Here is a 57,671-nt window from a genome sequence, read left to right as displayed (position 1 = left end):
ATAATGCAAGCTGGGGCCTAGCCGTGGTGACCGGGCAGTGCACCCGCCTGCTGCTCCGCAACTCCCGCGGGAAATGTCTTGAGTAGCGCGCCTATTAGATAGCTGAGCTGCAGCAGGACGATGAATATCAATACAGACGACAGGAACTGCGATGTCGTCGCCCCGATGACGATTCCGCCCAGGGGGATGACAGGGATGAGAATAAACACCCGGTACCTGAACCCCAAGGCGAGGCCTACCAGCACGGTAACGGCGATGAGTATCGTCACGGGAGCACTCCAACGGGTTCCGTGACGGTAGGTGAGGCGGGCTAACGTTACCTTAAGTCATATGGCAAAATCTTCCTTGAAATTGGGCCCTGGCAGCACCGTTTCTTTTTTCAGACGGGTCGCCGCGGTAGCCCCAACCCCTGATGAGAGATGAATTCAATCCGCCGGTCGCAGCCTGGTGTTCTGCAGAAGGGGGCCTGCGGTACCTTTCACTACGGTACGTGCCGACTAAAGCGATCAGTTCGAGTTCACGATGGCGTTGATGTTTGCCGCATTGGTCGTGGCGGCATCCAGCGGCGCCATGATCTTGATGAACTCGGTCGAAGGCGACTCGGCGACCGAAATCACATCGTGGTCGCGCATTCTGAACGAATCCGCCTGGAACCAGCCATCCGGCTTGCTCATGTCGAACTTGTAAACGGCTGGCACCCGCAAGGTAGGAAAGCCCTTTACCTCGAGGCCAACGTTTTCCAGCAAGTGCTTCGGCTCGAACCGGTAGACGAACACGGACTTCGAGTTGGCGCGGCTTCCGTCGAGACCGCCCGCTTTCGCCAGCGCTTCGGCGAGTGACATATCATAGTTCTCAAAAGTGAAGCGACGGTTGTTCGTTCCGCCGATGGAGCCGGGGCTGGGTGTCGATCCGAACGCCATGAACACGCGCGGAATTCGCGTCAGGAAGATCACATCGCCGGGGGCCAGCAAGATGTCCTCGGCAGGTCGTCGAACGATGGCGGCGAGGTATTGGCTGTACGTTCTCCCCGCACGCTTCAGGGTGACGGTGACTTCGTAATCGGGATATTTCGGCCCTCCCGCTCTGGCAATTGCCGCCAGCAGTCGAAGCCCGCCCGGGTCGATCGGGAAGCGCGACGGTGAATTGGCTTCACCAAGCACACTGACCTGGTTTCCGCGCTGCTCCGCGACCGCCACAACGACCTGCGGCTCGATTGCGCGCTCCTTGAGTCGATCGCGGATGATCGCGGAAACCGCACGCGGCGTCAGTCCGGCGACCTTAACCGTGTCCGCGAAGGGAATATTGATGCTACCGGTCTGATCGACCTGCTGTCGCGGGATGTCGACGAAATTGCCCGACCTGACGCCTGCTTCACCCGGAATGAACAATCCACCTGCTTGCGCCTCGAAGACCGTGACCGACAGAATATCACCGATACTGATCGGCGCGTCGCGATGGCCTCCGGGCACGGATGCGAACGACGTGCCGGTCGTATTGGTGATCGTGTTGGTGGCCTGCAAGACGGTGGCGTTGATGGGCATCAGCACATAGGGAAGCGGCGCTGATGGCTCCGTGACGATCGCGGCGTTCTCGTGGACCGCAGCGGAGTCGGGCGCGTCCATCGGGATGAAGCCGGCGCATCCGGTCATCGTCACCGAAACGAAGATCAGTACTGCATGATGACGAACGACAGCCGCAATCGATCTTCCTGACTCGGTAACCACAATGACCTCACGCTGCTTACTAGGACTGCGACAAGCGTAGCAATCATCCCGTTGTCGAGTCACTCTCGCCCCGGTTTTGCCCGTGCGAAACTGCAGCGCTTGTGGCCTCCATGCAACGTGATGACAAAAGCATTTGTCTTAGCAGTGGCGAGCGATCGCGCAATGTGGCTTCTTCTTGGCTGCAACGAGCAACAGCATCACGATTAGACACACAATCGACTTGCTTGGACGCGCTGTCGTCGGACGCGAAGCTCTTGCCGGGTGATGCGGTTCAAACTGCGAGCATGCTCGTGCCTTGGATGCTCATGAGTGTGAGATTACCCGTTGCGTAAGCTCCCGTGTCGATATTCGCTCGGTTCGGCAGCAACTGCGCGTTCCGCACCGGAGTATGACCGTGCACGATGTATTTACTGAAGCGTTCGTCACTTTTTAGGAATTCTTCGCGAATCCACAACAGGTCGGTCTCTCGCTGCTCGGATAAAGGGACACCTGGTCGTATGCCGGCGTGGACGAAGAAGAAATCCCCGCAGGTGAAAGATGGGCGTAGGTTGCGCAGGAACTCGACATGTTCCTGCGGCAAGGCCCGGGCGAATTGGCGCAGCAAAGCGACCCGCTCCTCCTGCTCCGGCGTCGGCTGAGGCAGCGAAACGCCATAGGACCTCAATGTCTGAGCTCCGCCGACCCGGAGCCAATCGTCCAGCAAGTCGGGGTTGCGCACGGCCGTGGTCAGGAGAGCCTCGTGATTTCCCTTTAGAAATACGGTATTGGCCCGCCGGCTGCGCTTCACCAGAACGTCGAGGGTCGATCGTGCATCGGGCCCACGGTCGATGTAGTCGCCCAAGAACACCTCGATCGCATGACGGGGCTTGCTCCGGGCGAGATCGGCATCGATCACCCGCAGCATGGGCTCGAGCAAATGGGTGCACCCATGTATGTCGGAGATGGCGTAGATGCGCACCCCGTCCGGCAGCTTGGGCTTCCGCCTCGGCGCGCGCGATCGAAAAAGCGGCATCATTGTTCGGACGTGCTCAAAATTGTTTCATCCATTGAGCGCGATGCAATCAGCGATTGAGCACAATGATGGCGCGAGGACTCGCCGGGCCACGTTCGGTCCTTGCGATGGCACTTGACGATCCTCGCGCCGGATCCATGCGGCGGCGCTCGGACCCGCCCGATCGGCTTCGATTGCGAATTGATGAGATTGCTCTCATGAGTTGTTGCGTGCTCCTGCCGCTGCCAAGTCAACAAGCACCAACTGTCATCGATCGCGATGAAAGAATCAACGAAGCCAATGCTCATGGTCTCTCACGCGTGATTCGAACGGGCGTTCGAGGGATCGGAACCGAACGGTTATATTCTGATTGCGCAAAATATCGGCGAACAGATGCAAATCGCAGCGCTACGCTGATCTTGATGTCAGTGTCATGAAGACATTATGCGTGTGCCGCATGCAAGTCGTTCGAGAGTTTCGCAAAGCTCTGCGCTGCGGAAAAAATTGCATGCGGCGCCACAATATCGCTGCGATCGGTTAACACCTTCCGGTGCGAAAGCCGCATCATCTGCTCGCGATGAGTGTCATGCGTGCCCGCCGATAGAGGTTCGAATGGCTGTTGCAACTTACGGTACCGAGGACGTCCACTCCGGCTCTCTCGCGCGCGGCACTGTTCTTCAAAGGCCGTTTCAGGTCTTCATCATCGCCGCCGATTTCCTGGTTGTATTGGTCTGCTATGCAATCGCATCTCTCCTGTACGGAGATTCATTCGGGTGGTCCCTCGAGCCGGCCTCGCTGGGGCCTGGAACGATCGTCGGTCTGGCATTCGTCACGATTTCGTACTTCCAGGGCGTTTACGACACGCATCGTTTGCTGAGGGTCGTCTGGCAATTGCGCAAGGCCGTCATGATCTGGTCGGCGGCGTTGACGGTTCTCGCGGTTGCCGCATTCCTGCTGAAGTCGACGGACAACCTGTCGCGCGGCACCGTCCTCATCTTCGCGGGGGTTGGCAGCATCGGGCTGATGAGCGTTCGCTTTGCCTGGCAGTACGCTCTCCGTTCCAGCTTTGCGAAAGGACGCTTGGTCGATCGGAAAGTCGTCCTGCTCAGCCTGAAGCCGCTCGATTTCACCTCGACCCGGTTCAAGGATCTCCGAAAAAATGGCTTCGACGTGGTGCGCCACTTCGTGTTGAGCGGCGATGGCAGCGGGAATCAATGGGATACACAGATTCGCGATGTGGTCCGCGAGGCTCGTGCCGCGGACATCGATGAATTTCTTCTGGCCATCGACTGGAACGAACTGCCGGTATTACAGAGGCTCGGCAAGCACTTGCGTGCAGTGTCCCAGCCGGTGCGCCTGCTTCCCGATAGTCCGATCGCGGATCTGGTCTCGCGTCCCTTCCTGCCCGTCAGCGGCACCGTTGCAATCGAGCTTCAGCGACCCCCGCTCACCGTATTCGAGCGATTGCAGAAGCGCTGTCTGGACATGGGGCTTGCGCTGTTCGGCTTGATCGTTCTGACACCGCTGCTGGTGACCGTTTGCGTTCTCATCAAGCTGGACTCGCCGGGGACGGTCATCTTCCGACAGTGGCGCCGCGGGTGCAATGGCAAGCCGTTCGAGATCTGGAAGTTTCGAACGATGACCGTGAGCGAGAACGGACATACGGTGACGCAGGCCAAGAAGGGCGATGCACGCGTGACCAGGTTTGGGCGCTTCCTTCGCATGACCAGCATCGACGAACTGCCCCAGCTCTGGAACGTGCTGCGCGGCGATATGTCTTTGGTCGGTCCGCGTCCGCACGCGTTGGCGCACGACAACTACTATGACGAACTCATCCGCAATTACATCTATCGCCATCACGTGAAGCCAGGGTTGACCGGTTGGGCGCAGGTCAATGGCTGTCGCGGCGAGACGCCGACGATCGATCTGATGGAAAAGCGCGTGGAATACGACGTCTGGTACGTCGGCAACTGGAGCATTTGGCTCGACCTGAAGATTCTGGCGCGCACGGCGGCGGCCGTCATCTTTCAAGAGGCGTACTAAGGTATGGTCCGGAAAAGTGCGAAGGGGTTTTCCGCACAGACCATGCGCAAACGACGATGACGATTTATCCAGACCTCATCACGCTTCGGGCGAGAATGAATCTGGCGGATCGCCCCTTGAGCTTCAGGTTGAGCTGGCAGATGGTGTCGGGGCAAAGGCACTCGATGCTTGTCGCGCAGTAAAGGACGCTGCACGCTGGAGCATCGTCGCGAAACATCCATCCTTCCGGGAAAGATCCGCGTCGACGACGAATCCTCGTCCGGTGGCACCTTAGCGATCGTAGTGCATCGATTTCCTGAACAGCCGGACGATTGCATCGCGTAGCGCGAGCAGCGGGGGAACGAGGACAAAAAACGCTCCCATCGCGATCGAAGCGACCGCGTGACGAAGCGAAAACGGCCTCTCGTGGTCGAACTGGCCGGGGCTGGGATCGATAGGGGCCGCCGACAGGGCTCTGCCCGGTGAAACAGTCTTCTGTTGCGGTTTTCGGGGGGGGACCACGATCACCACGAACAGGATGTTGAGCAATAGCCAGATGCCCAAAACAACCAAGACGACGACCATTTGGACCTACCGAGGAACGCCAAAAAGCAATAAGCTTACGTTTAGCCCGAGACACCCCGGAAGGGAAGGTACCCGGGGCCCGACCTGCCGGGGCGGAACCCTGGCCGGCCGCGACGGCCTCCGTCAGTTCCGTGCTTTCTGGCAACGGTATGAACTCATTTTGTTGATGCGGGATGAATACGGGCCGCAAGGGCGTGCTCGCTCCGGCTCGCCTTCGCAAACTGGTTCGTAATGTCAACGGAGGGACGGCAGCATCAGGGACGATTTGACGGATACCCTTAAGGTTACCGTCGTGCCTTGGGGGCTGCCCCTCCCGCGCGAGGGCGGTGAACCCGCCTCGCGGGGAGACTTCGCTCTCTCCTCGTTGGCAGTCGCGCTACGCGCTCGATCGACGGACAGTACGTGCCGGCGCGGGCAAGCGCATCCAACGTCGCTCTTCTATGCGTTCTCGACGTAATAGCTGTTGCGATGCTTGCCCTTGTAGGCCTCGATACGCTGGAGCATTTTGGGGTTGGCGCGATTGAGAACGGCACCGAGCAGCTTCTTCTGCAGCACTTCCGAGCCCGCAACCGATTCCTGAAGTGCGGTGCGCGTCGTCTCTCCCCATTCGATCACATACACCATTGCGTCGATGAGGACGCTGAACGCCTTGGAATCGACCACCGGCATCACCGGGGCAAGATCGATGATGATGTATTCGTAGTGTTCCCGCAGCACTGCCAGCAGGTTGCTCATCGCCTTCGAGGTCATGACGTCCGCCGAATTGACCATGCGAGAACTCACCACGGACGGCAAGAAGTCGAGGCCCGTCTCCTTGCTTCGCTGCACGTGATAGCCAAGCGTCGAGGGATCGGCGAGGGTCTCGATCAGTCCGGAGCCGGCGTTGGGCGCGAGTTCTCGCGTGAGCGAGCGCGTATGGAGATCGCCATCGATCAGCACGGTGCGGTGCCCCGCCAGAGCGATCAATTGGGCGAAGTTGGCGGCCACCGTCGTTTTCCCTTCCTTCGGAAGCGACGATGCGATTCCTATCACCTTGATGTCACGGGTCAGGCGCGCGACATCGATCGACACCTTGACGTTGCGCAGCGTCTCGGCAAAGCGCGAGAAGGGGTGATCGATGACGTAGCGCGATACGCCGGAGGTGCTGCTCTTGCTCTTGGCGGGCGATCCCAGCCACGCCCGTCCTTTCGCCCTCGCACCGATATCCGGCAGGATGCCGAGACATTTGACCCCGAGTTCGTCCTCGACCTCGGCGGGAGTGCGCAACACGTCGTGAAGCAACTCGCGGGCAAACGCGACGCCGAATCCGAGACAGAGACCTCCGACAAGCCCTCCCACCAGCGCCAGGAGCGTCCGCGGCGAGCTCTTGCGGTCCGGCGGGGTCGCGGTGCTGATGAGGCGCGACTCGCTCAGCGGGAAGCTCTGGTTCTGAGTTGCGCTTTGCAGCTTTTCCAGGAAGCTGTTGTAGAGGTTGCGATAGGTGTCCGCGGCGCTCTCCAGGTCCCTGAGCTTGACCTCCGCCTGCCCGGTATGACCGGCCTGGGCGACCAGTTCCTTCAAATTCGCGTCCAGAGAAGCCTCCCGACTCTTGGCGATCTCGTAGTCGCTGCGATAGGCATCCCCGATCCGGTTAAGCTCGTCGGCAATGTTCTTGCGCAGCTCCTGCATCTTGTTGGCGAGGTTGACCGCCGCGCCATGGGTCTTGCCGTAGCGCCTCGACAGGTCTGCATATTGCGCGTTCATGTCGAGAAATTGCGCGCGCAGGCGCGTAATGACCGAGTTGTTGAGAGCGTCCGTCACCGTGGGCTGGGCGAGATCCTGGTCGGAAATGTTCTCGATGCGGTCGAGGCGCGCCTTCGCCTCGGCTGTCGCGGCCCGTGCCTGGACCAGTTGCGTGTTGAGGTCCGACAATTGCTGCTCGGACACCAGGCCGCGGCTGGTTCCAACGATGTTGTGCTCGGCCTTGAAGGTCTGCACGGCGCGGTCGCTGGCAGACGCCTGCTCGCTCAGCTCGAGGCTGCGCTGCTGAAGCCACTCGGTGGCCCGCTTGGTGGACTGATATTTGGCCTCGAGTGCGCCGACGAGGTAGGCATTGGCAATCGCGTTGGCGATCTTGGCGGCCTTGTCAGGCGTCCGCGCGCGATAATTCAGCGACAGGACATATGTGGTCAGAACGCGCTCCGTTCGCAGGTTCTTCTGAACCTGCTCGACCACCGCGTGTTCGATTCGTTCCTGGCTCGGCGGCTCACCCGAGCCAAACAGCGACCGCGCCTTGCCCATGATGATGGCAAGAAGCCCCGGCTTGGAACCATTGAACTCCGGATCTTCAGTCAGCTTCAGGCGGCGGACCACGGACAGAATCAGGTCGTCCGAGTTGATGACCTCGACCTGGCTGTCGACGTAGCCGGTGTCGATCAGCGCGCTGCTGGTGTTGCTGTCCTTGTCCAGCACCTGCGCCTGGCGCGTATCCATCATGATGCGGGCATTGGCCGTATACATGGGCTGGGCCATCATCAGGTAGACGATCACCAGCGCCAGCGAACCGCCGGTGCATACCGCGACGATGGGCCATTGCCGGCGCAGGACGTCGGTCACGCGCTCGAAGCTGAGGACTGCCCCGCCGAATTCGATGCCGAAACGGTGTCCCGACTGGAAATGTTCTCTGGGTTGGTACATCTTCTAATTCGCTGCCTTTGACGATCGCCGATCAATTCGGAAGGGGGAGGGGCTTGAATGGATTGGCCAGCTTGGTCTTCCACTCGCCATCGAGCAGGGCGCCGCCTCGAGGCGGCGGCGCAGGGGTCTTGCCCTGGGTTCGCGCCAGCTGGGCGCCGGAATTGTCCTCTCCCGCTGCGGAATAGCCGGCCTGCACGTTGAGATCGCCGATCCGCTGCACAAAGTCCCTGAGCTTGCGCGCCGCGTCCGGCTTCGTCGAATTGCACCGTCCTTCGGCAATCCGCAACGCGGCGCCGATGGCCGAACGATCGCTCGAAGCCGATGCCGAAATGAGCGTCTGAACGGAGGGCAGCAACGACGGATTGGTCGCGATGAGGGTCGCGAGCCGAAAGCGTAACTTCTCCTTGTCGTTGCGCATTCGCTCTAGAAGCGAGGAGGGCGACTTCACGAAGGTGTCGAGTTCGAGTTGCGAGGCGCGATCGGAGAATTCGACGCACTGAGCATGGCAAGCAACGGCGCTCGAAACCACCAGCCCAGAACCGACCAGGACAGCCGGTAGCCATCGGCGCTGTGCATGACGACGTGTTAGTCCGCGGCGCATCCGTGTTCCTTGCTTCTGTTGCAACAGGAGAACAGGCGAAACTTCCTGGCAGGTAACTGTGTCATCTTTTTGTGCGGCGCAAAAGCTGGTGCAGGATGTGCAACACCGAAGAATGCGGCCTCGATCTCAGCGGTTGTAGAATCAGGATCTACAATGCCTGCGAGATCGGCATGTGTCGCTCATGAATGTTGCAACTTGAAAACATATCAGGCACTCGCAGACCTGCGCGTCGCAGAACCGACACAAGCTGCAACACGCTTCGATCGTTCCCGGGTGAGAGACGATTCTTCCACACGCAGACAGATCGATGCCAAGGGGTGAGCATCTATCGCATCAGCGCCGAATTTCGCGCACACTTTCCGCGCAAATGCTCGCAATCATCGCAAGCGAAGAGATCTACGCCCGAAGCACGCGGGGCCTCGCGCAAAAAGTGGCGTGAAGTTGGCGCTCTCATGTCCGAATGGTCTGCAAGCATTGAAAGTATCGTCGGTCGTCATGCATCGCGCGCGAATCAACGATCGCAGAGATTGAACATGTGCAAGACCTGATACACACTGCTGCGGTGCAATAGTCATGGAATGTTGATGTGACGGAGTTGGTTCATCGTGAGAAGGCGCATGTCCTGCCGCTCGACAGCATTCGGGGAATCGCCGCGACCTCGGTGGTGATTCACCACCTTCTGCTGATGCCGACGTTCCTCGCGGCGTTCCCGCATAATGCGTGGATCAACTGCTCCTTCTTCAGGAGTGCCTGGCTTTTGGTCGATCTGTTCTTCGTTCTCAGCGGGATCGTCATGGCGCTCAGCTACGTCGAGAGCGACTTCGGGCGCTTCTCGCTGCGCGAGTTCATGGTGCGGCGCCTGGCGCGGGTCTATCCGCTGCACATCGTCATGCTGTTCGCGAATCTGCTGTTCCGCCTCCTGCGCATCAGCCTGGTCATGGCGGGCGTCGTGGTGGCTGCCCCGGCGGCCTTCGAGGTGAACAACGCACAATCGTTCGTGCTCAACGTCCTGTTGCTGCACTCGATGGGCTTCATCGACTATCTCAGCTGGAATGCGCCGAGCTGGAGCATCAGCGTCGAGTTCTACACCTATCTGGTGTTCGGCCTGATCCTGCTGTTCGCCCAGCGCATGCGCTCGCTTCTATGGTTTTACGCTCTCTGCGGCGCGCTCGCGGTCGGAAGTCTGGTCTTCATCATCTTCGTGCTCGACAAGAGAAGCCTCGGGCTCCAGACCGATTTCGGCATCCTGCGCTGCTTCGTGAGCTTCTTCCTGGGCGTGCTGACGGTCCGGATCGTCGATCGCCTGCCGGCCAAGCCGGGCCCTGTCGTGCAGGGAATGGTGCAATTCGTCGCCATGATCGCAAGCATCGTCCTGGTGTCCGTCGCGGAGACCAGCCCTGCCGCGACCTTCCTCGCGCCGGTGACGTTTGCGATCTTCCTCGGCAGCCTGCTCGCCTTTCCGGATGCGCTGCTGGTGCCGCGGGTGCTGGTGGCCCGTCCGCTGGTCTGGCTCGGGAAGCGTTCCTACTCGATCTATATGGTGCACGCGCTCGTGGTGCTGTTGGCCGAGTATTTCGTGCGGGCGGTCGGGGCGGGGCGGATCGCCGCGCTCGATTCGATCTTGCCCGGTCTGCCGGCCTCGCTCAATCTCGTGGTGTCATTGGCGGCAGTGCTCGCGGTTTCCCACTTCACCTATCTCTACGTCGAAATTCCCGGCGGCAAGTTCATGCGGAACCTGCTCGGAAGCCGTCGGGATTTCGCACGATCGCCCGCACCCTCGGCGCGGCCGACAAACTGAGCCGGACATGACGATCCTTCCGCTGCACCGGCCCCAGATGAGGTTGATCAGCCTCAACATCGAGGCGATCGCGCTCGGCGTCTATCTAGTCCGCGACGCCTTCGGCGGCGTGATCCGCTACTATACCAGCATCTATCACATGGATGCCCTGTGGTATTTGCCCGACGCAGTTGCGGTGCTGTGCCTGATTCAGTTCTTCGTGCATTGCGTCCTGCGCAATCGCAGCACGCTGGCGATGATCGTGCTCGTGCAGATCATGCTGTCGCTCGTGCTCGGCTACTTCATGATGGGGACGATGAACGCGGCGATCTCGTCCTTCAAGATGATGTTGCCGGTGTTCGTCGGGTTCTGCTTCTGCGATTCGAGCCTCGGTTCGTATCGCAAGCTGCTGTCGGTCATCGCAGTCACGTTCTACCTGTCCGTGATCGGCGTTTTCCTGACGAAATTCTACCTGATGCCCTGGGTGGGCTACAAGTACGAGTCCTTCGGCGCCGTACGCGAGGCCGGCCGGCTGTGGTGGGCCTATGGCGGCGACGACCAGCGCCTGATGGGCTTTGCCGCCGACAACACCATGGCGGCCTTCTTCATCCTAGTGTCGTTCGCGATCACGTCCATTCGCATGAGCACGACCTGGTGCCTCGTATTCGGCTCCATTGCGATCTATGCCACGCGCCTCACCACCAGCAAGACCACAATGATTGTCCTCGTGCTCTACCTGCTTCTGCTAGTGCTCGTGCGCATGCTGCCGGAGAGATCGCGCTTCCCTGCGATCCGATCGATCGCGCAATGGTCCTTTGCGGCGATCTTCGTGCCGTTTTTCATGATCGTCGTCGCGTCGGGCACCGCGGCGGTGCCGCACTCGACCCTGTTCAGCATCGTCGACCGCATCAACAACAGCTGGCAGCTGCCGTTCGTCTATATGAGCCAGCTGATGCCCGTTGGTCTGATCACCGGCTGCGGAGCCGGCTGCTTCAACTACCCGCAGAAGCTGTTCTCGCCGCTTGCGCATTACTGGGTGCCCGTGGATAATTTCTACATCGGCACCTACCTGATGTTCGGGCTGCCCTTCGTCGCCTTCATGGTGATGGTGTTCCGGGCGACCTTCGGTGCGACCGACGTCTACAAGCTGACGCTGATCTTCGTCGTCAACTTGTTCACGATCACGGTGCTGAACTACGGCCCGGCATCCGGCCTCCTGATCATCGCATTGAGCTTCAGTGAAGTATTTTCACGGCGTGCGACCTCCGCACGGGGGATCGATGCTGTCCCGATCGTCATGCGGCCGCCGGTGCCGCCGTTGGAAGGCTTCCGCCCGGATCTGCCGGCGGCGAGGGGAACCAGGTGAGAACAGAACGGATGATGCATAAGCGGCTCGCATTCATCGACACGCTGCGCGGCATTGCCGTGCTGGCGGTCCTGGTCCAGCACGTCTTCGAGGTGATCGTCGAGAAGCATCCGACGGGCGCCTATTACTGGCCGATCCATGACGTGTTCGGCTACTACATGAACTTCGGCCGCTTCGGCGTGGTGTTGTTCTTCTTCGTCAGCGGCTTCGTCATCCCGTTCAGCTTCCCCGACAGCACCACGCCCGTGCGGGATTTCACCATCAGCCGCTTCTTCCGGCTCTATCCGGCCTACTGGACCTCGCTCGTGGTGGGGCTGCTGACGATGCAGCTTCTGGACTCGAAGATCTATCCGCTAGGGCAGATCGCCGCCAACGTGACGATGTTGCAGACCTTCGTGAATGTCCCGAACCTCTGGGTGTTCTACTGGACGCTGGCGATCGAGCTGCTGTTCTATGTCGGGTGCACCATTCTCTTCGCCATGGGACTGTTGAACCAGCGCTTCACCGCGGTGTCCATCGTCGTCGCCGCTGCTCTGGTCGGAACCACCGCTGCGCTCTTCGTCGAGAGCAGGATGGTCTCCTCGGTGATGGAGGTCGGATTGAACCTGTCAGCCATGTTCCTGGGCAAGATCATCCGCGACACCGTCATCGGCGGAAAGCTGCGATGGAGCCATGTGGCCGTCTGCACGCTTCTGTACACGATCTTCGCCGTCACCCTGTCCGAGCGGAGGTTCGGCGGGGTGTATCACGAGAACTTCTTCTACAGTTATTCGATCGGGTCCGCCTATGTCTGCGCGGCGCTGGTCTTTATCGGCTTTGCCGTGTTCGGCGAGAGATTGGCCTGGCGCCCGATGGCATTCGTCGGCGTGATCAGCTATTCGGTCTACCTGATGTCCCCGTTCGTGATCGTTTTCGTCCACCGCCTGTTCTGGTTCGGCGACGGGCCGCTGGGATGGTCGATCTTCCTGGTCCTGATCCTGGCGTTGTCGATCCTCGTCAGTTGGATGACATTCGCGTTCATCGAGAAGCCCAGCATTTCCTTCGGGCAAAAATTCCGCTCGGCTCGAAGAAAGCCCGTCATCCTCGAGCCGGCCCTCGGCACCCAGGGTGCCGCGGAGTGATCAAGACACCCGACCAGCCGGGCGCCGCCTATGACGGATCATTCCTTCCGTCGGTCCAGGGCCTTCGCGCCATCGCGGCGCTGAGCGTGCTGATGGATCATTTCTACGACATGCCGAAGGCCGGCATGTACGACATTCCGAATCCCGGGTTCCTGCCGCCGCTCTGGCCCTGGCTGCAGTCGGTGATCAATGTCGGCGGGCATGGCGTCGAGCTGTTCTTCATGATCAGCGGCTTCCTGATCCCGGCGAGCCTGGTGCGGCACGGATCGCTGTCGCGATTCTTCTACGACCGCGTCCTGCGCATCATGCCGGTGTTCGTCCTCCTGCATCTTGCGCTGTTCGCGATCGGTCCGATCGTCGCCTACAAGTTCTTCCGCGGGATCGATCTGACCAGCTATCTTTCCATCTTTGCAGCCAATCTGTTCTTCGTGCAGGACGCGCTCGGCTTGCCGATCGCCCAGCAGAACGCCTGGACGTTGACCTATGAGTGGGCGTTCTACATCTGGTTCGCCCTGACGTTTGTACTGTGGCGCGGCGGAGGCAAGCTGCTGGCGGCGCCCCTGATCTTGCTGGGTCTTGCCTGCCTGATGCGCTGGCCGATCACCGCGTTCTTCTGCATCGGCATGCTGTTCAGCGCGACCGGATTTCGCATTTCCATCCCGGGACGTCTCGGGCTGCTCGCTGGTCTGGTCTGCGGGGCCGCCCTCTATGCGAGCCTGGTGCTGTTTCACCCGTTCGTGGGACTCATTCCCGGATTTTTGCTGTTCGCCATGGTGCTTGCCCCGGAATCAGGCCTCGGCAAGGCTCTCAGTGCGCCGGCGCTCCAGTACATAGGCAAGATCAGCTACAGCCTTTATCTCGTGCACCCTTTCGTGCTCTTCCCATTGCAAATGATCGGCCTGAAGCTGGTTGCTGCCGGCGTCGATCGCTGGCTGCTGTGGAGCGCATTCATCGGGCTCGGGCTCGTGATGTCGTTGGTTGCCAGCGCGATCAGCTATGAGCTGATCGAGGTCAGGCTGAGGCGCCTGCTGGACGGCGCGATCCGCGGCCTGTTCTTCCGGCCGCGGGTCGAGCAATCCGCTTGAGAGCCGTCGGCCGCGGTCAGCTCACGGTGCGGCCTGCAAGCCTGTGATAGGATCCGAGCAGCCCTTCGGCAATGCGGTCCCAGTTCAGGAGCCCGGCCGCGGTTTGCCGTGCGCCCTCGGTCAATGTGGCGGCCAGCGGTTTCGAGGTCAGCACGCGCTCGAGTGCGTCGGCAAGCGCAGTGGCGTCGCCGGGAGGGACCAACAGCCCGTTGACGCCGTCCGTCACGACGTCGGGAATGCCGCCGGTGGCGCTGGCAACGACGGGCCGGGAGTTGCCGTAGGCCGACGCCAGCACGCCGCTCTGAGTCGCATCCTTGTAGGGCAAGGCGACCACTGAGGCGGATTGAAACAGCCGTCCCGTATCGGCTGGCGAAATGTAGGCGTTGATGGTCTTGACCGTCGGCATCGCTTGCATCCGCGCGCCGAGCCGTGTCATTTCGGGGCCGCGACCGGCAACGATCGCTTCATGCGCCACACCGCGCTGGGCCAGCATGTCGATCGCATCGATGAAGACATCCAGGCCCTTATAAGCCCACATCCGTCCAAAGAACAGAATGCGTCCGGGGTCGGGCTCGGTGATCGCACCTCCGGCCGGCGGAACCATGAGCACGCCGTGCATGCTGGGGATGGTCTCGCCCTTGAAGTCGGGCGAGGCGCGACGAAAATCGGCGATGCAGCTTTCGCCATGCGTGGTCACCACCGATGCGGCCGCGCGCATGCGCCCGCGCCAAGCATCTTCGCGCGGCGAAGTTCCGGAGCCGCCTTCCGAATGCGGGATTGCGTCGTGGACGGTGAGCACCAGGGGAATGCCGAGTGGACGGAGGAGCTGGATCAACTGTGACGTGTAGATTTCTGGAACTTCGTGACAATGAATCACGTCCGGACGAAACGATATTATGTCGAGGAAAGACGCGGGAATGCCGAGCAGGCCGCCGCCACGGCGCAAGCTCATGTTGCGGATCCGTGTCTCGAACGGCGCCGTCACGGCGATATCGGCCAGTTTCCACTGCTGGTTGGCGTCCTTGCGGTTGAGCACGAGGCGGACGTCGCAATGCCGCGCCAATCCCGCTGCAAGCCGATAGGAGTATTCCGCAAAATGCGGTGCATAGATAGCTACGCGCAACCGCCTGGAGCTACGGAGAGAAGGCGGGGCGGGCGAATTCGTCAAGGCATCCATTTTGCATCACTTTGCAAAGGGTGATCGGAGTGTAGTCCACGATTTGAACTCACTTCCACTCTAAAGCGGAATCGTGACGGCACACATCTGATTGCCATCACTAGGTCGTAGTGTTGCGCGCAATCAGCACTCCGCGTGATCGGAGATGCTGACGTTGCGGCAGCATCGGACGCCACGTCTAGTCTGCGATTGTGGTTGGATCTGTCGGAATTGGGTCGAATTGTTGATGAACGCAACGCAGGGCAAACAACATCAGGTCGTGATTGCCTTGTTCTGGTCACTTGCACAGAATTGGGGCGGCCGGGCGCTGTCGTTCGTCCTGTTCCTGGTGCTGGCCCGGCTGCTCGATCCCACGGATTTCGGCCTTGCCGCGCTGGTCGCCTTCATCCTGCTGCTCCTGAGCTCCGTCGCCGAATTCGGCTTCGGTGAGGCGTTGGTCCAGCGACGCACGCTCGAGCCAGCCGATGTGACGCTGCCCTTCTTCTGCTCCCTTGCGGCGTCGGCGATTCTTGCGGTGCTGATTGTTTTCCTGGCGACGGATATCGAGCATTGGCTCGGCGTGAAAGGGCTTGCGCCGCTGTTGACGGCGGCGAGCCTCGCTCTTCCGATCGGCACGGCGACCCTGTTTCAGGAAGCGCTCTACAAGCGCCAGATGGACTTTCGCGTGCTCGCGGTCAGGACCATGGTGGCAACAGCCATCTCCGGCGTCGTGGGCATTGCCTGTGCCTATGCCGGTTTCGGCGCTCTCAGCCTCGTCATCCAGGTGGTCGTCCAGAGCGCGATCAGCGGCTTGTGGCTCTGGAGCCAGCCGCGATGGCTGCCGATGCGTGCCTACGATACCAGGAGCTTTCGCGCGCTCTCCGGCTATAGCGTCCATGTCGTATCGAACCGGCTGCTGGATTTCGCCATCGTTCGCACCATCGACATGATCATCCTGTCGCTCTACGGCGTCGCGGCCCTCGGCATCTACACGGTCGGGGCCCGGGTCTACATCATCCTGATGCAGCTGCTCACCCAGGCGGTGATGGACGTCGCCTTGAGCGCGCTGTCCAGGATCGCGCACGAGCGCGACCGGATCGCCGGCGCCTACCTGCGCAGCGTCAGTCTCGGAGCGCTGGTCGGATCTCCCGTCTTCGTGCTGCTTGCGGCGATCGCGCCGGAGCTTTCACTGCTGCTGTTCGGCGCGAAATGGGCCGGCAGCGAAGCGGTGATGAGACCCCTGATGCTGGTCGGGGCGATCCAGACGGTGCAGTTCGTCAACAGCGCCTATTTCGGCGCGCTGGGCAAGCCGAACTACGTCTTCGGGCTGAACATCCTCAAATTCTGCGCGGTCGTGCCCGCGATGTTCCTGCTTCCCTCGCGCGACATCGGCCAGTTGGCGACGATTTTCGCGTTCGCGCAGCTCGTGGTGACGCCCGTGACGTTCGCGCTGGCGCTCCGGCTGCTCGGCCTGAGCTGGAGCCAGTTTCTGCGTCCGATCGCGGGCTGTCTTTGCGCCATCGTTTTGGCTTACGGCGCGGTCGTGCTGTGCCGCCATGCGACGCCGGACATGAATCCCTATTTGCGGATGGGACTGCTGTCGTCATGTTTCGGCGCAACCTATCTGATATGCATTCTGCTGCTCTGGCGGAAGCAATTGTTCTCGCTGATCGATTTCGTCGTGAAGCGCGGTGCGACCGCCTGAGCGAGACGAGGAGAACGACGTGAAGCAACTGATTCCCGTACCCGTGCGCAGGCACCTCAAAGGCTGGCTCAACAGCGCGAAGGGTACGCCGCTGGCGGTCGATCTCCTCGAGTTGCGCAGATGGCAGATCGCCCGGAAGGATGTCGGCGTCAGCGCCGCGCCGCGTAACGAGCCGCGCCGGCTCGTGGTGCTTCCTTCCGATCCCTGGAGCGTTCATCAGTCGCGCGGCGACGAGGCGATGATCGAAGCCGCCGTCGGCGAGATCAGGCGGATGCATCCCGACGTCGAGACTTACGTCGTCACCGCCACCGGCGCCGCGAGCGCGGACGTGCGCGCGATGGGTTTCAAGCCGCTCGAGATCTGGAAACAGCCGTTTTCCTATCAGGCGGTCGCGCAGGAGCTCTCGATCACCCGTCCAGACTTCGCCGTGGTGCTGGGGGCCGACGTGCTCGACGGCTATTATTCTCCGGTGGATGCCGCGCGCATGCTGCTGGTCGCCGACCTGATGGCGGCATTCGGTGCCAAGGTCAGCGTGCTCGGCTTCAGTTTCAACTCTCGTCCCGCCAAGGCACTGCGCGAAGTATTCCGGCTGCTCGATCCGGGCGTGGTCCTCAATCTGCGCGATGCGATATCGCTTCGGCGTTTCGACGAATTCGCCCGCAGGCGCGCCCATCTCGTCGCCGACGCCGCGTTCATGCTGACGCCGCGCGCCGACACGGCGGCGGTGAAGCAGATCGCGGCCACGATCGCACGGCAGAGCGAGCAAGGCCGCAAAGTCTTCGTCTTCAACATCCACCCGATGCTGTTCAAGAAGCCGGAGCCAGCGAAGCTGCGGAAGATGATCGAGCTTGCGGCGGCGGCCATGGAGCGTCTGTCGCGTGAGCACGATGCAAGCTGGTTGCTGCTTGCGCATGACTACCGTCCCGAGATCGCCGACGACAACTGCCTCCGGCCGCTGGCCGAGCGCCTGAAGCCCGTGCTCGGCGAGCGCGTATATCACGTCGAGCAGACCCTGTCGGCCGGCGAGATCAAGGCCGTCGTAGGACTGGTCGACGGCGTGATCACGGGGCGCATGCATCTGGCGATTGCCGCGCTCGGACAGGGAACGCCGGTGGCGGCGATCACCTATCAGGACAAGTTCCAGGGCCTGTTCGCCCATTTCGGCATCAGCGAGCAACTGTTGCTCGCGCCAGCCCAGTTCCTCGTCGGCGACAGCTTCGAGAAATTCCTGCTGCACTTCCTCGAAACGCATGAAGCAGCCGGGGACCAGGTGCGCCAAGCCCTGCCGGGGGTCATGGACCTGTCCCGCGCCAACATTGCCCCGCTGCTGGGCGATACCGGAATCCGAGTGGCGCCGAAGGCCGGCGGCAAGGTGGCCTGACGCCTCCTTGCGCCCGCGAGCGCGTCAGTTGACCGCGCGCTCGGTGTTGTCGAAGCGTATGGCGGGTTCGGCCGCGACCGGCTGCGCCTTGCGCGGGGACTCGACGCCGATGTCGGCCCAGCGATTGATGAGGCGACGCGCGGGATTCTCGAAATAGGCGTAGGTGCGATCCGCCACGACGGTGAGGACCGCGCAGCATGCCAGCGCGAACAGGCCGAACTGATCCGGCCGCAGCTGGAGCCAGATCCACAACGGCTTGAAAACGGCGATGAGAAGTGCGTCGTGCAGCATGTAGATCGCGTATGAGGTATTGCCGAGTCGCCCGAGCAGGCGTGCGCCCGGAATCTCCTTGAAGGCGCTTTCGCCGACCGCCGTGAGCAGGATGGCGCAGGAGAACAGCAGGATCGCGAGGTCCGGCTTGGCGAAGACGTTGAGGACGACCACGCAGAGGCCGAACACGCCGATCCCGGCGAACAGCACCGGCTTGCGCCGGTAGGGGCCCGACATCCGGAACAGGATGGCGAGCAGGATGCCGTTCAGGAAGCTCGGCAACGCGCGAAGCATACCGTAGTCGTAGTTGGCGCCGTACATCTGCGATCGGTCCTGCCAGATCGGCAGATGGCCGTGGGCAAGGACCAGATAGAACGCCGCCACGATGGCGCCGAGCACGATCGGCTGCACCTTGCGGGCCAGCAGCATCAGCAGCGGAAAGATCAGATAGCAGAAGAATTCCGCGCTGATCGACCAGGACGGCGAGTTGAAGCTGAGATGATCGGTGACGCCCCAGGCCTGGACCAGCAGGAGATTGTAGAGGAAGTCCAGCGAGGTCGACCGCGCCGTGCGCTCCAGGCCGACGCCGATTAGCACCACGAAGATGAGCAGGCTCAGCACGTGCAGCGGGTAGATTCGCGCGATGCGTCGGATCATGAAGCGCGAGTAGCCGCGCAGGCCGCGGACGTCGGACGGATAGGAGTAGGAGATCACGAAGCCGGACAGGATGAAGAACATGTCCACGAACAGGCCGAAGGACCCGTTCCAGGCCGGCGAAATACCGGTGTCGACCAGCTTCAGGTGGAAGATGAAGACGCCAAGGGCGGCAACGAAGCGATAAAAGTCGAGGACGACGAAACGTCTTGCTTCACTGGCTTCCATCGGGCCTCGGAGTCCTTGCGCGGTTCATCACCCTCTTAGACATCAATTGTGACGCAAGTTCGCAAGCGCGCCGGCTGATGCGGCCCATCCGATTGCCGATGGCGGCAGCGCTCTGCTCATCGATGAGGCAGACGCCTGACAAACGAACAGGGGCCGGAACATGGTCCCGGCCCCTCAGCGATGTCGGCGCCCTTTTGGACGGATTCGCATGCTCAGACGAACACGAAATCGTGGCTCGTCAGGCTCGAGACATAGACGTTCTTGATCAGGATCGAATCGGTCTCCGAGAACGTGATGAGCGCGTTCGTGCCTGATTGCGTCATCTGCAGATAGCTGTAGTCGGCGGCCAGCAGCTTCGAAATCTGGATCACGTCGTGGCTGGCGCCGTTGCCGGCCTGGAAGTTGAGGATCTGGTCCTGGCCGTGATCGTAGGCGATCGTCGTCGAGCTCGGCGCGGCGGAGAACACGTCATTGCCGGCCCCGCCCTGGATCGTGACGCCGGCAGCAACCGCCGTGACGTTGTGGGTACCGTCGGTTCTGGTCTGATCGAAGAACTGCAGCGCGTTGGCGCTGTTGTAGTTCTCGTGCTGGGTCGTGCCGGCCTGTCCGTTGAAGTTGAACAGGAACACGTCCTTCGATCCGTCGACGTTGTTGGCGATCTCCTGGGTCTTCACGCCGGCGCTGTTGTAGATGTCCGTCAGCTTGCTGCCGTCGTCGTGGATCACCTGGGTATAGTCCAGCGTGCCGTCGGCGTGGGTCCGGGTGAGCTCGACCAGCTTGCCCGACGCATCGAGGTGCTGGTGCTGGGTGGTGTAGGATTGCCCGGTGACGTTGTAGTTCCAATTGTCCTGGCTGCCGTCGGCATTCTTGATATAGGCGGCGGTCTTCACGCCGCCGGTGTAGGCGGTGGTGGAGCTGTAGCCATCGCTCTTGGTCGTCACCTCGCTGGTGATGACGCCCTTGGCGTCGTACCACTCCGACGTCTTGGTGCCGTTGGCACTCTGCACCAGCGTGAAGGCGAGGCTGTCGTCGGCGTGGGTTCGCACGATGTGGGTGAGGAAGCCCGTCGCATCGTAAGTGTCGTGCTCGCTCGTGTAGGTCTGCCCGACGATGTTGAACTGGAAGACGTCCTTCGAGCCGTCGGCGTGGTAGTCGGTCTGCATCTTCTTGACGCCGGCCGCATCGTAGTTGGTGACGACGCTGCTGCCATCGTCGTTGACGACCTGGGTGTAGTCGAGCGAGCCGTCGGCGTGCCAGCGGGTCACCTGCGTCGTCTTGCCGGTCGGGTCGAGGTGCTGATACTGCGTGGTGTAGGTCTGGCCGGTGATGTTGTAACTGTAATTATCGTGGCTCTGGTCGGCATTGGTGATGTAGGCTGCAGTCTTCACGCCGTTGGTGTAAACCGTGGTCGAGCTGTACCCGCTCGCCTTCTCCAACACCTCGCTGGTGAGCACGCCCTTGGCGTCGTACCAGTCCGTCGCCTTGGTCCCGTCCTTGCTTTGCACCAGCTTGAACGCCATGCTGCCGTCAGCGTGCTTGCGGATCAGCGTGGTGAGGAATCCGCTCGCGTCATAGACGTCGTGCTCGGTCGTGTAGTTCTGGCCGGTGATGTTGAAGAGGAACACGTCCTTGCTGCCGTCGGCGTGGACGTTGGCCTCCTTGATCCGCGTTCCAGCGGCATCGTAGTTGGTGAAGACGCTGCTGCCATCGGAATTGATGATTTGGGTGTAGTCGAGCGTGCCGTCGGCGTGCTTGCGCGTCACGGCCGTGATCTTGCCGGACGGATCGACGTGCTGGATCTGCGTGGTGTAGCTCTTGCCGGTGATGCCGAAGGCGTAATTGTCCTGGCTGCCGTCGGCATATTTGACATAGGTGTTGGTCTTGACGCCGTTGCTGTAGGTCGTCGTCGAGGTGGTGCCGTTTGCCGTCTCCACCACTTCGCTGGTGAGGGTGCCGGCGGCATTGTACCAATCGGTCGTCTTGGTGCCGTCCTTGGTCTGGACCAGCTTGAAGGCGAGAGTGCCGTCGCCGTGCAGCCGCGTCAGGCTGGTGATGAAGCCGGTCGCGTCGTAATCGTAGTGCTCGGTCGTGTAGTTCTGGCCCTTGATGTTGTAAGTCCAGACGTCCTTGCTTTTGTCGGCATGATAGCTGGTCTCCACCAGCTTGACCCCGGTGGCGCTGTACGTGGTGATCACGCTGCTGCCGTCGCTGTTGTAGACCTGGGTCGAATCCAGCGAGCCGTCGGCATGGCTGCGGGTGACCGACGTGACCTTCCCCGAGGCATCGAGATGCTGCACCTGGGTGGTGAAGCTCTTCCCCGTGACGTTGTAGGTATAGTTGTCCTGGGAACCGTCGGCGTTCTTGACGTAGGCGGCGGTCTTCACCCCGTTCGTATAGAGCGTGGTGGAGTAGTAGCCGTCGGACTTCTGGACGACCTCGCTCAGAAGTGTTCCGGCCGTGTTGTAGCTGTCGGTGGTCCTGGTTCCGTCGCTGGCGATGTGGACGAGCTTCGTCTGCACGCCCGAAGTGTAGCTGATCAGGTCCTTTGAGCCGTCGGTGTAGGTCACGGTGGTCGAGGTCGGCTGCCCGCTCGCATTCAGGCCGGTGTCGGACTTCGAGAGCAGCTTTCCGCTCGAATCATAAGTCTTGGTGTTGCTCCAGGTCGCGGCCGTATTCGTCACCGAGAACGAGTATCCGCCCTGGATCTTGGACAGCGCGCTGCCGTAATGGGCGATGACGTAGTCCATCGTCGCCTTCGAGGCGACCGGGAGAACGTGCGAACCGGTCAGCGTGATGCTCTGCAGCGCCGTGGAGTCGCTGAGGTCGGACAGCTGCGGCACGATCTCGGCTGCGGTTCCGGTGATGCTGGTTCGGGTGTCGGGCGGCGTCGGCGTGGCCGGCGGGGCGTCGATCTCGATGATCACGGGGTGATCGCTGAGCGGAATGGTGATGGTGCTGACGTCGGTATAGCTGGCGATCGCGGTCGTTCCCGTCAGCGTGTCGTACACCTTCACCGTGTGATGGACGGCGCCGAGGTTCACCGTGACCGTCTGGGTCGGATTGGACAGTTCGGTATCGGTGGCGTCGTTCCAGAGCTTCGGCTCCGCCCAGACGACGAGCTCATAGGCGCCATTGCTCTTGCCGAGCACCATGCTGTTGCCCGTGGCCGGCATGTTGCTCAGCGTGTAGTTCAATGGATCGGTCGGCTGCAGGCCGCCTTTGCCGTCGTCGGCCAGAACCGTCGTCAGATTGTGAATCGCCGTCGCGGCGAGCTTCGGCGTGCCGTCGGAGTTGAACAGCCCGAAGTTGGCTTCGGGGTTGGTGTTGGCAGCCGAGGAGTCGCGGTCGAACAGCTCGTAGAGATAGGTCATGCTGACGCCGGCCTTGTAGGCATCGACCAGCGTGTTCAGGATCGACTTGGCCTGCACCGTCTCGTTGACGCCGAGATATTGGGTGTTGGTCTGCGTGGTGTAGCCGGTCTCGGTGATGACAACGGGCTTTCCCGGTGCCGCGGTCATGACGGCGCTGAGCGTTGCCGAGATGGAGCTGCCGGTGGTCAGGCTGGTGCTGACATAGGCGTGGGCGTTGGCATAGTCGACCGAGCCCGACATGTTGCCGAGCTCGCTGTAGCCTTGCGGATCGTTGTAGGCCAGCGACAGGTTGTACACGGGGATGCTGCCGAGCGTGGCATTGGCATTGACGGCCTGATAGAGCGCGCTCTGGAACTGGGCCGCGGCCGAGAGGCTGGAGCTGCCATTGTAGCTGAAGGGCTGGTGATTGGCCTCGTTGAGACCTTCGATCGCGCTGATGCTGCCAGCATAGCTGGTTGCAAACTTTTCGAGCGAGGCGATGTATTTCTGCAGCCCGACCGTGCCCGTCTGGGGCAGCGCAGATGACACCAGGAAGTCGAACTTGTAGCCGGCAGCGGCGAGGCCCTCGACCACCGGCTGGGCGGCGGGGCTTGTTCCCATCGCATCGCGGAGGTGGGTCACGCCGAGATATTTCAGATCCTCGACCATCAGCGCGAGATTGTTGTAGCCGGTCCATCCGAAACCGGCATGCGTGTTGACGCCGATGGAGTTGATGAAACCGCTGGCGGAGAGGATGGTTTGATCAGGCATTGCACACTCGAATTTCAGCGCGAGCAAAATTGCTCGCAGGATTTGCGGTCAACCTTCTATGTCGAGTGTGAATTTCAGATAAAAACGAAGCGACAAATCGCGAGCGAAACGCGGTTCCTTCCGGAGGAACGGATCGACTCGAACAGCAGCAGAATGCTGATGCGATGCCGGTGCAGCATGGCGTCAGGAAGGCGCTTTCGCGATTTTCGCGATTTGGCACTGCTGATTATGTGCGCACGCCGTGCGCGATCAGTTGGATTGCACAGCGGGCCGGCAGTCTGCCGTTTTGGTGGGCGGGTAGTTTGATAGATTCTATCGCGTGGGTTGTAGGAGAATTTTCACGAAAGAGGCTCCCAGTTCCGCACAGGAACCGAATCGGCAAGTCGGCGCGACCGTGTAGGGCGGGGCGGCGAGCTAGCTAGCCGCGGCGGGCCAGCATCAGGAAGTCTCCGCGCCAACCTATGATCGCGGTTGCGATCGCGGCAATCACGATCTTGCCGGCGAGCCATACCGCCGGTTCGGTCGGCGTCGCGCCGAGTGATCCGATCACGATTGCGGCCGCCAGCGCCTGCATGACCAGGGCCCAGCGCGGGAATGCCTGGAATCGCAGGGTTGGACCGAGTGCGGCCAGGATCGTCGCCAGCGTGGCGAGCGAGGCGCAGCCGACCGCCTGTCGCGGTGACAGGCCGGCCCACGCCGCGGCAAGCGCGACGGCCGAGACGATCGCGAGCTGGCCGGCCGCGACGGCCACGAGCCTGGTGGCGAGCTTCTCCAGGTGCGGTACGACCGCGACGGTCGCCTGGAGATGCGTATGCAGGAAGTAGAAGACGGCCACCGACGGCGCAGTCGCCAGGAAGCCATCAAGGCTCTCGCGCGGCACCAGAAGGCGTGCTGCGTCCGGAATGAAGCCGACCAGTCCGCCGAGCAGCACGAGGGTCGTGCAGATCATGAACTCGAACATACGTCGGGCCGATTGAACCGACTTCATGACGGTGCCGTGTTCGAAATCCTTGACCACATCGGGATAGCTCACGGTGTGGATCGCCGCATTGAGGACCCAGAACGGCCGTTGCAGCAAGTCGAGCGCGATCGAGAATCCGGCACCTGCTCCGGTCGCGCCCAGCCGGCCGATGATGATGATCCGGAGCAGCACCGGCACCGACAGATGGATGACGGATGCGCCCGCAGCGAGCATGCCGTAGCGGGCGAAAGTCTTCCAGTCGGCGAGCATCGTCTGCAAGGAAGCGCGTTGCAGCGGCGTGCGGTAAGCAACGAGGCCGGCGGCGAGCCCCAGCATGTGTCCGGCCGCAATCCCGAGCAGCGCAGCTTCGGCCGTTGCCGAGACCGCTCCCCCCGCCGTGGCGCCGGTCAGAAGCGCGGTGGCACGCAGCGCGAGAAGGGAGGAGGCGACGCCCAGCCGGTCGGACAGGCGGACCGACAGGAAGTACAGATCGGTCAGGCCTTGAAGCACCGCGATGCCGAGGCCCAGGATGATGATCCCGGCGGGAAGCGGACTGGCCAGAGCTGCGCAGCCGCCGACCGCGACGAGCGCGCCCGCACTGGACAGGCCTGCGGCAAACAGCGACCACCTCAGCCGAGCTGCCTCGTTCTCCCCGGCCGCCGCCAGAAAGCGCAGTCCGGCGAGCTGCAACCATTCGAACATAAGAACGCAGAGCAGCTGGCTCGAGGCCAGTGCCAGCGAAAAATTGGTGTAGGCGGCGGCGGGCAGCAGATGGCTGATCGCGAAGATCAGGACGATCGCCGCGGCGCTCTGATAGACGTAGCCCGCCATCGCGAAGAGGCGTGTCATCTCGGAATGAGGCGCTCCTTGCCGACGGTCCGGGGCGCTTCGGTCGTTGCTGCACGCACGCGGGACATTCGCTGCTCGCGCAACTGCTCATACAGATTCTTGTAGGATGACAGCACGTCGGCAAAGATCCATTTGTTGGTATCGGCGATCAGGCGCCGGCTGATCTCGTCGATCTTGTCGGGATCCGACGCGACTGCGAGCATGCTGTCGGCCAGCGATCGTGGATCGGCGTCGGTCAGCCAGCCGGTCACGCCATGCTCGATGACCTCGGGCATGCCGCCAAAGCGCGTTCCCAGCAGCGGCCTGCCGGCCGCCTTGGCGTCTGCGACGACGAGCGGACCAGGGTCGTGCCAGATCGACGGGGCAATCACCACGTCGACCTGCTTGTAGAAATCGTCCGGCACCACGAATCCCATGAACTCGATACGCGCATCCGGCGCGAGCGCCCTGAGGCGCCGTTGTTCCTCGTCGCTGACGCGACCGGCGATCAGCATCCGGATGCGATCCCGGGGCAGCATGGCAAGTGCCCGCATCAGATTGTCGATGCCCTTTTCCTCGGTGAGGCGGCCGATGAATCCGAACGTCACCTCCGTGGTGCAGACCGGACGGGGATAGGGTTCACGCGGCGGTTCGGTCGAGGCGTTGCGGATCACGGTACGGATCGGTGTCTCCGCGAATAGGCCCATGTCGGTGTGAATCGATAGCACGCGCTCGCTCACGCCGACCACGGCGCTGAGCCAATGGGTGGCCCGCTTGCGGTGAAAGGTCAGGATTCCGCAGCTCGTGCAGGTGTGCTCGCAAGACCGTCCCTTGTCGAAGCGGGAGCAGCGTGGACAGGTCAGATAATAGTCGTGAAGCGTATGCAGCACCGGGACGCCGAGCTGGGCGGCGACGCGCCAGATCGCGGTGGTCAGGCCCGACAGATTGTTGGAGTGCAGGACGTCCGGCTTGAAGGCTCGGATCCGCTCCGCGATCATGGGCGCCTGCATCTGCCAGTCGTCGACGGCGTGCCAGATGCTGCGCAAGGCGGCGTTCTTCTGCTCCGTGAAGGGCCGGTAGATGTTCCGTACCGGCGCGGAATGGACGTCGATACCGTTGCAGGTTTCGCGCCCTTGCTCAGGGGACGATGCGGCCCTGACCACCTCGACCTCGTCTCCACGTTGCACCAGGCCTTCGGCGAAGCGTCTTGCGAAGACCTCTGCACCCCCAACGATCTTGGGTGCCAGAGGCGTCGGATAAAGCGTGGACGTCAAAAGAACTTTCATCGCGTAACCTCATGGCTTGCAAAATCGCGCCTAGCGCGCGGGACGTATCTCCAGGGTGGGAATGGCACCGTCATTGGCAGCAATAAGAACCGGTGTGCTCGACACCGGGATCCAGGCTCCGGACGCGGGCTTCGCGGCCGAATCGCACGGCATTGCAAAGGTTGCGCCTTGCGCGTCGCCTTTGAGCCGGACTTCGTAGCGTCGCTCCGGAGCCTCGGACCAGACCGCAACTCTGCCGCCTGCCGCCGTCGATGCATTGATCGACACGACGCCGCTGGCGAGCTCGTGCCGCTCGGCGCTCAGGCTGGAGCGAATGAAGGCCCAGGCGCCGCGGGCTGCGCAAGCGACGGGCTTCGGCGAATTGTCGAAGCGATAGAGGCCGAAATTGTGCTCCAGGTCCGATGGATCCTTGCCGCTGTCCTTGAGCTCGTAGAGCCACATTCCCTTGAGCCAGCGCGTCGCCGTCGATGCCCACAGGATCAGCTGCGCGGTATTGTCGGCCTGGGCCTGCTCGCTGACGCCGCATTTGTTGGTGGTGGCCGTGGTCCACCCCGTCTCGGTGACATAGATCGGGAAGTCAGGGTTTCCGCTCGCCCGGCTCACGAGGCGATGGAACGCGGTCAGCCGTTCGATGATCTCGGCCGAGGTGCGTTTGCTCGGGCCCATGCAGAAATTGTAGAGATGGATCGAGGCGCCGTCGGCATATTGCAGGATGCCGGTCCGCAGCATCTTCTCTGTCCATGTCCAGCCCGGATCGTCGCCGAGCGCGCCCACCAGGAACGGCGCATTCGGCGCTACCCGCTTGACCACCGGTCGGACGGCTTGCGCCAGCGCCAGATAGTTCTCGGGCGAGAAGGCGGCATCTTTCTTCGCAGCCAGATTCCACTCGTTCCAGAGTTCGAACAGCGGATGCTGCGCCACGACGGACTGCGCCGCCGCCGCCGCATAGTCGGCGAACCGCTGTCGCGCTTCGTCGCTGGTCGGCGGGGAGGAATTCGGCACCAGATGGTGGCCGAAGGCGAGGATCAGGAGCGGGCGCGCCACGCCCGACTTGACCTGCGCTTCGAGCCTGCCGAGCCGGGGCGTGAAACCCATTCGGCGCTCACCCGTCTCGAAATCCGACCAGGGAAAATCGTCGCGAAAGGCATTGAAGCCGAGTTGCTTGATCTGGCCGACGTTCTCCGCAGGCACGTAGCCGCGCGCGCTCACCGGGCCGCCCAACCCCTGATGGGTGCCGACCCCGAGCAGGAATCGGGCTTCGAGCGGTTGCGCCTGTTGTGCGCAGACCGAGGCCGGCAGGAGAAAGTATGCGATGAGGCTCGCGATGCGGACGGCGTCGCGAATCGAGGAGCGGGGGTGGGGCGGAGCCATCAGAAGTTCTTGGAGAGATCCGATTGCAATCCCGCCTTCGCCTCGACCGGCGTCCGGTCGTCATGGAGAAGATCGGCATAGACCTGCTGCAATTGTCCATGCGTCTTCTGAACGTCATACAGCTGCTTGAAGCGGTCGTAGCCGCGCTGTCCGAGCACTCTCAGATCGAGATCGAGAGCGCGCCGGAAGCCGTCGACGAGCGGCTGGACCTCGACGGGCTCGCAAAGTACGCCCGTTACGCCATCGACGACGATCTCGGGCAACGCGCCGCTCCGGAACGCCAGGATGGGCTTGGCTGCGCGCATGGCTTCCAGGGCAACGAGGCCAAAAGCCTCCCAGCGTGACGGAATCACGACGAGGTCTGCGGCCTCGAGCTGGGTCTCGATGGCCGGGCGGTCGAGCCAGCCCAGCAGCGCCACGTTGGAAGGGACCGTCGGGCCTTCGTACTTGTTGACGACCGAGGCCCCGATCATGCGGACGTCCAACACGTCCTCGAGCGAGCGGGCCGCTTCGATCAGCAGGTCAAAGCCCTTCTGCCGGTCCAGGCGTCCGATGAACAGGACCTTGACCTTTTTGGACGTCCACTCCGCCGCGACGGGCTGAGGGTTGCGGCTCTTCGAGATGCCATTGTGGACGATGGTGAGGCGATCGGCACGAATCCCCGCGCGGATCGCTTCGTTATACTCGTCACCCGAAATGCAGATGATCCGGTCCGACGTCCGCGCGAGAAGATTCTCCGCAGCCTTCGTCACTAGATGGCTGAGGCGACCGGTCTCGCGTGAAAATGCCCAGCCGTGTGGGCAGTAGACCACGTGCGGGCCGCCCGAGCGGGCCGCCAGTGCAGGACGGAGCACCAGTCCCGCAAAGGAGGAATGCAGATGCACCACGTCCGGCCGGAAGGCGTCGAGGGCTTGCATGCTTGCGCGCAGCATCTGGAATAACCCGGAGACGCTGCGGCCGGACCGCTCGAATGTCGTAATCTGATTGTCATCGACCGCGCCGAGATCGCGGCGATGATCCGAAGGCACGACATAGTGCAAATTGTCGGCGCCGAAGCTTGCCTGTTGCTGTGGATGCAGCTCATTCAGGTAACTGGCGATTCCGCCGCGGATCGTCTCGGCGATGTGCAGCACTTTCATCGTTTGCCTCGCAGGCGCGTTGGAGAGCCGGACATCGTGTAGCCTCGTTCTGTGTTCGCTAGTGCGAACCACAGTTCCTCCAATACATAGCGACATTGGGGCAGCGATATGGTGATGTTGCGCCAAGCTGTGCGTGCTTGCGATGATCTCAAGAAGAAGCGCTCCAACGGAACCAGCCGCGGAGCCGCCAGTTGCAAAGTGTTTGTGCAAAAACCGTTGCGCGCGATAGGCGAACTGCGCCGAATTTCAAGCAGCGCTGGCGATATTCACTGGCGCTGCAAGACGATCGAGCAGTGCCTGCGCTGATTTCGTCCACGAATAAAATGCTACGCGGTCTTGCTGCCGCATGCGCTCCTGGTCCGAGATCGGGCCGATTGCCAGTCTTTCGAGCATGAGCTGCTTCAAAGCGTCGGCATCGCTGGCGCGAAAATACGCAGCCGCGTCGCCACAGGTCTCCACGACGGCGTCAGCTGTCGAGGCAATGACGGGACAGCCGAACAGCATGGCCTCCAGCGGCGGCACGCCGAATCCTTCGTAGAGCGAGGGAAACACGAATGCCGAGGCATGCGCGTACAATGCTGCGATCTCGCTGTCGGTCAGGCGGCCGGTAAGCACCAGGCCGGCAGATGCTTCGCCCGAATTGTCCTGAAACACCTTGCTGTTATCGCCTCCGACGATCACCAGTGGAACGTCGGGCCGGTCGAGCAGCTGGGTGGCGCGGATTGCGACGGACAGATTCTTGTTCTTGGTTCTGGAGCCAACGAACAGGAAAAACTTCCGCGGCCGAACGCCAAGCCGGGCAAGTATGCCGTGATCGGGTTTGGTGGCGGCAAAGTGTTCGGCGCTGTTGGGGAAGACCGCAATGCTCGATGCCGCCAGATTCAGCACTTCGGCAAGCTCGCTGCGGGAAAATGCCGATACCGTCGCGATGCTGGCGTGTCGGGCGAGCAGCCGTCCCATCGTGCGATGAACGGCCAGATAGCGCCAGTTGAAGAAATCGGGCCTGCGAAAGACTTGGGCGTCGTGAATGACGACGATGTGGTCGCGATGGAAGATCGGACCGGAGTTTGCCAGGCTGATCAAGCGGCCACCGGCAGCGGCGCGCGCGAGCTCGACCTGATCCCACGCGTGCCCATGCAACCGGCCGACCGCGCGAATCTTGATCCGATCGAGCTCGAGTCTCTCGCTTGCATCCGAGGGCGTCAGCAACTGCCAATCTGCATGGCGCAGCGAGGCCGGGGTCTGCTCCGAGGCCAGCAACACGTCGATCGCCTTGACCATTTCAGCGGCATAACGCTGAACGCCCGTGAGCTTTTGCGACAGAAAGCGGCCGTTGATGAAGATCTTCAATTCGCTACCACGATGGCTGTTGGGAGTCCCTGCCGGATTCGCGGGAGCTCGGTGTAGGAACGGCAAGTGAGCAATCGTAAGGTACGGAAATATGACGCAGCCCGGCATGGCTCCGTGGCGCCGCCTGCATGGCCCGCCTCGCCTTGCTGTGTGCGGGCCTGCGGTGTAGAGGTCGGCCATGACCGACGATACCCACGCTCTCCGCAGCGGCTCCCTCACGGCAACCGTCAAGGCGCACGGCGCCGAGCTGTGCTCGTTGAAGGACGGCGGCGTCGAATTCCTTTGGCAGGCGGGACCGCAATGGCCGCGACACGCACCGCTGCTGTTTCCGATCGTCGGTCGCCTTGCCAATGACGAATTGCGGCACCGGGGCAAGACCTATCGGATGACCCAGCACGGCTTTGCGCGCGACAGCCGCTTTGCGTGGGCAGAACGCGGCGAGAGCCGCTGCACCCTGGTGCTCGATGACAATGAGACGACACGCGAGCTCTATCCGTTCCCGTTTCGCCTCACGGCCGCCTATGCGCTCGACGAATCAGGTCTCGACCTGACGTTCACGATCGCCAACACCGGCAAGGAGACATTGCCGGCCTCGATCGGCGGCCATCCCGCCTTCATCTGGCCGCTGCAGCCGGGCGCGGCAAAGCAGGACTATGCGCTGACTTTCGAGCGCGCGGAGCCGTCTCCGGTCCGTCGTCTCGATGCCGGGCTGCTGCGGCCGGCGGCAGAACCGAGTCCGGTCGAAGGCGACGCGCTTGCCTTGACCGAATCCCTGTTCGTCGATGACGCCATCATCTTCGACCGCATCGACAGCCATTCGGTCCGATACGCCCGGGGGCAGGGCGCGTCGACCGGGCCGTGGCTGAAGATGTCATGGCGCGGCTTTCGCGAACTCGGCGTCTGGTCGAAACCGTCGGGCGCACCGTTCCTCTGCATCGAGCCCTGGCGCGGCCATGCCAGTCCCGCCGGCTTCCAGGGCGAGTTCACCGACAAGCCGGGCCTGATGCACATCGCTGCCGGCGCGGAAGAGCAATTGTCGTTCCGCATCGAGGTCGGTTCGTCCTGATTTCAGGCGGGCCAGTCCAAGACCTCGATGGGTGTGAGCCGGTGACGGGCGCCACCCGCGCAGAAGAAGCTTCCGAAGCTGGCTTCCGCTCGTCCGTCCGTCCGCGCATCCATAGCAAGCCAGGTCATCAGAACGACCAGACCTGTGAAAGGCCTTCAAGTCCGGAAGCCCCGATCCCCCGACCTTTGCATGATCCCAGGAACGCCTTCCCCCTCGCGCGTGTTGTGCCCTTGGCGGGGGCCGAGCCGATGCTATGGTGCTCTGCTATCTCTGTTGCGACAGAACGAGGATATTCCAGTGGCTGATGTTCATCCCGCGGCGGGCAAGCAGGCTGCGCCGGACGCGCTCACCAACATTCCGCGGCTGGTCACGGCCTATTTCGCCGGCAAGCCCGATGCATCGGATCCGGCGCAGCGCGTGGCCTTCGGCACGTCGGGCCATCGCGGCACCTCGTTCAAGAATACCTTCAACGAAGGCCACATCCTCGCAACCACGCAGGCGATCTGCGACTACAGACAGGAAAAGGGCCTGACCGGCCCGCTCTTCATCGGCATCGACACCCACGCCCTGGCCGAGCCGGCACTGGTCAGCGCCATCGAGGTGTTCGCCGCCAACGGTGTCGAGGTCATGATCGACAAGGACGGCGGCTACACGCCGACGCCCGTCATCTCCCACGCCATCCTCACCTACAACAAGGGCCGCACCTCTGGCCTCGCCGATGGCGTCGTCATCACGCCCTCGCACAATCCCCCCGAGGACGGCGGCTACAAATACAATCCGCCGCATGGCGGCCCGGCCGATACCGACGTCACCGGGATCGTCGAGAAGCGCGCCAATGCCTATCTCGCGGCTGGCCTCGAGGACGTGAAGCGGATCGACTATGCCAGGGCGCGCAAGGGCGCGAACGTGCACCCTTACGACTTCGTCACGCCGTACGTCGCCGACCTCGGCAACGTCGTCGATCTCGATCTCGTCAGATCCGCCGGCGTCAACATCGGCATCGATCCGCTTGGCGGCGCCGCCGTGCATTACTGGCATCCGATCATCGAGCGCTACGGCCTGAAGGCGACAGTGGTGAACGAGGCGATCGACCCCACATTCCGCTTCATGACGGTGGACTGGGACGGCAAGATCCGGATGGACTGCTCCTCGCCCTATGCCATGGCGAGCCTGATCGCGATGCGCGACCGTTTCGACGTCGCCTTTGCCAACGATACCGATGCCGATCGCCACGGCATCGTGACGCGCACCGGCGGCCTGATGAACCCGAACCATTATCTGGCGACCGCGATCTCCTATCTGTTCGCGCACCGCCCAAACTGGAACAAGGACGCCGCAATCGGCAAGACCGTGGTGTCGAGCTCGATCATCGACCGCGTCGCCAAAAAGCTCGGCCGCAAGCTGGTCGAGACGCCGGTCGGCTTCAAATGGTTCGTCGACGGGCTCCTCACCGGCGGCTTCGGCTTCGGCGGCGAGGAGAGTGCAGGGGCCTCGTTCCTGCGCCGCGACGGCACGGTGTGGACCACCGACAAGGACGGGATCATCCTCGGCCTGCTCGCGGCCGAGATCATGGCCAAGACCGGCCGCGATCCCAGCCAGCTCTTCGGCGAACTCACCGCCGAGTTCGGCATGCCCCATTACGCGCGCATCGACGTCGCCGCGACCGGGCCGCAGAAGAACATCCTGAAGTCGGTCACACCCGAGCAGCTCGGCCTCAAGGAGCTCGCCGGCGATCCGGTTCGCGCAACGCTGAGCAAGGCCCCCGGCAACGGCCAGCCCTTCGGCGGCATCAAGGTCGAGACCGATTTCGGCTGGTTCGCCGCAAGGCCGTCCGGCACCGAAGACGTCTACAAGATCTACGCCGAAAGCTTCCGCAGCCCCGAGCATCTGAAGAAGATTCAGGAAGAAGCGCAGGCGGGGCTGGCGAAGGTGTTCGCGGCCTAGCTGCAGGGCGCAAGCCTCTCCTGCCGTCCCCTGGATGTTAGCCCCATCCTCCGCTCGGGCCGCAGTCACCGCTGTCATTCCCCGCGAAGGCGGGGAATCCAGTACTCCGCGGCGATCATGCGTTCAGACAATTTCCGCTTCGGAGTACCGGATCGTCCGCCTTCGCGGGCGACAGAGGCGTCTTTTTGTATACATGAAGTCAGAATTAGGTATTATGTTACGCTAATTTTGCTCTTGAACGTTTCCATGCCTCAATTATTGTATACATAACGCATACATAAGCCGTGGGAGCGAGACCAATGACAAAGCCCTTCCCCATGAACGCCTGGTACGCCGCCGCGTGGGACGCGGACGTCAAGCCGGCGCTGCTGCCGCGGACGATCTGCGGCAAGCATGTCGTGATGTATCGCAAGGCGGACGGCACGGTGGCCGCGCTGGAGGATGCCTGCTGGCATCGCCTGGTGCCGCTGTCCAAGGGCCGGCTCGAAGGCGATACCGTCGTCTGCGGCTATCACGGCCTCAAGTACAATGCGCAGGGCCGCTGCACCTTCATGCCGTCGCAGGAGACCATCAACCCCTCGGCCTGCGTCCGCGCCTATCCCGTGGTCGAGCGTCACCGTTACGTCTGGCTCTGGATGGGCGATCCCGCGCTCGCCGATCCCGCGCTGGTGCCAGACCTGCACTGGAATCACGATCCGGCCTGGGCCGGTGACGGCAAGACCATCCACGTCAACTGCGACTACCGTCTCGTGCTCGACAATCTCATGGACCTCACGCACGAGACCTTCGTGCACGGCTCCTCCATCGGCAATGACGCCGTCGCGGAGGCGCCGTTCGACGTGACCCATGGCGAGAGGACGGTGACGGTGACGCGCTGGATGCGAGGCATCGAGCCGCCGCCGTTCTGGGCCAAGCAGCTCGGCAAGCCCGGCCTCGTCGATCGCTGGCAGATCATCCGTTTCGAGGCGCCGTGCACCATTGCCATCGACGTCGGCGTCGCTCCATCAGGCACCGGTGCGCCGGAAGGCGACCGCTCGCAAGGCGTCAACGGCTTCGTGCTCAATACCATCACGCCGGAGACCGAGAAGACCTGTCACTATTTCTGGGCCTTCGTCCGCAACTATCGGCTTGGCGAGCAGCGCCTCACCACCGAAATCCGCGAGGGCGTCTCCGGCATCTTCCGCGAGGACGAGCTGATCCTCGAAGCCCAGCAGCGCGCGATGGACGAGAACCCGGATCGTATCTTCTACAACCTCAACATCGACGCCGGCGCGATGTGGTCGCGCAAGCTGATCGACCGGATGGTGGCGAAGGAAAACGCGCCACAGCACCTTCAGGCTGCGGAGTAGACCATGGCCGACCGTGAGATCGACCGCTCCGTCTCGCAGACCGTGAAGGCGCAGCTCGCGCTGCGCGACCAGATCCTGTCGGGCGCCCTGCGTCCCGGCGAGCGCATCTCCGAGCTGCAGGCGGTGGAGACGACAGGCGCCTCGCGCACGCCGGTCCGCATGGCGCTGGTGCGGCTGGAGGAGGAGGGCCTGTTGGAGGCGATCCCCTCCGGCGGCTTCATGGTGAAGGCGTTTTCCGAGCGCGACATCTCCGATTCGATCGAGCTGCGCGGCACGCTGGAAGGCTTGGCGGCGCGCTTTGCCGCGGAGCGCGGCGTCTCCGCGCGCGAGCTCGAGCCGCTGAAGGAGTGCCTGGCCGCGATCGACGAGCTGCTGGCGCAGGTGCCGATCTCGGTCGATGCCTTCTCGTCCTATGTCGCGCTGAACGCGCGTTTCCACGCCCAGCTCACGGAACTGTCGCGCAGCCCGCCGCTGATTCGCCAGATCGACCGCGCCTCGGCGCTGCCGTTTGCATCCCCGAGCGGCTTCGTGATGGCGCAATCGGCATTGCCCGAGGCGCAGCAGATCCTGATCATCGCCCAGGAGCACCATCGCGTCGTGATCGACGCCATCGAGAACCGCGAAGGCGCGCGTGCAGAAGCCATCATGCGCGAGCATGCCCGGCTCGCGGTGCGAAACCTGCGGCTCGCGCTGCGCAACCGGACCCATCTCGACCTGTTGCCGGCGCTCGCGCTGATCAAGACCGCAACCGATTGAGGCAATCACCATGCGCTTCATCGAGACCTGGATTCCGTCGACCCTCGTGTCGATCCGCGACCTTGCGCCCGGCATCCGCGAATTCCTGATCAAGCCCGACCGGTTCGACGTCACGGGCTATCCGGTCGGCAGCCACATCAATGTCAGCGTCAACATCGGCGGCCAGCCGGAGACGCGCTCCTATTCGCTGGTCGGCGAAGCCTCGCCGGACGGCTTCAAGATCGCGGTGCGCCGCGCCGACGATTCCCGCGGCGGCTCGCGCTACATGTGGTCCTTGCAGCCGGGCGCGCGGCTCGACATCACCCAGCCCGCATCGCTGCTCGCCGTCGACTGGTCGCGCGAAAAATACTGCCTGATTGCCGGCGGCATCGGCATCACGCCGATCCTCGGCGCCGCGCAGGCGCTGGCGCGGCGCGGGGCGGACGTTGTCCTGCACTATGCGGTGCGTTCGCGCGGCGAGGCCGCCTATCTCGATGAGCTCGCCGCAACGCTCGGCGACCGCCTCGTCGTCCACGCGGGCGACGAGGGCAGGCGGCTCGATCTCGACGGCTTGTTCGCTTCACTGCCGCAGGGAACGCTGGCCCTGTTCTGCGGCCCCATGCGCATGCTCGACGCCGCGCGCCATGCCTGGATCGAGGCCGGCCATCCGCTCCCCGATCTCCGCTACGAGACCTTCGGCTCCAGCGGCACCTTGCCGACCGAGACTTTTCGCGTGCGATTGAGGGACTCCGATGTCGAACTCGAGATCCCCCGCGAGCGCTCGATGCTGGACGTGCTCAACGCCACCGGCCACGAAGTGTTGTTCGACTGCAAACGCGGCGAATGCGGCCTTTGTGCCATCGACGTGGTCGCGGTCGACGGCCAGATCGACCATCGCGACGTCTTCTTCAGCGACCACGAGAAGCAGAGCAACCACAAGATCTGCGCCTGCGTCTCCCGCGCGCGGGGCACGATCACGGTGGATACGCTGCTAAGGGCGGATGCGGTTTAGCCGAGTTCTGTGGCCTGTTAGGGAGCAACAGACCGCGCCGCGGACTCCACCTCTCCCGCTTGCGGGCGAAGTCGCGCCGAAGGCGCGGGTGAGGGTTCTCTCCTCTGGAGGAATCCCGCCGTGGAAACAACCTCTCCCGCAAGCGGGCGAGGGGGCCCACCGTCCTCGTGGCTGGCACCTAGGCTCCGTCTGAGTTCCTACGCCGCGTAAGTCGCGCGCGGCTTCCTCGTCTCCAGCAGCGCCATCACCGCATCCGCGGCCACCGGCCGGCTGATCAGATAGCCCTGCACCTCGTCACAACCGATCTGCCGCAGATATTCCAGCTGACCGGTGGTCTCGACACCCTCCGCGACCACGCCGATCCGCAGATCGCGTGCAAGCGAGACCACCGACTTCACGATCGCGGCGCAATCCGGCTGAGCCAACATGTCGCGGATGAAGGACTGGTCGATCTTGATGCGGCTGAACGGCAGCTTGCGCAGGTAGGTCAGCGACGAGAACCCCGTGCCGAAATCGTCGAGTGCCACGGTAACGCCGAGCTGCAGCAACGCTTTCAGGATCGAGGCGGCCGAACCGTACTTCGACAGCAGCATCGATTCGGTGATCTCGATCTCGAACCGGCTCGGAGACACCTTGGCATCGGCGAGCGCCTGCACGATGGTCTGGAGAATGCCCGCGTTGTGAAATTGCGCTGCCGAGAAGTTCACGGCGACCCTGACCTCTTCCGGCCACTCGGCAAGCGTGGCGCAGGCGCGGCGGATCACCCATTCGCCGATCTCCTGGATCAGCCCGGTCTCTTCCGCGATCGGGATGAACTCGCTCGGCGGCACCAGTCCGCGCGTCGGATGCTGCCAGCGCAGCAGTGCCTCCAGGCCCGTGACCTCGTTGGTGCCGAGATCGAGGAACGGCTGGAACACCAGGAACAGCTCGTTTCGCGCGATCGCACCAGCGAGGTCCGCTTGCAGCGCCTTGCGGTCGCGTGACACCCTGTCGTCGGCTTCCTCGAAGAAGCGGATCGTGCCGGTTCCCGCCTTCTTGGCGCGGTAGAGCGCGGCATCGGCATTCTTCATGAGGTCGAGCGGCGTGTTGCCGTCGCGCGGCGCCAGCACGATGCCGACGCTGGTCGCGCCCACGACCCGGCGGCCTTCGATGGGGAATGGCTCGGCGAACGCCGCGACGAAGCGCTCGGCGATATCGAGCGCATCCTCCGGCCGCGCCAGATTCGCCATCACCAGCGCGAACTCGTCGCCGCCGATGCGGGCGACGTGCTCGCCGGCGCGCGTGCAGCGTTGCAGCCGGCTTGCAACCTGGATCAGGAATTCGTCGCCGGCGGGATGGCCGAACTGGTCGTTGACATCCTTGAAGCGGTCGAGATCGAGCAGCAGCACCGCGAACTCCTCGCCGGAGAGCAACTGTCGTTTCAAGGCTGCATCGAGCGTCTCGTTGAAGGCGACGCGGTTGGGCAAATGGGTGAGGGGATCGAGCCGCACCGTGCGCTCGGCCTCGATCTGCCGCATCACGCGCCGCGCGAAGGCGAACGAGTTGACGAAGACGCCGCGCAGCAGCACGCTGCCATACACTACGACGAGAAAGGCGATCAGCACGAAGGCCATGTCGCCGTTCCTGCCGAGGCAGATCGCAATGCCGACGAAGATCGGCGCCGTGAAGGCGATGGCCGCGATCGGGATGGTGGCGAAGGCCAGTGCGCCGCCGGCCAGCATGCCCGAGCACAGGCAGGTGATGACGAGCTGCCCGCCGGTCGAAGCATCGGCGAAGAAAGCGACCGGGACGATGCCCCAGGCCACGCCGAGGATGAAGGCGTTCCGCACCAGGCGGTGCATGGTACGACGCGAGACGAATTGCGGCTTGATGATGCGGCGCGAAGAGCGCGATTGCAGGCCGAATCCGATCGCGGCGGCGGCGACGGTAACGGCCCAGATCAGCGCTAGGGTTCTGTCCGGCGACTGCCACAGCGCGATCGCGAGCACGATGGCGTTGCAGGCGTTGCCGAGCATGATGCCGACCGAATAGCCCAGCACCAGCGACATCTGCTCGGCGCGGATATGGCCCGCCATGGCTTCGTCGGTTGCTGGACCGCCAAAGGTAGACAGATCGCCGGCGAACAGCCGGGCGACGTAATTGGTCGTTCTAGTCCGCATTCGATAGCCTAGCAGCATCGGCCGTTGTCCGGCTCGATCGGGAGAATTCGTTGCAAACCTTTGACGAACTATGAATTATCCCCGATCGCCACGCCGGCCGCGACCACTTCTGCGTGTTCGTCACGCAGTATCGATAACAAATCGATACAAATCCCCGGCAGGCCGGACATCAAGCGGGGCGAGGGCGCGGCCCCAGCTGGGTGATGGCGACCCCCGACATCGCGAGCAGCCCGCCGACGATCAGCTTCGGCGTCAGTCGGTCGCCGAGAAACAGTACGCTCGAGAGCAGGGCGAAAACCGGAAGCAGCAGACCGAAGGGCGCGACGCGCACCATCGAGCAACGGGCGATCAGCCAGAACCAGAGACCAAAACCGATTATTCCCCCCACGAAGATCGTGTAGGCGAGCGCCAGCCAGCCCCGTTCGCCCGCCGCCGCAAGGCTCGCCGCTTGTCCATATTCCAGCAGCAGCGACATCAGCATGACCTGCGGCACCGTGAGCAGCGACGACCATCCCATCAGCATCAAAGGGTCAAAGGGGCCGTAGCGTTTCGTCAGCACGTTGGATACCGCGAAGGCGAAAGCCGCTCCGACCACGAGCAGCAGTGGAAGCGGGTTGGTGGACTGGCCCGGCTCCGCCGCCAGCACGGCCACGCCGACGAATGCAAGCATCACTCCGGCGCAGGTGGCAAGTGACGGTCTCTCCGCCAGCAGCGGCCAGGCCAACAGGACCGTGAAGGGCGTGGCGAGTTGGTATGCGACGGCCGACATGCTTCCCGAGCCGAGCCCGAGGCCAACGTAGAAGAGCCCGAAATTCAGTCCGCCCAGGAAAAGCGAAATGGCTGCGACCGGGCCGAGCTGTCGACGCGTGGGCCTGGCGACGAACGGCACAAGCAGCAGTGCTATGGCCAGAAAGCGCAGTGCGAGGAAGAAGAGCGGCGGAAACTCCGCAACGCCTACCTTGATGGCCACGAACTGATAGCCCCAGATCAGGGGAACGGCGATCGCGCAGACGATCTGGATGGCAGACATGGCGCACGTCCTTTTAAAGACTGATCAGTCCAAATATATGCGTAACCATCAGCGGGAGCGTCACGGCGTGATTACCTGACGAAACGGCCGATGAGAGCGTCGACGGCCGCCTGCGATGTGGTCCGTGGCGGTGCCGTTTTGCCGACCACACGCAGCCCTTCGACGAAACAGACGAGAATTCGCGCGGCCGTTGCGGGCTCGACGCCATCGGCCAACCTGCCCGCCGCTTTCGCGCGGGACAAGGTCTCCGTCACCTTGGTTTCCATCGCCTTGAAGAATCTTGCAACGCGCCGACCGACGTCGGCATCTCCGCCAGCCAATTCCATGGCCGTCGCCACCAGGAGGCATCCGCGCCGGCCGTTGCTTCCGCTGGTGCGCTCGACGTAGCCGACCAGGTAGGCCCGCAGGCCGTCGACCGGATCGTTCCGGGGATCGAATTCGACATCCATCCGCGCCAAGGCATCCGCGATGTAGCGATCGAGCGCGCGCAAGAAGAGCGAATGCTTGTCGCCGAAAGCGGCGTAGAGACTGCCCCGCGACAGCTTGGTCGCGCGAAGGAGATCTGGCAGCGCCGTGGCGTGATAGCCGCGCGACCAGAACACGTCCATCGCGCGTTCGACGGCAGCGTCCACGTCGAAACTTCGCGGCCGGCCACGGGGCATCGGCGCTGGCGTGTTTTGCCTCATGCAGATATATAGACCGATCAGTCGTTAAATGACAAGTCCCCTCGCAATCGCCGCGCCCCGCCGCTGCGTTGCTGTGTGTGCTCGTCAGCGGATCGGGACGTCCCCCTGATTGCGTGATACGTTTCCCGGACCGATCAGGCGACCGTGCGCCGCGTCGGAAGGGATGCGTTCGAATTTCCGAGGGCCTGTGCATGAGCGAGCCTTCAGCCGACGTGTCGGCAACGGTCGAATACACGATGGACAAATGGCGGATGGACCGCCTTCCCTGGGCCATGTGGGCTTGCGTCGCCGGCCTCGCGGTCGCGCTTCATGCCGAGAGCCGCGGCCAGCATGGCGCGGTTTTGGCCGTCGTCTATGTGGCTCTGCTGGGGCTGGCGTTCGCAGGTTATGCACTCACGACCCTGATCGGACGGTCCGGCCTGCCGTTGCTTCTCGAATTGTTGATCGGCCTCCTGGTCCTGATCATCGTCTCCGGCGTCATCGGTGTGATCAGCGTGCTGGTCGGCGGGACAAGCGGCCGCTCCAGCTACGTCGGCGCCATGCGCAGCCTCTATTGGAGCCATCTCGTGAATCCATCGCTGAACGTTTTCGGCTGGATGCTGCTGTATCTGGGGTTCGGATGGATCGCGTTTTCAGCCTACCGCCACTTCTACGCGGATCGGGCGGTCATCTCCATGTCTTCCGCGGGCATCCGGTTTCACAGGCCGTGGCTCAAGGGTCTCTTCATTCCCTGGCAGGAGGTGCACGGAGTGGGCCATCTCGTCGTTCCCGGCATCTCGGGTGTGCCGTACGTCAGTTCACATGCTGCGGCCGTTACGGTCGATCGGGACTTCTATGAGCAGCACATCGCCTCTAAGCGCAGCTTCTTCGCGCCACCCGGGACTGAAGCCATGTTTCAGCCGAAAGGCGAGATGATGCAGGTGGTGCTGAGCAGTGCCGACATGACCGTCAAGCCGGAAGATTTTCTCGGGCCCGCCGAGGCGCGATGGAAGGCATTTCGGGATCAACCGGCGCCGCCATCCCAACGCGGCGGCACCGTCTTCTACGGACGCTGGTCGATCGACGGCTCTCGGTGGCAGGCCGTCCGGTTTCTTGCACCTCTGATCGGCCTGGCCGCGGTCATGCTGTATCGATAGGCGCGATCCTGCTCACCGTCCGAGTTGCTTCGGGTCGTAGAAGAACCGCTCCTCGATGATCTCGTTGCCTCGCCAGGTCTGCCAGGCGATCTCCTCCAGCGTCCGCGTGACGCCTTCGGCGCTGGTGAAGGAGAATTTCCAGCGGCTGGCGACGATGTCGCCATCGATCAGGCTTGGGCCGATGCGCACGGCAGTAACCTGCTTGAACGCCGCCAGTACGCCACGTTCCTTGTCCGCGAGCTTGTCGCGCCCGATCACCGGTGCGGCGAGATTCTCGTAGGTCGCGGCATCAGGCGTGTAATAGTCGAGGATCGCTCCGACAAAGTCGCCATCCTCCAGCCGCTTCGCAAAGGCTTCGACGATCTCACGGCTCGGCATGACGCACCTCAAGAAATAACCGACTGGTGGTCGGTAAATACCGACCGACGGTCTAAAAGTCAACTGGTGGCCCGAGCCCAATTCGACTAGACGAGACCCATGGCCAAGCAAGCGGAGCGGCGGGCGGCGACATCGGAGGCGATCCTGACGGCGGCGCGGCGCCTGTTCGGGACGCAGGGCTTTGCCGCGACCACCATGGACGAGATCGCGGAAGGAGCCGGCGTCGCCAAGGGCGCGGTCTATCATCACTTCAAGACCAAGGAAGCCGTGTTCGAAGCCGTGTTCGACCAGGTCTCGCGCGATCTCGTGGTCGAGATCGACCGCACGGCACGCGCCGAGAAGGACGTGCTCGCCGCCATGGTTGCCGGCACGCAGCACTACTTCGCCGCGACCGCGAAGGGGGCGACCGGACAGATCATCCTGCGCGACGGGCCGGCCGTGCTCGGCTGGGAGCGCTGGCGCGAGATCGACGCGCAGCATTTTGGCGGCAAGCTGCCGCGCGCTCTCTCGACTGCAATGGAGCAGGGCCTGATCGCGCGCCAGCCGGTCGAGCCGCTGGCGCGGCTGCTGCTCGGCGCGGTGACGGAGGCTGCGGTCGCCTGCGCCGGCCGCACAGATATCGCAAGGGCAGGCGCGGAATACGCCCGTGCGTTCAAGTCGCTGGTCGAGGCGCTGCGCGTCAAGCCATGATCGTGCTACTCAGAACTCGAAACGCCCTCGTCAACAAGAAGAACAGTCGCGCATGACCGCAAATTCCGCCCTTGCACCGTCAGATCCCGAGTTCGACTACATCATCGTTGGTGCCGGCTCCGCCGGCTGCGTGCTCGCCAACAGGCTCTCCGCGAACGGCAAGCACAGCGTGCTGCTGCTCGAAGCCGGCCCGAAGGATTCCAACATCTGGATCCACGTGCCGCTCGGCTACGGCAAGCTGTTCAAGGAGAAGACCGTCAACTGGATGTACCAGACCGAGCCGGAGCCCGAGCTGAAGGGCCGTCAGGTGTTCCAGCCGCGCGGCAAGACGCTGGGCGGGTCGAGCTCGATCAACGGGCTGCTCTATGTCCGCGGCCAGCACGAGGACTATGACCGCTGGCGCCAGCTCGGCAATACCGGCTGGGGCTATGACGACGTGCTGCCCTATTTCAAGAAGGCCGAGAACCAGTCGCGCGGCGCCGACCAGTATCACGGCACGGGCGGACCTCTGCCGGTGTCCAACATGATCGTGACCGATCCGCTGTCGAAGGCCTTCATCGACGCCGCGGTCGAGACCGGCCTGCCCTACAATCCCGACTTCAACGGCGCGACGCAGGAAGGCGTCGGCCTGTTCCAGACCACGACGCGCAACGGCCGCCGCGCCTCGACGTCGGTGGCCTATCTCGGTCCCGCGAAGGCGCGCAGCAATCTCAAGATCGAAACTTCCGCACACGCCCAGCGTCTGTTTTTCGAAGGACGCCGCGCCGTCGGCGTCGAATACCGGCAAGGCGCCGCCTTGCGCCGCGCCCGTGCGCGCAAGGAGGTCGTGCTGTCGAGCGGCGCCTACAACTCGCCGCAGCTGCTCCAGCTCTCCGGCGTCGGCCCCGGCGATCTGCTGCGCCAGCACGGCATCGACGTGGTGCTGGACGCCCCGGGCGTCGGCCGCGATCTCCAGGACCACATGCAGGTCCGCATCGTGATGCGCTGCTCACAGAAGATCACGCTCAACGACACGGTCAATCATCCGTTTCGCCGCACCATGGCCGGCGCGCGCTATGCCCTGTTCCGCAAGGGCTGGCTGACGATCGCAGCCGGGACGGCAGGCGCGTTCTTCAAGACCAGCCCGCGCCTGGCTTCGCCCGATATCCAGGTGCACTTCCTGCCGTTCTCGACCGACAAGATGGGCGAGAAGCTGCACGCCTTCTCCGGATTCACCGCCTCGGTGTGCCAGCTCCGGCCCGAGAGCCGAGGCACCTTGCGCATCAGGAGCGCCGACCCGAGCGTGCCGCCGGAGATCCGCATCAACTACATGTCGACCGAGACCGACCGCACCACCAACGTCGAGGGCTTGAAGATCCTGCGCAAGATCCTGAACGCGCCGGCGCTGAAGCCGTTCGTGGTCAGCGAATACGATCCCGGTGAGAAGGTATCGACGGACGCCGAGCTCCTGGATTATTGCCGCGAGCGCGGCAGCACCATCTATCATCCGACCTCGACTTGTCGTATGGGCAACGACGCGCTCGCGGTGGTCGATCAGCGGCTGAAGGTGAGGGGGCTCGACGGCCTTCGCGTCGTCGATGGCTCGGTCATGCCGGACCTCGTCTCCGGGAACACCAACGCGCCGATCATCATGATCGCCGAAAAGGCCTCCGACATGATATTGGAGGATGCGCGCTGACCCGCGATCATTGAGAGGACCACGACTTGGCTACGCGACTGAAGATCGGCACACGCAAGAGCGCCATGGCGCTGGCGCAGACGGAAGAGATCGCGCGCCGCCTCGTCGCCGCCGTGCCCGGTCTCGACGTCGAGATCGTCAAGTTCGACACCACGGGCGATCTCGACCAGACCAGCAAGCTGCTGCCCCACGGCGGCAAGGGCGGCGCCTTCGTGGCGCAGATCCGCGCCGCCGTGCTGTCGGGCGAGCTCCAGGCGGCTATGCATTCGCTGAAGGACATGCCGGGCAACGAGGATACGCCGGGTCTCGTCATCGGTGCCACGCTGTCGCGCGATCCGCCCGGTGATGCGCTGGTGCTGCGCGACGGCGTGACCCTTGAGGCGCTGCGCCAGTCCCGTGGCAAGGGCTTCAAGATCGGCACAAACGCCGTGCGTCGGGCAGCCTATGTGCGGCGCCTGTTTCCGGAGGTGGAGGTGATCCACTTCCGCGGGGCAGCCGACACGCGCGTGCGAAAGCTCGACAACGGCGAGAAACAACGGCTACCCGACGGCGGCACGGTCGGACCGGCCGATGCACTGATCATGGCTCGCTCGGGCCTCAATCGTGTCGGCTTGTCCGGCCGCATTGGCTATGAATTCACGGCAGCGGAGATGTTGCCCGCGGCAGGGCAGGGCATCGTCGCCGTCGAATGCGCCGTGCAGGACTGGCAGACGCGACAAATCCTTTCGTCGATCGACGATCCGGCCGCACGTGCCTGTGCCGACGCCGAGCGCGAGGTGCTGTGGGTGCTCAACGGCCATTGCAATTCGCCTGTGGCGGCATTTTCGACCGTCATTGTCGATCGGATGGCGCTGACGGCGTCCGTGCTCGACCTCTCCGGCAACACCATCATTGAGGCCGGGCGCGATGGCTTCGCCAATCGTCCGCGCGAGCTCGGCCGTGCGGTGGGATTGGACCTGCTGGCGAAGGGTGCGGCGGAGATCATCGAGCGCAGCCGGCCGCGCTGAAAGCGTTAATTCCGGCCTAATCTGCTGCAATTTTACGCGAACTTGTCGTTATTTGGTCGCGAACCGTCTTGGTGACTTTCGCTTTTCCTGCCGCGGCACTCAGCGCATAGCAGTTGCGGTTTGAACGGAAAGGCGACGACGATGACGGAGAACGAGGTATTCATTCTCGAAGACGATCTGACGACGCGCGCGATGTTGAGGGTCGTCCTCGAAAGAGCAGGCTATCGGCCGGTTTTCTTCGCCGATGGCGAAGCACTGATCGCGAAGGCGCGAAATGCCTCGCCGGCATGCATTCTTCTCGATCTGTGTCTGCCGGGAATTTCGGGGCTGGATGTCCTTGGACAACTGACCGATCGAACCTGTCCGGCCCCGATCCTCATGGTGTCGGGTCAGGGCGATATTCCGACCGCCGTGCATGCACTTCACATCGGAGCGGCTGATTTCGTCGAGAAGCCATTCAGTCCGGCAGACCTGGTTGCGCGAATCGCGTCGGCCGGCGGCGGCCAGCCGGCGCATTCAGCAAACCCGGTCGAGCATTTCAAGCAATCGCGAGGACTGACCAAGCGCGAGTGCCAGGTGCTGGATCATCTGATCGCGGGGGCATCGAGCAAGGCGATCGCGCGGAAGCTTGGCATCAGTCCGCGGACGATCGAGGATCACCGCGCCCGGATCATGCAGAAGGCCGGCGTCAAGACGACCGCGCAGCTTTCGATCATGGCCTTCAAGGGGGCGCAGGCCTCGAAGGAGCGCTTCACCGCCTCGGGGCGCCGCACCGTTCACTGATGGCGCGGGTGGTGATGCCCGCGCGCTCCTGTTTTGCCCGACGTGTCAAGGCGCGCCTGAGCCGGTCATGCAGGTCGAGCGTTTTCAACGGCTTGCCTACTGTGCATGGGGTTGTTTTCGTGTTTTTGCGTCCGCCCCATCGGGGGCGGACGGATTACCCCCGCACGCGCTTGATCATCTGCTCGACATGGGCGATCGGCGTTTCCGGCTGGATGCCGTGGCCGAGGTTGAAGATGAACCGTCCTTGCGCGAAGTTCGCCAGCACGTCGTCGACCGCGCGGTCGAGCGCGGCGCCGCCCGTGATCAGCACGAGCGGATCGAGATTGCCCTGCACGGCGACCTTGCTCTGCACGCGTTCGCGGATGAAGGCCGGCTCCGCGGTCCAGTCGATGCTGACCGCGTCGACGCCGGTCGCCTCGACATAGCCGGGCAGCAGCGCGCCCGCGCTGCGCGGAAAGCCGATGATCTTCGCATCCGGCACCTTGGCCCGCACGCCCTCGACGATGCGCCGCGTCGGCTCGGTCGACCAGCGCGCGAACTCGGCCGGCGGCAACACGCCGGCCCAGGTGTCGAAGATCTGCAGAGCGTCGGCGCCGGCGGCGAGCTGCGCCAGCAGGTACTCGATCGAGCTGTCGACCACCGCGTCGATGATTCTCGAGAACGCTTCGGGATGGCGGTAGGCCATCATCCGGGCCGGCGCCTGGTCGGGTGTGCCGTGGCCGGCGACCATGTAGGTCGCAACCGTCCACGGCGCGCCGCAGAAGCCGATCAGTGCGACCTTGGGATCGAGCGCGCCGCGCACCAGCTTCAGCGCATCGAATACCGGCTGAAGCTTGCCGAGATCCGCGCGCGGCGCCAGCGTCGCGACCTTGGCGGGATCGTCCAGCGGCTCGAGCCGCGGGCCCTCGCCGGCCTCGAACCGCACCTCACGTCCGAGCGCATAAGGGATCACCAGAATGTCGGAGAAGATGATCGCCGCATCGAAGCCGAACCGGCGGATCGGCTGCAGCGTCACCTCGGCGGCAAGCTCTGGGTTGAAGCAGAGATCGAGGAAGCCGCCCGCCTTGGCGCGCACCTCGCGATATTCCGGCAGGTAGCGCCCGGCCTGGCGCATCATCCACATGGGCGGGATGGCTTGGCGCCGGCCGGAGAGCACGTCGATGAAGGGTTTCGTCGGAGACTGGGGCACCAAGGATCCTGCAGAAGGTGAGGGCCCTTGATACACCGCCGCGGTCCTCAGCGGAACAGGGGAACCAGGACAATCGAGCCGCGTTGACCCGCCGATGGAGGAGATCATGGCTGAGACATTCAATCCCGCCCCGCACGACAAGCATGCCGACGATCTACACGAGGCCCTCGCCGCCGATCGGCAGTCCAAGCTCGACTCCGGGCTGAAGGATACGTTCCCGGCCTCCGATCCTGTGAGCGCCGCGCAGCCGACCCCCTCGAAAGCCGATGCTGATGCCGACAGTCCCTCGCTCTGGGGCAAGGTCAAGCGGATCTTCAGCTAGAAGGCGGGAGGCCGGATTCCGACGGGTTCGCTAACGCCCTGTTAGCGATGGGCTGATTGCGGTGTCCGTAGGACTACTGGAACCGGGGCGGATCTCGCCCGGCTTCAGGAGTGATTTCAGAGTTCACCGATAGAAGCGGCAGAGTTTCCGAACGATCGGAGAAACTCTGCCGCATGAATGCTGCGACCCAAAAAGCCGGACTGAGTCTGCCGTTACGGGCGGCGGCGTTCGTCGCGCTGACCTGCATAGCCATCCTTGGCGTCAGCGGCTGGCGCGAATGGGCAGCTCGTGATGCGGTGCTCAAGGCCGCCGAAACCGAACTGGCGAATGTCGCGCGCTCGCTGAGGCAGCATGCCGAGGACAGTCTCGACCTGCTGGATACCGCCGTCGTCGGCGTTGTCAGCCGGCTGGAGATGGACGGCGCCGGGCCGGCCACGATCGGCAAGCTCGGGATCATCCTGGACGCGCGCAAGAAGGCGATCGATCGAATTCACAGCCTCGCTATCATGGACGATCAGGGCAATTGGCTGACCTCGCCCGGCACGATCGGATCGACCTTGAGCGATGATGGTTTCTTCCGCTATCACCAGCTGTCGCGCAAGCGAGAGCCTCATATCGGCCATCCGGTGAAGAGCCTGCTCGACGGCGAATGGGTCGTCACCCTTTCGCGCCGCTTCAACAAGCCGGATGGCAGCTTCGGCGGCGTCGCGCTTGCGACCATCAGCGCCAACTATCTTTCGCGTTTCTACGAGCAGTTCGAGATCGGCCGCAACAGTTCCGTCGCACTGACTCATGCCGACGGCATCATCGTCGCGCGCAATCCCGGCAACGACAAATTCGTTGGACGCAGCGTTGCCGACACCGCGCTCTTCCGCGACCCCAGCCTGCAGCGGCCGAGCGGGGCCTATCATTTTCAATCGCCGCTTGATGGCGCCGAGCGCGTCAGCTTCTTCTGGCGCAGCAGCCGTTATCCGCTCGTTCTGGTAGCCACGCTGGACAAGGAGGAACTGCTCGCGCCCTGGCGAACCGCGGCGATCTCGCGCATGCTCCATGTGCTCGCGCTGGTGATGCTGATTGCAGTGATCGGCGGCGTGCTGGTGCGGCAATTGTTTCGGGGCAAGCGCATGGCCGTCGCGCTGGCCGAGAAGGAGGCGCATTTCCGCTTGCTCGCCGAAGGCTCCAGCGACATGGTGACGCGCATCGGCCTCGACGAGCGGCTGCGCTATGTCTCGCCCTCGTCGGTGCGCGTCGTCGGTTGGCGCCCCGATCAGTTGATCGGCACGCCGGCTCTTGGGGGCGTCAACCCGGACGATCTGCCGGAGGTCAAGGCCATCGTCGGCGCCTTGCAGCGTGGCGAGAGGGAAGAGGCGCGGCTTACCTACCGCAACGCGCACCGGCAGCACGGCGACGTCTGGCTCGAATCGACCATGCGGGTGACACGCAAGGGCAACGGCAGTGTCGATGGCATGGTCGCGATCACGCGTGACATTACCGAGCAGAAGAGGCTGGAAATCAGGCTGGAGACGCTTGCGATCGAGGACGGCCTCACCGGCCTCGCCAATCGCCGCCGCTTCGACGAGCGTCTGAAAGAGGAATGGGCGCGCGCCTATCGCGATCGCTCCAGCCTCGCCTTGCTGATGATCGACGTCGACCGTTTCAAGGCCTACAACGACGAGTACGGCCATCCCGCCGGCGATGCCTGCCTGCGTCTGGTCGCAAAGATCATCGCGGCCGAGACGAAGCGCGCCGGCGATCTGGCCGCGCGCTATGGCGGTGAGGAATTCGCGATGCTGCTACCGAACACCGACGCTGCCGGCTGCGCCCGGATCGGCGAGCGGATCCGCAGCGCCATCCACGAGGCCGGCCTCGCGCACAGCACAAATCTGCCGGCCGGATGCGTCACCGCCTCGATCGGCGGCGCAGCCTGCCGGCCGGCGCTGGAGCGCACCGCGGGCGTGGCCACGCTGGTCGAAGCTGCCGACGAGGCGCTCTACGCCGCCAAGGAGGCCGGGCGCAACCGGTTGATGATGTCGGGCGAGGTCGCTGACCTGATGCTCGAGGCGTCCGGTCAGTAACACCTTTCAATAATGCGGCGGAGCCTCGTTGGTAGGCCCCGGCGCATTTGCCTCGGCGTCCTGCAGCCGCTCGCTGAGCTGTGCGATCTGCCGCGTCAGCGTGTCGATCTGCTTCCACTGCGCGGTGATGGTCTGGTTCAACGTCTCGATTGTGTCGTCCTGGTAGGCAAGGCGCGTCTCCAGCGTGTCGATGCGCTCGCTCAGCGCCTTGATCTCATTCGTCACGGGCGTTCCCCAATTCCTGTTCGCGCCGGCCCTGGTCTCGCAAACCAAGTTCTCGTAAACCATGGCCGAGCGCCACGCGCTCGTCGAATACGAAGCATTCGCCGCGCCAACGGCTCTCCGCCTCCGGCACCTCCTCTAGATATTTGAGAATGCCGCCCTTGAGGTGATAGACCTCGGCGAAGCCGCGGGCGAGCAGATGCGCGCTCGCCTTCTCGCAGCGAATGCCGCCGGTGCAGAACATCGCGATCCTTCTGTGCTTGGCGGGATCGAGGCTGGCAGCGGCAAAGTTCTTGAACTGGCCAAAGCTCTTAATGCCGGGGTCGACCGCGCCCTCGAACGTCCCCATCGCCACCTCGAAGGCGTTGCGGGTGTCGAGCAGCAGCGTGCCGGGCGCAGAGATCAACGCGTTCCATTCGCCCGCATCGACGTAGGTGCCGACCCGGCTGGTCGGATCGGCCGCCGCATCGCCGAGCGTGACGATCTCCTTCTTCAGCCGCACCTTGAGCCGCCCGAACGGCATCGCTTCGGCGGTCGAGAATTTCAGTTCGAGATTGTCGAGCCTGCCGCCGAACAGGTCGCCGTGTGCGAGCTCGCGGGGGAGGGCATCGATCGCCTCCGGGGCCCCGGCGACCGTGCCGTTGATGCCCTCCTGCGCCAGCAGCACGCTGCCCTTCAACGCGAGGCCGGCGCAGAACGCGCGCAGCGGCTCGCGCAGCTCGCGGTAATCCGGGAGGGTGACGAATTGATAGAAGGCAACGACCTTGGTGGCCGAATTCGGATCAGGCATGGCGGCCCATTTAGCAGGCCGCGCCCCTCCGGAAAACCCGCATGGCTAGCCGCGTCGAACGTCCATTCGGCCAGCGGATGGCAGCCATTTACCTGGTATGCCAGCATTGCCCCGGCGGGCGGGAATGTGTCATGTAGACCCGGTTTTTTCCGAGATGGCGCGCCCCCTGCGCCGATGCCCAAGAGAGCAAGACATTCGATGAGAAGCTTCCATTTCCCCGGCAGGTCCACGGTCCACGCCACCAACGCGATGGTGGCGACCTCGCATCCGCAGGCCTCGCTCGCCGCGATCGAGGTGCTCCGCGAAGGCGGCACCGCGGTGGACGCCGCGGTCGCCGGCTCCGCGCTGCTCGGGGTGATCGAGCCGCAATCGACCGGCATCGGCGGCGATTGCTTTGCGCTGATCCAGCCGCGCGGCGAGGGCAAGATCATCGCCTATAACGGCTCCGGCCGGGCTCCCAACGCGGCCAATGTCGACTGGTATCTCGAGCGCAAGATCAACTCCGTGCCGCTCACCTCGGCGCACGCGGTCTCGATCCCCGGCGTGATCGACGCCTTCGCCACTGTCCTGCGTGATCACGGCAAGTTCGGCTTCGACCGTCTGCTCCAGCCCGCGATCAAGGCGGCCGAGGAGGGCTATGTCGTCGCCCCGCGCATCGCCTTCGACTGGAAGAACCAGTTCGAGAAGCTGAAGGCCGGCACCAACACGGCGCGCTACCTGCTGCCGGGCGGCAAGCCGCCGGTGGCCGGCGACGTCATCCGTCAGGCCGAGCTCGGCAAGACGCTGCGGGCGATTGCCAAGGACGGCCGCGACGCATTCTACAAGGGCGAGATCGCAGAGGACATGGTCGAGACGTTGCGCGGCATCGGCGGTCTGCACACGCTCGACGATTTCGCCGCGCATACCACTGAGGTGACGACGCCGATCGGCACCATGTACAAGGGCTATGACTTCTGGCAGTGCCCACCGAACGGCCCGGGCGTCACCGCGCTCCTGATGCTCAACATCCTGTCGCGTTTCGATCTGACCAAATATGCGCCCGTCAGCGTCGAGCGCTTCCATCTTGAGGCGGAAGCGGCACGCATCGCCTACATGAACCGCGAGATGCATGTCGCCTCTCCCGAGCACATGAAAATCAACGTCGCCGAGATGCTGGAGAAGGGTTTTGCCGACGAGTATATCGGCAAGATCAGCATGGACGGCATGCTCGACCTGCCGAACGTCGCGCCGCCGATGAACCCCTCGACCATCTACATCACCGTCGTGGACAAGGACCGCAACGTCTGTTCGTTCATCAATTCGGTCGCGCATTCCTTCGGCTCGGCCATCGTCTCCAACAAGACCGGCGTGCTGCTTCAGAACCGCGCCGGCGGCTTCCGCATCCAGCCCGGCCACCCGAACTGCATCGAAGGCGGCAAGCGCCCGCTGCATACGATCATGCCGGGCCTGCTGACCAAGGGCGGCCGGTCGACGATGTCGTTCGCCGTGATGGGCGGACAGTATCAGCCGACGGGACAGACGCACGTGCTGACCAACATCCTCGACTACGGTTGTGACGTGCAGGAGGCGATCGACATGCCGCGCGGTCTGCACTACGAGGGCCAGTATCAACTCGAGGACGGCGTGCCGGCCGACATCGTCGAAGGCCTGAAGAAGCTGGGCCACAAGACCACAAGTGTGGTTGGTCCGCTCGGCGGCGCCCAGGCGATCTGGATCGATTGGGACAAGGGCACGCTGACCGGCGGCTCCGATCCCCGCAAGGACGGCTGCGCGCTCGGCTATTGATCGCCGGGGGCGTTCCCGCGAGATCAGGACAAGTGGACGAGGGCGGCGCGGCATTGCTGCGCCGCCCTTATCTCATCGGAAGGGGTGGAAACGGCGGCGGCGTTGGGCTAGACACCTCCCGCCTCGAACGGAAGGTTTCTCATGCAGCGTTTCCAACGCATGCTCCCCGCTCTCATGTCGGCCCTCGCGATCACCGTGACCGCCGGCGTGTTCGATCTCGTTTCCACTCCGGCCTCGGCCCAGACCGCAGGAAAGACCATGACCACAGCTTCTGGCTTGCAGATCATCGACTCCACCGTCGGCACCGGTGCTTCGCCGCAGCCCGGTCAGATCTGCGTGATGCACTATACCGGCTGGCTCTATGAGAACGGTCAGAAGGGCAAGAAATTCGATAGTTCCGTTGATCGCAAGGAGCCGTTTGAATTCCCGATCGGCAAGGGCCGCGTGATCGCCGGCTGGGACGAGGGCGTCGCCTCGATGAAGGTCGGCGGTAAGCGCACGCTGATCATCCCGTCGCAACTCGGCTATGGCGCCCGCGGCGCCGGTGGCGTGATCCCGCCGAACGCCACGCTGATGTTCGACGTGGAACTGCTCGCGGTAAAGTAACGTCGCTGCCACCCCGTCAAGCCCGGGCCAAGACGCGCCGGCGATGACGGAGAGGGCGGTCCAAACAAAAAGACCGGCCTCTCGGCCGGTCTTTGGCTTCTCAAATGCCTTGCGTCACTCGGTCGCGCGCTTGGCGGCCGCCGCGGCCCGATCCCCCGCATCTTCCGCGGCTTCCTTGGCGTCGCCCATGGCCTGCTGGCCTTTGCCTTTCACTTCCTGGATCACGCCCTCGCCCTTCAGGCGGTCGGACCCGGTGGCTTCGCCGATACCCTGCTTGGCCTTGCCCATCGCTTCGTTTGCGGTGCCCTTGATCTTGTCGGTCGTGCTACCCATGAAATTCTCCTTTTCAGCTCGTTCGTAAAGACAACGTCTTGCTGCGACGAGGGTTCCGAATTTGCTCTGGCCCGCGGATACCGCTCGGGCTAGTTTGCCGCGCACGGAACCAACAGAAAGCAAGTCCCATGACCGGCCATGACCATACGCACGCCCACCATGACCACGATCATCACGATGATCGCTGGAAACACGACGGCGTGCGCGTCATTCCCGGCAACCAGCTCGACACCAACGTGCCGTCCACGGCCGGCATGGACCGCGCGGCCGCGATCAATTTCGCGCGCGTCGGCGCGCAGAAATTGTGGGCAGGCACCGTCAGCATCAAGCCGGATGCCAAGACCGGCGCGCATCACCACGGCCATCTCGAAAGCGTGATCTACGTGGTGAAGGGCAAGGCGCGCATGCGCTGGGGGGAGAGCCTGCAGTTCACCGCGGAAGCCGGCCCCGGCGACTTCATCTTTGTCCCGCCCTACGTGCCGCACCAGGAAATCAACGCCAGCCCGGACGAGGTGCTCGAATGCGTGCTGGTGCGCAGCGACGGCGAGGCGGTGGCGATCAACCTCGATATCGAGCCGGTCGAGAAGCCTGAGACCGTACTGTGGATCGACCCCGTCCACCGCGATCCGAACGAGAAGAAGTAAGGCTGCCAGAGCCGCGGGGTTCTTTGCGGCAGAAACACGGCGGCTCACGCCGAAAAAATCTCGGAAGCGGTGTCGGATGGCGCTCTGGCCGCGCGTCCTTGGGCAGAACTCGTCCAGGGAGCCTCCGATGCCAAAGATGATCTTCGTCAACCTGCCGGTGACTGACCTCGAGCGATCGACCGCGTTCTACGAGGCAGTCGGCGCGGTGAAGAACCCGCAATTCAGCGACGAGACGGCGTCTTGCATGGTCTTTTCCGAGACCATCTACGCCATGCTGCTGACTCACGACAAATTTCGCCAGTTCACGCCGAAGCCGATCGCGGACGCCAGGAGCTCCAACCAGGCGTTGTTCTGCCTGTCCGCGGACAGCCGCGGTGAGGTCGACGATATCGTCGGCAGGGCCGAGGCTGCGGGCGGCGCGGCCGATCCCGGCCCGAAGGACGAGTACAGCTTCATGTACGGCCGCAGCTTCGAGGATCCTGACGGCCATATGTGGGGCGTGAACTGGATGGACCTTTCGGCCGCGCCTCTGCAGCCCCACATGGCAAACGCCTGAGCCGAAACCAGCAGACCGGAAAAGGAGCATTCACGATGACCAAGCTCGTGCCGTGCATGTGGTTCGACGGCGATGCCGAGGACGCTGCAAAATTCTACGTCTCGCTCGTACCGAATTCGGCGATCACGCACGTTCAGCACAACGTTTCCGATGGTCCCTCCGGCAAGGAGGGTTCGGTGCTCGTCGTCGAGTTCACGGTGGCCGGGCAGCCCCTGGTCGCGCTCAACGGCGGGATGAAGATGGAATATACCCACGCGATCTCGCTGATGGTTCATTGCGACGATCAGGCCCAGGTCGACCGCGTCTGGAGCGCGTTCCTCGCCCATGGCGGCAAGGAAGAACAGTGCGGCTGGCTCAGGGATCGCTGGGGCGTGGCGTGGCAAGTGGTGCCGACAGCGTTATTCGATTTCCTGTCGAGCCCCGACAAGGCCGCGGCGGCGCGGACCGTGCAGGCCATGATGACGATGGTCAAGCTGGACGTCGAAGTGCTGCGGCGCGCGTTCGAAGGCAAGTCGGCGGCGTAGTGCAGATGCTCTCGCTACACGATCAATATCGTAGGGTGGGCGACGGCGCTCTTGCGCCGTGCCCACCATCTGTCTCCGATTGAGAAAGGTGGTGGGCACGCTGTCGCCTTGCCTACCCTACGAAACTGCGCCTAGGCGCATCAATAATTGATCCTCAATCCCACGCCGCCGTGAATGGTGTTGCCGACCGGCTGCGGGCCCAGCGTGCCGTTGGCGAAGAGATCCACGATCCAGCCTTTTTGCACGCGGAAGCCGAGGCGGCCGCCATATTCGAACCAGCCCTGGTTGCCCATGGTCGGCACCACTGTGCCGTTGCCGGTCACGGTGGCGACGATGCCGCTGTGACTTGCAAACGACTGCACCCAGCCGCCATTGATGTTGGTCTCGATGTTGTTGCCGAACAGATGCGTCCACTGGCCGCCGATCTTGACCAGGCTGGTGCGGTCGGTGCCGGTTGCGATCGTGGCATCGAATGGATTGAAGGCCACGGCGCTGTCGCTGTAGCCGGACACGCGTTGCCAGAGTTGCCAGACCTCAATCGAGGCCGCGACCTCGTCGCGCGGCGAGAGGCGGCTGATCCAGCCGGCCCGGCCATAGACGGCGTAGTTCGAGGCGTTGGTCGAACTGGTCACGCTCACCGGGCCGAGGCTGGTGTCGTAGCTGCGGGTGTAACGTGCCTTCTCCCATGGCGTCAGGATCGCGCCGACATCGAAGAACGGGCGCGACGAGCCCCAATCGGTGAAATCGTAACGCAGCGCGAAAGCGCCGATCGGTGCGCTGGTGATCTTGTAGCCGCCCCCGTCGTAATGCGTGTAGGCGATGCCGGCGAGCAGCGAGAGATTGTTGGTGAGCGCCTTGCGGCCGTGGATGCCGGCCGAGAACGAGCCCGCCGAGCCGAACGCGCTGACGCAGTCGCCGCAATTGATCTGCTCGTTGACGCCGAGCAGCACCGTGCCGAGGACCCGGTTGGTGATCATCTGGTTGAAGCGCTGGTTGGCAAGGCCGCCGATCGAATTGCCGCTGGAATCCGCGCCGGTGGGTCCCGACGGCGGAGGATACGGGCTCGGCGAAGGCGCCGGATCCGGACTCGGCGAAGGCGAGGGATAAGGGCTCGGCGATGGGGAGGGGGTCGGAGTGGGTGACGGAGACGGAGACGGAGACGGAGAATAGGTCGGGGACGGATTTGGCGACGGAGAATAGGTGGGAGACGGAGTGGGCTCTGGTTCACCGCACTCGGACCCGCACTCCCATGCCTGTGCAGCCGCCGGGCGGGCGTTGAAAGTGATAAGCGCAAACGCCGCGATTGCGGTCAGTGCAGCGGCAAGGACGAGGCGCCGGACGGTGAATTTCGCCATCGTCAGCGTCCGCACAGCATGCCGTCGTCCTGGACGGCGGGCGTGAAGGTCGGCGAGGCGCCGGCATACTGGTTGACCGCGCACAGCCCGGCACTCGCGGCGCAGTTGGCGGCAAAGGTCCAGGGCGGCGTGTTGGACTTTGTGATTCTGACATTGCCGCCGGTCGAGGTGATGACCGCGGTCTCGCCGGGCTGCGTGAGCTGCACGCATTGGCCGCTCCTCGTGCAGACGCTGGCCGCGCCGTCTTGAAGCACGACCACCGAGCGTCCGCGCTGCGAGAGGATGTCGAGCGTGGTGCCGCGCACGCCGATGGTCGCGAGCGGGGTCGTGATCTTGTAGGCGGACTTGTCGGAATTGCCGGTGACGAAGCGGAACGCGCCGGTGGTCATGCGGATCGCGATGTCGCGATAGCTGCGCTCGTCGTTGAAGACGGTGCGGTCCAGCTTCAGGGTCGCGCTCGGCCCGAGCGACAGGTTGGTGCTGTCGGCCATCACGAAACGCGCGGCGCTGTCCACGCCGGTGCGCACGGTCTCGTCGCGTAGCATGTTGTCGCCGACATTGACTGGCGTGGTGGTTGCGGCGACGCGCACCACTTCGTTCTGGATCACGACGGCCTGGCCGACGCGCGTCTGCGCCTTGGCGCCGGACGCCGCGCAGAATGCGGCCGTGAGCAGGAGGGGAAAAAGCCAAAAACGTAAATTCATTTCGCAACCGATCGATGTGTCCCTGATCGTACCGGATCGCGCGCGCTTGTGATGTGGCGGAATTATCACAAGCGGCGCGCGACGCGCATCAAGCTTAGTGACAGCCGCGGCAGAATACGTTCAATGACGATGACAAGTATATTTTTTCTCCTCGGTGAAGCAGATTTGCCACGCAAGACGGCTCCACAAAAGACGCTTGAATTGCCCGCGGTTCCGAACGTGTCGCGGAGCGCAGTGATTGCTGTCGTTATTTTCCTGATCGCGCATCTGGCGCTTCTGATCGGCCTCGCGACTCCGGAGAAATTCGTCTTCGACGAGGTGCATTACGTCCCCGCGGCACAGCAAATGCTGGCGCCTTCGATGTCGCAGCCGATGCTCAATCCCATGCATCCACCGCTGGCGAAGGAACTGATCGCGGCCTCGATCGCAACCTTCGGCGACAATGCGTTTGGCTGGCGCTATCCCGCGACGTTGTTCGGCGCGCTCGCGATCGTCGCAATTTATCTGTGCGGCCT

The 57,671-nt window shown here is 63.4% G+C and carries 51 protein-coding genes (2 of these 51 running past the window's edge); 26 read left to right on the top strand and 25 right to left on the bottom strand.

Going from position 1 to position 57,671, the window contains the following annotated elements; genetic code table 11:
- On the top strand, nt 1-4 hold the 3' portion of the coding sequence (locus AC3WLX_RS11235) for a hypothetical protein (RefSeq protein WP_492335886.1). 416 nt of this gene lie to the left of the window's left edge; 4 of the gene's 420 nt are visible here — the last part of the coding sequence; its start codon lies off the left edge, out of view; its stop codon occupies nt 2-4.
- A gap of 13 nt (nt 5-17) precedes the next feature.
- Here AC3WLX_RS11235 and AC3WLX_RS11230 read toward each other — a convergent pair whose 3' ends face one another.
- The 4 genes from AC3WLX_RS11230 to AC3WLX_RS11215 all read right to left on the bottom strand — a co-directional run bounded on the left by AC3WLX_RS11230 (nt 18) and on the right by AC3WLX_RS11215 (nt 3,023).
- Nucleotides 18-269, bottom strand: coding sequence for a hypothetical protein (locus AC3WLX_RS11230; RefSeq protein WP_492335885.1), 252 nt, complete (start codon nt 267-269; stop codon nt 18-20).
- A gap of 237 nt (nt 270-506) precedes the next feature.
- Nucleotides 507-1,724, bottom strand: a complete 1,218-nt coding sequence (locus AC3WLX_RS11225; protein WP_492335884.1) for a polysaccharide biosynthesis/export family protein — start codon at nt 1,722-1,724, stop codon at nt 507-509.
- Nucleotides 1,725-1,995: 271 nt separating this feature from the next.
- Nucleotides 1,996-2,739: a metallophosphoesterase family protein gene (locus tag AC3WLX_RS11220; RefSeq protein WP_492335883.1), complete on the bottom strand. Its 744-nt coding sequence runs from the start codon at nt 2,737-2,739 to the stop codon at nt 1,996-1,998.
- Nucleotides 2,736-3,023 carry a hypothetical protein gene (locus AC3WLX_RS11215; protein ID WP_492335882.1) on the bottom strand — a complete coding sequence of 96 codons (288 nt, stop codon included), beginning with the start codon at nt 3,021-3,023 and terminating at the stop codon, nt 2,736-2,738. The genes AC3WLX_RS11220 and AC3WLX_RS11215 overlap by 4 nt, the downstream gene beginning before the upstream one ends.
- A 304-nt stretch (nt 3,024-3,327) precedes the next feature.
- Between AC3WLX_RS11215 and AC3WLX_RS11210 the strand changes: the two genes are divergently transcribed.
- Entirely contained in the window at nt 3,328-4,758 is a 1,431-nt protein-coding gene (locus tag AC3WLX_RS11210) for an undecaprenyl-phosphate glucose phosphotransferase (RefSeq protein ID WP_492335881.1), read from the top strand.
- Between the two features lie 270 nt (nt 4,759-5,028).
- On the opposite strand, the gene AC3WLX_RS11205 is transcribed toward AC3WLX_RS11210, so the two are convergent.
- From AC3WLX_RS11205 to AC3WLX_RS11195, 3 genes are all read right to left on the bottom strand, one after another.
- Nucleotides 5,029-5,322, bottom strand: coding sequence for a hypothetical protein (locus AC3WLX_RS11205; RefSeq protein WP_291617819.1), 294 nt, complete (start codon nt 5,320-5,322; stop codon nt 5,029-5,031).
- Between the two features lie 438 nt (nt 5,323-5,760).
- Nucleotides 5,761-7,998: an AAA family ATPase gene (locus tag AC3WLX_RS11200; RefSeq protein ID WP_291617820.1), complete on the bottom strand. Its 2,238-nt coding sequence runs from the start codon at nt 7,996-7,998 to the stop codon at nt 5,761-5,763.
- Between the two features lie 31 nt (nt 7,999-8,029).
- Nucleotides 8,030-8,527: a hypothetical protein gene (locus AC3WLX_RS11195; RefSeq protein WP_492335880.1), complete on the bottom strand. Its 498-nt coding sequence runs from the start codon at nt 8,525-8,527 to the stop codon at nt 8,030-8,032.
- A gap of 658 nt (nt 8,528-9,185) precedes the next feature.
- Between AC3WLX_RS11195 and AC3WLX_RS11190 the strand changes: the two genes are divergently transcribed.
- The 4 genes from AC3WLX_RS11190 to AC3WLX_RS11175 are packed head-to-tail and all read left to right on the top strand — an operon-like array spanning nt 9,186 to nt 13,948.
- Nucleotides 9,186-10,397 (top strand): acyltransferase family protein, encoded by a 1,212-nt coding sequence (locus AC3WLX_RS11190; protein ID WP_492335879.1) that lies wholly within the window; start codon nt 9,186-9,188, stop codon nt 10,395-10,397.
- Nucleotides 10,398-10,404: 7 nt separating this feature from the next.
- Nucleotides 10,405-11,742 carry a hypothetical protein gene (locus AC3WLX_RS11185; RefSeq protein ID WP_492335878.1) on the top strand — a complete coding sequence of 446 codons (1,338 nt, stop codon included), beginning with the start codon at nt 10,405-10,407 and terminating at the stop codon, nt 11,740-11,742.
- A gap of 11 nt (nt 11,743-11,753) precedes the next feature.
- Nucleotides 11,754-12,863: an acyltransferase family protein gene (locus AC3WLX_RS11180; protein WP_492335877.1), complete on the top strand. Its 1,110-nt coding sequence runs from the start codon at nt 11,754-11,756 to the stop codon at nt 12,861-12,863.
- A complete protein-coding gene (locus AC3WLX_RS11175) occupies nt 12,860-13,948 on the top strand; it encodes an acyltransferase family protein (RefSeq protein WP_492335876.1) in 1,089 nt (362 codons plus the stop codon). Before AC3WLX_RS11180 ends, AC3WLX_RS11175 begins: the two co-directional genes overlap by 4 nt.
- 16 nt (nt 13,949-13,964) lie before the next feature.
- Here the strand turns inward: AC3WLX_RS11175 and AC3WLX_RS11170 are convergent, their stop codons facing one another.
- A complete protein-coding gene (locus AC3WLX_RS11170) occupies nt 13,965-15,071 on the bottom strand; it encodes a glycosyltransferase family 4 protein (protein WP_291617826.1) in 1,107 nt (368 codons plus the stop codon).
- Nucleotides 15,072-15,351: 280 nt separating this feature from the next.
- Here AC3WLX_RS11170 and AC3WLX_RS11165 point away from each other — a divergent pair, with 280 nt between their 5' ends.
- Both AC3WLX_RS11165 and AC3WLX_RS11160 read left to right on the top strand, forming a co-directional pair.
- Nucleotides 15,352-16,809, top strand: a complete 1,458-nt coding sequence (locus AC3WLX_RS11165) for a lipopolysaccharide biosynthesis protein (RefSeq protein ID WP_291617827.1) — start codon at nt 15,352-15,354, stop codon at nt 16,807-16,809.
- A gap of 19 nt (nt 16,810-16,828) precedes the next feature.
- Nucleotides 16,829-18,190, top strand: a complete 1,362-nt coding sequence (locus tag AC3WLX_RS11160) for a polysaccharide pyruvyl transferase family protein (RefSeq protein ID WP_492335875.1) — start codon at nt 16,829-16,831, stop codon at nt 18,188-18,190.
- Between the two features lie 24 nt (nt 18,191-18,214).
- Here AC3WLX_RS11160 and AC3WLX_RS11155 read toward each other — a convergent pair whose 3' ends face one another.
- The 7 genes from AC3WLX_RS11155 to AC3WLX_RS11125 form a co-directional block, all read right to left on the bottom strand.
- Nucleotides 18,215-19,342 carry an acyltransferase family protein gene (locus AC3WLX_RS11155; RefSeq protein WP_492335874.1) on the bottom strand — a complete coding sequence of 376 codons (1,128 nt, stop codon included), beginning with the start codon at nt 19,340-19,342 and terminating at the stop codon, nt 18,215-18,217.
- A gap of 212 nt (nt 19,343-19,554) precedes the next feature.
- Nucleotides 19,555-23,463, bottom strand: a complete 3,909-nt coding sequence (locus AC3WLX_RS11150; protein ID WP_492335873.1) for an RHS repeat protein — start codon at nt 23,461-23,463, stop codon at nt 19,555-19,557.
- Nucleotides 23,464-23,881: 418 nt separating this feature from the next.
- A complete protein-coding gene (locus AC3WLX_RS11145; protein ID WP_492335872.1) occupies nt 23,882-25,273 on the bottom strand; it encodes a hypothetical protein in 1,392 nt (463 codons plus the stop codon).
- Nucleotides 25,270-26,538: a glycosyltransferase family 4 protein gene (locus AC3WLX_RS11140; protein WP_492335871.1), complete on the bottom strand. Its 1,269-nt coding sequence runs from the start codon at nt 26,536-26,538 to the stop codon at nt 25,270-25,272. The genes AC3WLX_RS11145 and AC3WLX_RS11140 overlap by 4 nt, the downstream gene beginning before the upstream one ends.
- A 30-nt stretch (nt 26,539-26,568) precedes the next feature.
- Nucleotides 26,569-27,909 (bottom strand): hypothetical protein, encoded by a 1,341-nt coding sequence (locus tag AC3WLX_RS11135; RefSeq protein ID WP_492335870.1) that lies wholly within the window; start codon nt 27,907-27,909, stop codon nt 26,569-26,571.
- Nucleotides 27,909-29,174, bottom strand: a complete 1,266-nt coding sequence (locus AC3WLX_RS11130; protein WP_492335869.1) for a glycosyltransferase — start codon at nt 29,172-29,174, stop codon at nt 27,909-27,911. The genes AC3WLX_RS11135 and AC3WLX_RS11130 overlap by 1 nt, the downstream gene beginning before the upstream one ends.
- A gap of 120 nt (nt 29,175-29,294) precedes the next feature.
- On the bottom strand, nt 29,295-30,398 hold the full coding sequence (locus AC3WLX_RS11125; RefSeq protein ID WP_492335868.1) for a glycosyltransferase family 4 protein: 1,104 nt from the start codon (nt 30,396-30,398) through the stop codon (nt 29,295-29,297).
- Between the two features lie 178 nt (nt 30,399-30,576).
- Between AC3WLX_RS11125 and AC3WLX_RS11120 the strand changes: the two genes are divergently transcribed.
- The 5 genes from AC3WLX_RS11120 (at nt 30,577) to AC3WLX_RS11100 (ending at nt 36,504) form a co-directional block, all read left to right on the top strand.
- The gene (locus tag AC3WLX_RS11120) at nt 30,577-31,464 is read left to right on the top strand and encodes an aldose 1-epimerase family protein (RefSeq protein WP_492335867.1); all 888 of its coding nucleotides are present in this window, start codon (nt 30,577-30,579) and stop codon (nt 31,462-31,464) included.
- Between the two features lie 297 nt (nt 31,465-31,761).
- Entirely contained in the window at nt 31,762-33,408 is a 1,647-nt protein-coding gene (pgm, locus tag AC3WLX_RS11115) for a phosphoglucomutase (alpha-D-glucose-1,6-bisphosphate-dependent) (protein WP_492335866.1), read from the top strand.
- Nucleotides 33,409-33,707: 299 nt separating this feature from the next.
- On the top strand, nt 33,708-34,757 hold the full coding sequence (locus tag AC3WLX_RS11110; protein WP_492335865.1) for an aromatic ring-hydroxylating dioxygenase subunit alpha: 1,050 nt from the start codon (nt 33,708-33,710) through the stop codon (nt 34,755-34,757).
- Nucleotides 34,758-34,760: 3 nt separating this feature from the next.
- A complete protein-coding gene (locus AC3WLX_RS11105; protein WP_492335864.1) occupies nt 34,761-35,513 on the top strand; it encodes a GntR family transcriptional regulator in 753 nt (250 codons plus the stop codon).
- A gap of 10 nt (nt 35,514-35,523) precedes the next feature.
- A complete protein-coding gene (locus AC3WLX_RS11100; RefSeq protein ID WP_492335863.1) occupies nt 35,524-36,504 on the top strand; it encodes a PDR/VanB family oxidoreductase in 981 nt (326 codons plus the stop codon).
- Nucleotides 36,505-36,701: 197 nt separating this feature from the next.
- Here AC3WLX_RS11100 and AC3WLX_RS11095 read toward each other — a convergent pair whose 3' ends face one another.
- The 3 genes from AC3WLX_RS11095 to AC3WLX_RS11085 form a co-directional block, all read right to left on the bottom strand.
- Nucleotides 36,702-38,663 carry a putative bifunctional diguanylate cyclase/phosphodiesterase gene (locus AC3WLX_RS11095; RefSeq protein ID WP_492335862.1) on the bottom strand — a complete coding sequence of 654 codons (1,962 nt, stop codon included), beginning with the start codon at nt 38,661-38,663 and terminating at the stop codon, nt 36,702-36,704.
- Nucleotides 38,664-38,832: 169 nt separating this feature from the next.
- On the bottom strand, nt 38,833-39,693 hold the full coding sequence (locus tag AC3WLX_RS11090; RefSeq protein ID WP_492335861.1) for a DMT family transporter: 861 nt from the start codon (nt 39,691-39,693) through the stop codon (nt 38,833-38,835).
- A 71-nt stretch (nt 39,694-39,764) separates the two neighbouring features.
- Complete coding sequence (locus AC3WLX_RS11085; protein WP_492335860.1) at nt 39,765-40,325, bottom strand: TetR/AcrR family transcriptional regulator; 561 nt, start codon at nt 40,323-40,325, stop codon at nt 39,765-39,767.
- A gap of 266 nt (nt 40,326-40,591) precedes the next feature.
- Here AC3WLX_RS11085 and AC3WLX_RS11080 point away from each other — a divergent pair, with 266 nt between their 5' ends.
- A complete protein-coding gene (locus AC3WLX_RS11080) occupies nt 40,592-41,515 on the top strand; it encodes a hypothetical protein (protein ID WP_492335859.1) in 924 nt (307 codons plus the stop codon).
- 12 nt (nt 41,516-41,527) lie between these two features.
- Here AC3WLX_RS11080 and AC3WLX_RS11075 read toward each other — a convergent pair whose 3' ends face one another.
- A complete protein-coding gene (locus AC3WLX_RS11075) occupies nt 41,528-41,893 on the bottom strand; it encodes a nuclear transport factor 2 family protein (RefSeq protein ID WP_492335858.1) in 366 nt (121 codons plus the stop codon).
- A gap of 99 nt (nt 41,894-41,992) precedes the next feature.
- On the opposite strand from AC3WLX_RS11075, the gene AC3WLX_RS11070 reads away from it, so the two are divergent.
- From AC3WLX_RS11070 to AC3WLX_RS11055, 4 genes are all read left to right on the top strand, one after another.
- Nucleotides 41,993-42,583, top strand: coding sequence for a TetR/AcrR family transcriptional regulator (locus tag AC3WLX_RS11070; protein WP_492335857.1), 591 nt, complete (start codon nt 41,993-41,995; stop codon nt 42,581-42,583).
- A 52-nt stretch (nt 42,584-42,635) separates the two neighbouring features.
- On the top strand, nt 42,636-44,261 hold the full coding sequence (locus AC3WLX_RS11065) for a GMC family oxidoreductase (RefSeq protein ID WP_492335856.1): 1,626 nt from the start codon (nt 42,636-42,638) through the stop codon (nt 44,259-44,261).
- Between the two features lie 26 nt (nt 44,262-44,287).
- Nucleotides 44,288-45,268, top strand: coding sequence for a hydroxymethylbilane synthase (hemC, locus tag AC3WLX_RS11060; RefSeq protein WP_492335855.1), 981 nt, complete (start codon nt 44,288-44,290; stop codon nt 45,266-45,268).
- 141 nt (nt 45,269-45,409) lie between these two features.
- A complete protein-coding gene (locus tag AC3WLX_RS11055) occupies nt 45,410-46,051 on the top strand; it encodes a response regulator transcription factor (protein ID WP_492335854.1) in 642 nt (213 codons plus the stop codon).
- A gap of 154 nt (nt 46,052-46,205) precedes the next feature.
- Here the strand turns inward: AC3WLX_RS11055 and hemE are convergent, their stop codons facing one another.
- On the bottom strand, nt 46,206-47,240 hold the full coding sequence (hemE, locus tag AC3WLX_RS11050; protein ID WP_492335853.1) for a uroporphyrinogen decarboxylase: 1,035 nt from the start codon (nt 47,238-47,240) through the stop codon (nt 46,206-46,208).
- Between the two features lie 106 nt (nt 47,241-47,346).
- Between hemE and AC3WLX_RS11045 the strand changes: the two genes are divergently transcribed.
- A complete protein-coding gene (locus AC3WLX_RS11045) occupies nt 47,347-47,562 on the top strand; it encodes a hypothetical protein (RefSeq protein ID WP_492335852.1) in 216 nt (71 codons plus the stop codon).
- A 173-nt stretch (nt 47,563-47,735) separates the two neighbouring features.
- Nucleotides 47,736-49,637: a diguanylate cyclase gene (locus AC3WLX_RS11040; RefSeq protein ID WP_492335851.1), complete on the top strand. Its 1,902-nt coding sequence runs from the start codon at nt 47,736-47,738 to the stop codon at nt 49,635-49,637.
- A 6-nt stretch (nt 49,638-49,643) separates the two neighbouring features.
- Here AC3WLX_RS11040 and AC3WLX_RS11035 read toward each other — a convergent pair whose 3' ends face one another.
- Both AC3WLX_RS11035 and trhO read right to left on the bottom strand, forming a co-directional pair.
- Entirely contained in the window at nt 49,644-49,862 is a 219-nt protein-coding gene (locus AC3WLX_RS11035; protein WP_291631920.1) for a SlyX family protein, read from the bottom strand.
- Nucleotides 49,852-50,649 carry an oxygen-dependent tRNA uridine(34) hydroxylase TrhO gene (gene trhO / locus AC3WLX_RS11030; protein ID WP_492335850.1) on the bottom strand — a complete coding sequence of 266 codons (798 nt, stop codon included), beginning with the start codon at nt 50,647-50,649 and terminating at the stop codon, nt 49,852-49,854. The genes AC3WLX_RS11035 and trhO overlap by 11 nt, the downstream gene beginning before the upstream one ends.
- 198 nt (nt 50,650-50,847) lie before the next feature.
- Here trhO and ggt point away from each other — a divergent pair, with 198 nt between their 5' ends.
- The gene (gene ggt, locus AC3WLX_RS11025) at nt 50,848-52,434 is read left to right on the top strand and encodes a gamma-glutamyltransferase (protein ID WP_492335849.1); all 1,587 of its coding nucleotides are present in this window, start codon (nt 50,848-50,850) and stop codon (nt 52,432-52,434) included.
- 141 nt (nt 52,435-52,575) lie between these two features.
- On the top strand, nt 52,576-53,040 hold the full coding sequence (locus AC3WLX_RS11020) for an FKBP-type peptidyl-prolyl cis-trans isomerase (protein ID WP_492335848.1): 465 nt from the start codon (nt 52,576-52,578) through the stop codon (nt 53,038-53,040).
- A 114-nt stretch (nt 53,041-53,154) separates the two neighbouring features.
- Here AC3WLX_RS11020 and AC3WLX_RS11015 read toward each other — a convergent pair whose 3' ends face one another.
- Nucleotides 53,155-53,373, bottom strand: coding sequence for a CsbD family protein (locus tag AC3WLX_RS11015; protein ID WP_291628657.1), 219 nt, complete (start codon nt 53,371-53,373; stop codon nt 53,155-53,157).
- A 128-nt stretch (nt 53,374-53,501) separates the two neighbouring features.
- Here AC3WLX_RS11015 and AC3WLX_RS11010 point away from each other — a divergent pair, with 128 nt between their 5' ends.
- The 3 genes from AC3WLX_RS11010 (at nt 53,502) to AC3WLX_RS11000 (ending at nt 55,097) form a co-directional block, all read left to right on the top strand.
- On the top strand, nt 53,502-54,017 hold the full coding sequence (locus AC3WLX_RS11010) for a cupin domain-containing protein (protein WP_291628654.1): 516 nt from the start codon (nt 53,502-53,504) through the stop codon (nt 54,015-54,017).
- 127 nt (nt 54,018-54,144) lie between these two features.
- Complete coding sequence (locus tag AC3WLX_RS11005) at nt 54,145-54,573, top strand: VOC family protein (RefSeq protein WP_492335847.1); 429 nt, start codon at nt 54,145-54,147, stop codon at nt 54,571-54,573.
- Between the two features lie 35 nt (nt 54,574-54,608).
- Nucleotides 54,609-55,097 carry a VOC family protein gene (locus tag AC3WLX_RS11000; RefSeq protein WP_492335846.1) on the top strand — a complete coding sequence of 163 codons (489 nt, stop codon included), beginning with the start codon at nt 54,609-54,611 and terminating at the stop codon, nt 55,095-55,097.
- A 140-nt stretch (nt 55,098-55,237) separates the two neighbouring features.
- On the opposite strand, the gene AC3WLX_RS10995 is transcribed toward AC3WLX_RS11000, so the two are convergent.
- Both AC3WLX_RS10995 and AC3WLX_RS10990 read right to left on the bottom strand, forming a co-directional pair.
- Nucleotides 55,238-56,452 (bottom strand): hypothetical protein, encoded by a 1,215-nt coding sequence (locus AC3WLX_RS10995; protein WP_492335845.1) that lies wholly within the window; start codon nt 56,450-56,452, stop codon nt 55,238-55,240.
- A gap of 2 nt (nt 56,453-56,454) precedes the next feature.
- Nucleotides 56,455-57,156, bottom strand: a complete 702-nt coding sequence (locus AC3WLX_RS10990; RefSeq protein WP_291628648.1) for a FecR family protein — start codon at nt 57,154-57,156, stop codon at nt 56,455-56,457.
- A gap of 51 nt (nt 57,157-57,207) precedes the next feature.
- Here AC3WLX_RS10990 and AC3WLX_RS10985 point away from each other — a divergent pair, with 51 nt between their 5' ends.
- Nucleotides 57,208-57,671, top strand: partial view of a phospholipid carrier-dependent glycosyltransferase gene (locus AC3WLX_RS10985; RefSeq protein WP_492335844.1) — the 5' end (the start) only. 967 nt of this gene lie beyond the right edge of the window; 464 of the gene's 1,431 nt are visible here — the first part of the coding sequence; its start codon is at nt 57,208-57,210; its stop codon lies beyond the right edge, outside the window.

The sequence above is a fragment of the Bradyrhizobium sp. FW305-F6 genome (assembly GCF_058782905.1).
The sequence above is the reverse complement of the archived record's forward strand: the minus strand, read 5'-3'. Positions and strand labels throughout refer to the sequence as shown.

Coding starts and splice junctions, on each gene's coding strand:
- AC3WLX_RS11220 (WP_492335883.1), bottom strand. CDS start 2,739: ATGATGCCGCTTTTTCGATCGCGCGCGCCGAGGCGGAAGCCCAAGCTG.
- AC3WLX_RS11215 (WP_492335882.1), bottom strand. CDS start 3,023: ATGAGCATTGGCTTCGTTGATTCTTTCATCGCGATCGATGACAGTTGG.
- AC3WLX_RS11210 (WP_492335881.1), top strand. CDS start 3,328: ATGGCTGTTGCAACTTACGGTACCGAGGACGTCCACTCCGGCTCTCTC.
- AC3WLX_RS11205 (WP_291617819.1), bottom strand. CDS start 5,322: ATGGTCGTCGTCTTGGTTGTTTTGGGCATCTGGCTATTGCTCAACATC.
- AC3WLX_RS11200 (WP_291617820.1), bottom strand. CDS start 7,998: ATGTACCAACCCAGAGAACATTTCCAGTCGGGACACCGTTTCGGCATC.
- AC3WLX_RS11185 (WP_492335878.1), top strand. CDS start 10,405: ATGACGATCCTTCCGCTGCACCGGCCCCAGATGAGGTTGATCAGCCTC.
- AC3WLX_RS11180 (WP_492335877.1), top strand. CDS start 11,754: ATGATGCATAAGCGGCTCGCATTCATCGACACGCTGCGCGGCATTGCC.
- AC3WLX_RS11165 (WP_291617827.1), top strand. CDS start 15,352: ATGAACGCAACGCAGGGCAAACAACATCAGGTCGTGATTGCCTTGTTC.
- AC3WLX_RS11155 (WP_492335874.1), bottom strand. CDS start 19,342: ATGGAAGCCAGTGAAGCAAGACGTTTCGTCGTCCTCGACTTTTATCGC.
- AC3WLX_RS11150 (WP_492335873.1), bottom strand. CDS start 23,463: ATGCCTGATCAAACCATCCTCTCCGCCAGCGGTTTCATCAACTCCATC.
- AC3WLX_RS11145 (WP_492335872.1), bottom strand. CDS start 25,273: ATGACACGCCTCTTCGCGATGGCGGGCTACGTCTATCAGAGCGCCGCG.
- AC3WLX_RS11140 (WP_492335871.1), bottom strand. CDS start 26,538: ATGAAAGTTCTTTTGACGTCCACGCTTTATCCGACGCCTCTGGCACCC.
- AC3WLX_RS11135 (WP_492335870.1), bottom strand. CDS start 27,909: ATGGCTCCGCCCCACCCCCGCTCCTCGATTCGCGACGCCGTCCGCATC.
- AC3WLX_RS11120 (WP_492335867.1), top strand. CDS start 30,577: ATGACCGACGATACCCACGCTCTCCGCAGCGGCTCCCTCACGGCAACC.
- AC3WLX_RS11110 (WP_492335865.1), top strand. CDS start 33,708: ATGACAAAGCCCTTCCCCATGAACGCCTGGTACGCCGCCGCGTGGGAC.
- AC3WLX_RS11105 (WP_492335864.1), top strand. CDS start 34,761: ATGGCCGACCGTGAGATCGACCGCTCCGTCTCGCAGACCGTGAAGGCG.
- AC3WLX_RS11100 (WP_492335863.1), top strand. CDS start 35,524: ATGCGCTTCATCGAGACCTGGATTCCGTCGACCCTCGTGTCGATCCGC.
- AC3WLX_RS11095 (WP_492335862.1), bottom strand. CDS start 38,663: ATGCGGACTAGAACGACCAATTACGTCGCCCGGCTGTTCGCCGGCGAT.
- AC3WLX_RS11090 (WP_492335861.1), bottom strand. CDS start 39,693: ATGTCTGCCATCCAGATCGTCTGCGCGATCGCCGTTCCCCTGATCTGG.
- AC3WLX_RS11075 (WP_492335858.1), bottom strand. CDS start 41,893: ATGCCGAGCCGTGAGATCGTCGAAGCCTTTGCGAAGCGGCTGGAGGAT.
- AC3WLX_RS11070 (WP_492335857.1), top strand. CDS start 41,993: ATGGCCAAGCAAGCGGAGCGGCGGGCGGCGACATCGGAGGCGATCCTG.
- AC3WLX_RS11065 (WP_492335856.1), top strand. CDS start 42,636: ATGACCGCAAATTCCGCCCTTGCACCGTCAGATCCCGAGTTCGACTAC.
- AC3WLX_RS11055 (WP_492335854.1), top strand. CDS start 45,410: ATGACGGAGAACGAGGTATTCATTCTCGAAGACGATCTGACGACGCGC.
- AC3WLX_RS11045 (WP_492335852.1), top strand. CDS start 47,347: ATGGCTGAGACATTCAATCCCGCCCCGCACGACAAGCATGCCGACGAT.
- AC3WLX_RS11040 (WP_492335851.1), top strand. CDS start 47,736: ATGAATGCTGCGACCCAAAAAGCCGGACTGAGTCTGCCGTTACGGGCG.
- trhO (WP_492335850.1), bottom strand. CDS start 50,649: ATGCCTGATCCGAATTCGGCCACCAAGGTCGTTGCCTTCTATCAATTC.
- ggt (WP_492335849.1), top strand. CDS start 50,848: ATGAGAAGCTTCCATTTCCCCGGCAGGTCCACGGTCCACGCCACCAAC.
- AC3WLX_RS11020 (WP_492335848.1), top strand. CDS start 52,576: ATGCAGCGTTTCCAACGCATGCTCCCCGCTCTCATGTCGGCCCTCGCG.
- AC3WLX_RS11015 (WP_291628657.1), bottom strand. CDS start 53,373: ATGGGTAGCACGACCGACAAGATCAAGGGCACCGCAAACGAAGCGATG.
- AC3WLX_RS11010 (WP_291628654.1), top strand. CDS start 53,502: ATGACCGGCCATGACCATACGCACGCCCACCATGACCACGATCATCAC.
- AC3WLX_RS11005 (WP_492335847.1), top strand. CDS start 54,145: ATGCCAAAGATGATCTTCGTCAACCTGCCGGTGACTGACCTCGAGCGA.
- AC3WLX_RS11000 (WP_492335846.1), top strand. CDS start 54,609: ATGACCAAGCTCGTGCCGTGCATGTGGTTCGACGGCGATGCCGAGGAC.
- AC3WLX_RS10995 (WP_492335845.1), bottom strand. CDS start 56,452: ATGGCGAAATTCACCGTCCGGCGCCTCGTCCTTGCCGCTGCACTGACC.
- AC3WLX_RS10990 (WP_291628648.1), bottom strand. CDS start 57,156: ATGAATTTACGTTTTTGGCTTTTTCCCCTCCTGCTCACGGCCGCATTC.